Annotated in this window: 50 protein-coding genes and 1 CRISPR repeat array (2 of these 51 running past the window's edge); of the genes, 26 read left to right on the forward strand and 24 right to left on the reverse strand. The window is 67.6% G+C overall.

Going from position 1 to position 56898, the window contains the following annotated elements:
* Nucleotides 1–59 carry the end of a YfhL family 4Fe-4S dicluster ferredoxin gene (locus ABSH63_RS02110; protein WP_352886997.1) on the forward strand. 223 nt of this gene lie to the left of the window's left edge, so the window shows 59 of its 282 coding nt (coding positions 224–282); its start codon lies off the left edge, out of view; the stop codon is at nt 57–59.
* The gene (ggt, locus tag ABSH63_RS02115; protein ID WP_352887000.1) at nt 56–1738 is read left to right on the forward strand and encodes a gamma-glutamyltransferase; all 1683 of its coding nucleotides are present in this window, start codon (nt 56–58) and stop codon (nt 1736–1738) included. Before ABSH63_RS02110 ends, ggt begins: the two co-directional genes overlap by 4 nt.
* A gap of 13 nt (nt 1739–1751) precedes the next feature.
* Here the strand turns inward: ggt and ABSH63_RS02120 are convergent, their stop codons facing one another.
* Both ABSH63_RS02120 and xth read right to left on the reverse strand, forming a co-directional pair.
* Nucleotides 1752–2738 (reverse strand): hypothetical protein, encoded by a 987-nt coding sequence (locus ABSH63_RS02120; protein ID WP_352887003.1) that lies wholly within the window; start codon nt 2736–2738, stop codon nt 1752–1754.
* 86 nt (nt 2739–2824) lie between these two features.
* Nucleotides 2825–3604 carry an exodeoxyribonuclease III gene (xth, locus tag ABSH63_RS02125; RefSeq protein ID WP_352887005.1) on the reverse strand — a complete coding sequence of 260 codons (780 nt, stop codon included), beginning with the start codon at nt 3602–3604 and terminating at the stop codon, nt 2825–2827.
* Between the two features lie 234 nt (nt 3605–3838).
* Between xth and ABSH63_RS02130 the strand changes: the two genes are divergently transcribed.
* From ABSH63_RS02130 to ABSH63_RS02140, 3 genes are all read left to right on the forward strand, one after another.
* Nucleotides 3839–5761 carry a PrkA family serine protein kinase gene (locus ABSH63_RS02130; protein WP_352887007.1) on the forward strand — a complete coding sequence of 641 codons (1923 nt, stop codon included), beginning with the start codon at nt 3839–3841 and terminating at the stop codon, nt 5759–5761.
* A 79-nt stretch (nt 5762–5840) separates the two neighbouring features.
* Nucleotides 5841–7070: a YeaH/YhbH family protein gene (locus ABSH63_RS02135; protein ID WP_352887010.1), complete on the forward strand. Its 1230-nt coding sequence runs from the start codon at nt 5841–5843 to the stop codon at nt 7068–7070.
* Nucleotides 7067–8593: a SpoVR family protein gene (locus tag ABSH63_RS02140; protein ID WP_352887012.1), complete on the forward strand. Its 1527-nt coding sequence runs from the start codon at nt 7067–7069 to the stop codon at nt 8591–8593. Before ABSH63_RS02135 ends, ABSH63_RS02140 begins: the two co-directional genes overlap by 4 nt.
* An 8-nt stretch (nt 8594–8601) precedes the next feature.
* Here ABSH63_RS02140 and ABSH63_RS02145 read toward each other — a convergent pair whose 3' ends face one another.
* The 5 genes from ABSH63_RS02145 to ABSH63_RS02165 all read right to left on the reverse strand — a co-directional run bounded on the left by ABSH63_RS02145 (nt 8602) and on the right by ABSH63_RS02165 (nt 12968).
* Nucleotides 8602–8985 (reverse strand): type II toxin-antitoxin system VapC family toxin, encoded by a 384-nt coding sequence (locus ABSH63_RS02145; RefSeq protein WP_352887014.1) that lies wholly within the window; start codon nt 8983–8985, stop codon nt 8602–8604.
* Entirely contained in the window at nt 8973–9218 is a 246-nt protein-coding gene (locus ABSH63_RS02150) for a hypothetical protein (protein WP_352887016.1), read from the reverse strand. Before ABSH63_RS02150 ends, ABSH63_RS02145 begins: the two co-directional genes overlap by 13 nt.
* Before the next feature lie 51 nt (nt 9219–9269).
* Nucleotides 9270–11342, reverse strand: coding sequence for a M3 family metallopeptidase (locus ABSH63_RS02155; protein ID WP_352887018.1), 2073 nt, complete (start codon nt 11340–11342; stop codon nt 9270–9272).
* A gap of 115 nt (nt 11343–11457) precedes the next feature.
* Complete coding sequence (locus tag ABSH63_RS02160; protein ID WP_352887020.1) at nt 11458–12396, reverse strand: GIDE domain-containing protein; 939 nt, start codon at nt 12394–12396, stop codon at nt 11458–11460.
* Nucleotides 12396–12968: a LemA family protein gene (locus tag ABSH63_RS02165; RefSeq protein WP_352887022.1), complete on the reverse strand. Its 573-nt coding sequence runs from the start codon at nt 12966–12968 to the stop codon at nt 12396–12398. The genes ABSH63_RS02160 and ABSH63_RS02165 overlap by 1 nt, the downstream gene beginning before the upstream one ends.
* 120 nt (nt 12969–13088) lie before the next feature.
* Here ABSH63_RS02165 and ABSH63_RS02170 point away from each other — a divergent pair, with 120 nt between their 5' ends.
* From ABSH63_RS02170 to ABSH63_RS02195, 6 genes are all read left to right on the forward strand, one after another.
* Nucleotides 13089–14192, forward strand: coding sequence for an alpha/beta hydrolase (locus ABSH63_RS02170; protein WP_352887024.1), 1104 nt, complete (start codon nt 13089–13091; stop codon nt 14190–14192).
* Nucleotides 14189–14728 (forward strand): gamma carbonic anhydrase family protein, encoded by a 540-nt coding sequence (locus ABSH63_RS02175; protein WP_352887027.1) that lies wholly within the window; start codon nt 14189–14191, stop codon nt 14726–14728. Before ABSH63_RS02170 ends, ABSH63_RS02175 begins: the two co-directional genes overlap by 4 nt.
* Nucleotides 14729–14806: 78 nt before the next feature.
* On the forward strand, nt 14807–15502 hold the full coding sequence (locus ABSH63_RS02180; RefSeq protein WP_352887029.1) for a CoA transferase subunit A: 696 nt from the start codon (nt 14807–14809) through the stop codon (nt 15500–15502).
* A 2-nt stretch (nt 15503–15504) separates the two neighbouring features.
* Nucleotides 15505–16134 (forward strand): CoA transferase subunit B, encoded by a 630-nt coding sequence (locus ABSH63_RS02185; RefSeq protein WP_352887030.1) that lies wholly within the window; start codon nt 15505–15507, stop codon nt 16132–16134.
* Nucleotides 16135–16163: 29 nt separating this feature from the next.
* Entirely contained in the window at nt 16164–16916 is a 753-nt protein-coding gene (gene gpmA / locus ABSH63_RS02190) for a 2,3-diphosphoglycerate-dependent phosphoglycerate mutase (protein ID WP_352887031.1), read from the forward strand.
* A 195-nt stretch (nt 16917–17111) separates the two neighbouring features.
* Nucleotides 17112–18044 carry an ROK family protein gene (locus tag ABSH63_RS02195; RefSeq protein WP_352887032.1) on the forward strand — a complete coding sequence of 311 codons (933 nt, stop codon included), beginning with the start codon at nt 17112–17114 and terminating at the stop codon, nt 18042–18044.
* Nucleotides 18045–18094: 50 nt separating this feature from the next.
* On the opposite strand, the gene ABSH63_RS02200 is transcribed toward ABSH63_RS02195, so the two are convergent.
* From ABSH63_RS02200 to ABSH63_RS02210, 3 genes are all read right to left on the reverse strand, one after another.
* The gene (locus ABSH63_RS02200) at nt 18095–18448 is read right to left on the reverse strand and encodes a DUF4870 family protein (protein WP_352887035.1); all 354 of its coding nucleotides are present in this window, start codon (nt 18446–18448) and stop codon (nt 18095–18097) included.
* A gap of 121 nt (nt 18449–18569) precedes the next feature.
* Nucleotides 18570–19118, reverse strand: coding sequence for an inorganic diphosphatase (gene ppa, locus ABSH63_RS02205; RefSeq protein ID WP_352887037.1), 549 nt, complete (start codon nt 19116–19118; stop codon nt 18570–18572).
* A 102-nt stretch (nt 19119–19220) separates the two neighbouring features.
* Nucleotides 19221–21233 carry a sodium-translocating pyrophosphatase gene (locus tag ABSH63_RS02210; RefSeq protein WP_352887040.1) on the reverse strand — a complete coding sequence of 671 codons (2013 nt, stop codon included), beginning with the start codon at nt 21231–21233 and terminating at the stop codon, nt 19221–19223.
* Nucleotides 21234–21559: 326 nt separating this feature from the next.
* Between ABSH63_RS02210 and ABSH63_RS02215 the strand changes: the two genes are divergently transcribed.
* A complete protein-coding gene (locus ABSH63_RS02215) occupies nt 21560–22123 on the forward strand; it encodes an adenylate kinase (RefSeq protein WP_352887043.1) in 564 nt (187 codons plus the stop codon).
* 7 nt (nt 22124–22130) lie between these two features.
* On the opposite strand, the gene rnd is transcribed toward ABSH63_RS02215, so the two are convergent.
* Complete coding sequence (gene rnd, locus ABSH63_RS02220; RefSeq protein WP_352887045.1) at nt 22131–23252, reverse strand: ribonuclease D; 1122 nt, start codon at nt 23250–23252, stop codon at nt 22131–22133.
* Between the two features lie 39 nt (nt 23253–23291).
* On the opposite strand from rnd, the gene ABSH63_RS02225 reads away from it, so the two are divergent.
* A complete protein-coding gene (locus ABSH63_RS02225; protein ID WP_352887047.1) occupies nt 23292–23897 on the forward strand; it encodes a hypothetical protein in 606 nt (201 codons plus the stop codon).
* Nucleotides 23897–25237, forward strand: coding sequence for a UDP-N-acetylmuramate:L-alanyl-gamma-D-glutamyl-meso-diaminopimelate ligase (mpl, locus tag ABSH63_RS02230; protein WP_352887049.1), 1341 nt, complete (start codon nt 23897–23899; stop codon nt 25235–25237). Before ABSH63_RS02225 ends, mpl begins: the two co-directional genes overlap by 1 nt.
* Before the next feature lie 13 nt (nt 25238–25250).
* On the opposite strand, the gene ABSH63_RS02235 is transcribed toward mpl, so the two are convergent.
* The gene (locus ABSH63_RS02235; RefSeq protein ID WP_352887051.1) at nt 25251–26171 is read right to left on the reverse strand and encodes an MFS transporter; all 921 of its coding nucleotides are present in this window, start codon (nt 26169–26171) and stop codon (nt 25251–25253) included.
* Between the two features lie 198 nt (nt 26172–26369).
* Here ABSH63_RS02235 and ABSH63_RS02240 point away from each other — a divergent pair, with 198 nt between their 5' ends.
* Both ABSH63_RS02240 and ABSH63_RS02245 read left to right on the forward strand, forming a co-directional pair.
* Complete coding sequence (locus tag ABSH63_RS02240) at nt 26370–27584, forward strand: AI-2E family transporter (RefSeq protein WP_352887052.1); 1215 nt, start codon at nt 26370–26372, stop codon at nt 27582–27584.
* Nucleotides 27585–27592: 8 nt separating this feature from the next.
* Nucleotides 27593–29797: a S9 family peptidase gene (locus ABSH63_RS02245; protein ID WP_352887054.1), complete on the forward strand. Its 2205-nt coding sequence runs from the start codon at nt 27593–27595 to the stop codon at nt 29795–29797.
* A 145-nt stretch (nt 29798–29942) separates the two neighbouring features.
* On the opposite strand, the gene ABSH63_RS02250 is transcribed toward ABSH63_RS02245, so the two are convergent.
* The gene (locus ABSH63_RS02250; protein WP_352887056.1) at nt 29943–30803 is read right to left on the reverse strand and encodes a pirin family protein; all 861 of its coding nucleotides are present in this window, start codon (nt 30801–30803) and stop codon (nt 29943–29945) included.
* Nucleotides 30804–30903: 100 nt separating this feature from the next.
* Between ABSH63_RS02250 and ABSH63_RS02255 the strand changes: the two genes are divergently transcribed.
* Nucleotides 30904–31818: a LysR family transcriptional regulator gene (locus ABSH63_RS02255; protein ID WP_352887059.1), complete on the forward strand. Its 915-nt coding sequence runs from the start codon at nt 30904–30906 to the stop codon at nt 31816–31818.
* 268 nt (nt 31819–32086) lie between these two features.
* Complete coding sequence (hutH, locus tag ABSH63_RS02260) at nt 32087–33625, forward strand: histidine ammonia-lyase (protein ID WP_352887062.1); 1539 nt, start codon at nt 32087–32089, stop codon at nt 33623–33625.
* Between the two features lie 33 nt (nt 33626–33658).
* Here hutH and ABSH63_RS02265 read toward each other — a convergent pair whose 3' ends face one another.
* The 5 genes from ABSH63_RS02265 to ABSH63_RS02285 all read right to left on the reverse strand — a co-directional run bounded on the left by ABSH63_RS02265 (nt 33659) and on the right by ABSH63_RS02285 (nt 41054).
* A complete protein-coding gene (locus ABSH63_RS02265; RefSeq protein ID WP_352887064.1) occupies nt 33659–36742 on the reverse strand; it encodes an efflux RND transporter permease subunit in 3084 nt (1027 codons plus the stop codon).
* Nucleotides 36743–36763: 21 nt separating this feature from the next.
* Complete coding sequence (locus ABSH63_RS02270) at nt 36764–37786, reverse strand: efflux RND transporter periplasmic adaptor subunit (RefSeq protein WP_352887066.1); 1023 nt, start codon at nt 37784–37786, stop codon at nt 36764–36766.
* 45 nt (nt 37787–37831) lie between these two features.
* Nucleotides 37832–39208 (reverse strand): TolC family protein, encoded by a 1377-nt coding sequence (locus ABSH63_RS02275; RefSeq protein WP_352887068.1) that lies wholly within the window; start codon nt 39206–39208, stop codon nt 37832–37834.
* A complete protein-coding gene (locus ABSH63_RS02280; RefSeq protein ID WP_352887069.1) occupies nt 39205–39873 on the reverse strand; it encodes a TetR/AcrR family transcriptional regulator in 669 nt (222 codons plus the stop codon). The genes ABSH63_RS02275 and ABSH63_RS02280 overlap by 4 nt, the downstream gene beginning before the upstream one ends.
* Before the next feature lie 140 nt (nt 39874–40013).
* Complete coding sequence (locus ABSH63_RS02285) at nt 40014–41054, reverse strand: fatty acid desaturase (protein WP_352887374.1); 1041 nt, start codon at nt 41052–41054, stop codon at nt 40014–40016.
* Nucleotides 41055–41187: 133 nt separating this feature from the next.
* Here ABSH63_RS02285 and qhpR point away from each other — a divergent pair, with 133 nt between their 5' ends.
* Both qhpR and ABSH63_RS02295 read left to right on the forward strand, forming a co-directional pair.
* A complete protein-coding gene (gene qhpR / locus ABSH63_RS02290) occupies nt 41188–42198 on the forward strand; it encodes an AraC-like transcriptional regulator QhpR (protein ID WP_352887071.1) in 1011 nt (336 codons plus the stop codon).
* An 84-nt stretch (nt 42199–42282) separates the two neighbouring features.
* A complete protein-coding gene (locus tag ABSH63_RS02295) occupies nt 42283–42972 on the forward strand; it encodes a hypothetical protein (RefSeq protein ID WP_352887072.1) in 690 nt (229 codons plus the stop codon).
* Nucleotides 42973–42987: 15 nt separating this feature from the next.
* On the opposite strand, the gene ABSH63_RS02300 is transcribed toward ABSH63_RS02295, so the two are convergent.
* A complete protein-coding gene (locus ABSH63_RS02300; RefSeq protein WP_352887074.1) occupies nt 42988–43998 on the reverse strand; it encodes an AraC family transcriptional regulator in 1011 nt (336 codons plus the stop codon).
* An 84-nt stretch (nt 43999–44082) separates the two neighbouring features.
* Between ABSH63_RS02300 and ABSH63_RS02305 the strand changes: the two genes are divergently transcribed.
* Nucleotides 44083–44997, forward strand: a complete 915-nt coding sequence (locus tag ABSH63_RS02305) for a sterol desaturase family protein (RefSeq protein WP_352887076.1) — start codon at nt 44083–44085, stop codon at nt 44995–44997.
* On the opposite strand, the gene tesB is transcribed toward ABSH63_RS02305, so the two are convergent.
* Nucleotides 44988–45875: an acyl-CoA thioesterase II gene (tesB, locus tag ABSH63_RS02310; protein WP_352887078.1), complete on the reverse strand. Its 888-nt coding sequence runs from the start codon at nt 45873–45875 to the stop codon at nt 44988–44990. The genes ABSH63_RS02305 and tesB overlap by 10 nt on opposite strands.
* 87 nt (nt 45876–45962) lie before the next feature.
* Here tesB and ABSH63_RS02315 point away from each other — a divergent pair, with 87 nt between their 5' ends.
* From ABSH63_RS02315 to ABSH63_RS02335, 5 genes are all read left to right on the forward strand, one after another.
* On the forward strand, nt 45963–46226 hold the full coding sequence (locus ABSH63_RS02315; RefSeq protein ID WP_352887079.1) for a YkgJ family cysteine cluster protein: 264 nt from the start codon (nt 45963–45965) through the stop codon (nt 46224–46226).
* 191 nt (nt 46227–46417) lie between these two features.
* Entirely contained in the window at nt 46418–47770 is a 1353-nt protein-coding gene (locus ABSH63_RS02320; protein WP_352887081.1) for a DUF1329 domain-containing protein, read from the forward strand.
* Nucleotides 47771–47877: 107 nt separating this feature from the next.
* Nucleotides 47878–48312 (forward strand): Zn-ribbon domain-containing OB-fold protein, encoded by a 435-nt coding sequence (locus ABSH63_RS02325; RefSeq protein ID WP_352887082.1) that lies wholly within the window; start codon nt 47878–47880, stop codon nt 48310–48312.
* Between the two features lie 10 nt (nt 48313–48322).
* The gene (locus ABSH63_RS02330) at nt 48323–49492 is read left to right on the forward strand and encodes a thiolase C-terminal domain-containing protein (RefSeq protein WP_352887085.1); all 1170 of its coding nucleotides are present in this window, start codon (nt 48323–48325) and stop codon (nt 49490–49492) included.
* An 8-nt stretch (nt 49493–49500) separates the two neighbouring features.
* The gene (locus ABSH63_RS02335) at nt 49501–50499 is read left to right on the forward strand and encodes an alpha/beta hydrolase (protein ID WP_352887087.1); all 999 of its coding nucleotides are present in this window, start codon (nt 49501–49503) and stop codon (nt 50497–50499) included.
* A 214-nt stretch (nt 50500–50713) separates the two neighbouring features.
* Nucleotides 50714–52146: direct repeats of the CRISPR family, unit length 36 nt; unit sequence GCTTCAATGAGGCCGCGGCGATATCGCCGCGGAAAC.
* A gap of 208 nt (nt 52147–52354) precedes the next feature.
* Here the strand turns inward: ABSH63_RS02335 and cas2 are convergent.
* The 4 genes from cas2 to csb2 all read right to left on the reverse strand — a co-directional run.
* Nucleotides 52355–52645 carry a CRISPR-associated endonuclease Cas2 gene (gene cas2 / locus ABSH63_RS02340; RefSeq protein WP_352887089.1) on the reverse strand — a complete coding sequence of 97 codons (291 nt, stop codon included), beginning with the start codon at nt 52643–52645 and terminating at the stop codon, nt 52355–52357.
* Nucleotides 52642–54360 carry a CRISPR-associated endonuclease Cas4g/Cas1g gene (gene cas4g/cas1g, locus ABSH63_RS02345; protein WP_352887092.1) on the reverse strand — a complete coding sequence of 573 codons (1719 nt, stop codon included), beginning with the start codon at nt 54358–54360 and terminating at the stop codon, nt 52642–52644. The genes cas2 and cas4g/cas1g overlap by 4 nt, the downstream gene beginning before the upstream one ends.
* Nucleotides 54361–54396: 36 nt before the next feature.
* Complete coding sequence (locus ABSH63_RS02350; protein ID WP_352887094.1) at nt 54397–55860, reverse strand: YecA family protein; 1464 nt, start codon at nt 55858–55860, stop codon at nt 54397–54399.
* A gap of 92 nt (nt 55861–55952) precedes the next feature.
* Nucleotides 55953–56898: the 3' portion of a type I-G CRISPR-associated protein Csb2 gene (csb2, locus tag ABSH63_RS02355; protein ID WP_352887097.1), read on the reverse strand. Its footprint extends 608 nt past the window's final position; 946 of the gene's 1554 nt are visible here — the last part of the coding sequence; its start codon lies beyond the right edge, outside the window; it ends in the stop codon at nt 55953–55955.

Consider the following 56898-nt stretch of genomic DNA (forward strand, 5'->3'; position numbering starts at 1 on the left):
AATACCGGCGGCTGGTGAATGTTGTCGGTCCGCAGACGAACGCGGATGAACGCGGATGAATTCAAATACGAACTTTCCTCTGCGTGTATCCGCGTTCATCTGCGGACTATTGCTGTTGTCTTCGGCGCAGAGCGCCGCGCCGCCCGGCCACGCCTGTGCGACCGCGCATCCGCTGGCGACGCAGACGTGCATGCAGGTGCTCGACGACGGCGGCAATGCGTTTGACGCCGCGGTTGCCGCGAGCGCCGCGCTGGCCGTGGTCGAGCCCACCGGCTCGGGCATCGGCGGCGGCGGCTTCTGGCTGCTGCACCGCGCCCGTGACGGCTTCGAGGTCTTCGTCGACGGCCGCGAGACCGCGCCGGCTGCGGCGCATGCCGACATGTATCTGGGTGCAAACGGCCAAGCCGATCCGCTGCGCTCGCGCGATGGCGCGCTCGCCGCGGCCATTCCGGGCGAGCCGGCGGCACTGGTCCACATCGCGCGCGAATACGGCAGCAAGCCGCTGGCCGAGCTGCTGGCGCCGGCGATCGCCTACGCACGCGACGGATTTGCGATCGACCGCAAGCTCGCGGAGGCGATCGAACGGCATCTGCCGCGGCTGTCGGGTGCGGCGCCGGCCGTGTTCGCGCCGCAGGGCCGGCCTCTTGGCGAAGGCGAGCGGCTGCGCCAGGTCGATCTGGCCTGGACCCTCGAACGGCTCGCCCGGGACGGACACGCCGGCTTCTACGACGGCGAGGTCGCGCAGCGCCTGCTGCGCGCCGCGCAGCAGGCCGGCGGTATCTGGACCGCGACCGATCTGCGCCGCTATGCCGTGGTCGAGCGCGAGCCGCTGATCGCCTACTTCCGCGATTGCCGCATCGTCACCAGTCCGCCGCCGTCGGCGGGGGGCGTGGCGATGGCCCAGGTGTTTCATCAGCTCGAAGTGCTCGGCTGGCAGGACGACGGCAGCCTCCGTAGCCAGCATCTGTTCGTCGAGACGCTGCGCCGCGCCTACCGCGACCGCGCGTTCTGGCTCGGCGACCCGGATTTCGTTTCGATGCCCCTGGCCCAACTGACCGGGCGCAGCCACGCCGTGCGGCTCGCCGCGAGCATCGACGCGCGACGCGCGACGCCGAGCAGCAGTCTGCCGCCGGCGCTGCCGACGTCGGAGGGCAGCGACACCACCCACGTGTCGGTGCTCGATGCCGACGGCAACCGCGTCGCGGCCACGCTGTCGATCAACCTGCCCTTCGGCTCGGGCTATATGGCCCCCGGCACCGGCGTGCTGTTCAATGACGAGATGGACGACTTCGCCGTCCAAGTCGGCGCGCCCAACGCCTACGGTCTGGTCGGCACCGCGGCGAATGCGATCGCGCCGCACAAGCGGCCGCTGTCGTCGATGACGCCAAGCTTCGTCGAGGGGCCGCGCGGACTTTTGCTGATCGGCACCCCCGGCGGCAGCCGCATCATCACGATGGTGATCCAGGGCATCCTCGCTTGGATCGGTGGCGCCGACGCGCAGACCCTCGTTGCGCGACCGCGCCTGCATCACCAATATCTGCCGGACATCGTCCAGCTCGAAGCCGGTTACGCCGACGCGCAGCGGCAGGCCGAGTTACGGGCGCTCGGCCACGGTCTCACGGTGCTCGAGCCCTGGGGCAACCTGCAGGTCGTGAGCTGGGACGTGCGTGCCGGCACGCTCGAGGCCGCCAGCGATCCGCGCGGCGTCGGCGCGGCGCAGGTTCGCCTACACGACTGAATCGCAGTGCCGGCTACGCGGCGAGGCGCTGGCCGCGCCCCGTGGCGCGGCCGCGCACGCTGCGCGCAAGAATGCGGCGCAGGCGCTCGGCGTTGATCGGCTGCGGCCGGCGCCGCAGCTCGCCGTAGCGGTTCTGGCGGCTGAGCGCTTCGATGCGCGCAAGATGTGCGCGAATCGTCGCGACGTAGGGATTCGGCCCGCCGAAGTGGGCGTCGAGGAAGCGGTGCACGCCGCCGAAATAGCCATCGAGCCGTTCTGCCCAGAGCCGGCGGTTGAACTCGGCGGTCTTGGCCAGTAAATCCTCGGCCGAGCGGTAGACGGCCTTGTGGCCATCGCCGGCGAGTCCGCAGAGCACGAACTCGCGGTACAGGAAGTCACGGCATTTTTCGAGATAGCAGCGATCGGCGGTCTGCGCCAGCACGTCGGCGCTGCCGAGCAGGAAGCCGAGCAGGCGATCCTTGCGGTGTGTGACCGGGATCTGGTCGAGCGCGATCTCGTAGCCGGTGAAATGCACGACGCGTCGCGCCAGGCTGGCCTCGGCGGCGAAGCCCACGGTCGGCAGGAACCACGCCAGGAATTCGCCGCTGCGGTGCACGTGGGTGAGCGTGTACTCGGCGCCGTTGGCGGCCGTGTCGCCTTTGCGCCGAATGTATCCGGCGTCGTGGAACAGGGCGATGATCAGGCCGAGCACCGCGCGGCGCGGTCCGAGCCGGCTCGCGGCTGGCACGCTGCGCTCGTGGCCGTCGACGAGCCGCACCATCGCCAGCGTGCAGTCGAGGCTGTGCTGGGCGTCGTGATACCAGGTGTCGCAGCCGGCATAGCCGGGCAGCGTGCCGGCATAGAGCCGGCCGAAGGTATCGAAGGCCTGATGCAGCGGCGCCGGATTCAGGTCGGGGTACAGCTCGGCCAGGAGCCGGCACACGGCCGCTTCGACGTCCGCGGGATGCGAGATGCGTACGGTGTTGGTGACGTCGTAGTGATTGCGCCGCTGTGCGCTCATCGGCCTGCCTCCGGCGCATCATCGTCGTGATGTGACCGGGTTCGATGTTAGACCCGCGCAAGCCGGCCTGAACAGTGAACCGCTGCTCATTTCGCGCTTGACGCGACCAGTTCCGCGACCACCGGAGCATGATCGGATGGCCGCTCCAGGCGCCGCGGCGCGGTGTCGATCCAGCATTGCACGCAGCGCGCGGCCAGCGGCGGCGACAGCAGCACGTGGTCGATGCGCAGGCCCATGTTGCGGCGGAAAGCCGCCTGCCGGTAGTCCCACCACGAGAAGCTCTGCGGCGGCTGCTCGAACAGCCGGAAACCGTCCTTGAGGCCGAGCGCGAGCAGCGCGCGCAGACCGTCGCGCTCGGCCTCGGAACACAGGATCTGCCCCTCCCAGGCGGCGGGGTCATGGGTGTCCTCCGGCGCCGGCGCGATGTTGAAATCGCCGACCACGGCGAGTTCCGGGTAGCGGCTCAGCTCCTCGGCGACGTATCGTCGCAGTGCCTCGAGAAAGCGCAGCTTATAGTGGTACTTGTCGCTGCCGACGGCCTGGCCATTGACGACGTAGACGTTGATCACGCGCACGCCGTCGACGGTGCCGGCGATCACGCGACGCTGCTCGTCCGCAAAGCCGGGCAGGTCGCGGACGACGTCGGTGATCGGCAGCCGCGACAGCAGCGCGACGCCGTTGTAGGTCTTTTGTCCGTTGTGCACCGCGTGATAGCCGGCCGCCGCGAGTTCGGCGTGCGGGAAGGCCTCGTCGACCAGCTTGGTTTCCTGTATGCCGATGACGTCGACCGGGCAGGCGGCGAGCCAGTCGAGCAGCTGCGGCAGGCGCACGCGCAGCGAGTTCACGTTCCAGGTCGCGATCTTCATCGTGTCGGATTCGAAAAGTTGGCGCCGCAGCATAGCCGCTGTGGACGCCGCCGGTCGCGCCGCGGCGACCTGCCGTCCTCGACGGCGCGAAACTGCGCGGAAATTGCATGGTCATTTGATGTTAGGCCCGCATGCGTCGGCGCTCGGTCGCGCGATCGATGCATGCGGGATGTCAGACGGCCGTCAATAGGCGTAACCTGAAGGCCGCCGTCGCGGGTGCAACGGAGATCTTTGATGAGTGTTCTGGAGAATTTCCGCAGTCACTATCTCAAGGCGCGCGACGAGGAGATGTCGCTGTTCGATTACCTCGAGCTGTGCAAGCGCGAGCCGATGGCCTATGCGACGCCGGCCGAGCGTATGTTGGCCGCCATCGGCGAGCCCGAGATCGTGGACACGCGCAACGATCCGCGCCTGTCGCGCATCTTCTCCAACCGCGTGATCCGGCGCTATCCGGCCTTCCGCGAGTTCTACGGCATGGAGGAGGTGATCGCGCAGATCGTCGCCTACTTCAAGCACGCCGCGCAGGGCCTGGAGGAGAAAAAGCAGATCCTGTATCTGCTCGGGCCGGTCGGCGGTGGCAAATCCTCCATCGCCGAGCGGCTCAAGTCCTTGATGGAAGTGCATCCGATCTATGCACTCAAGGGCTCGCCGATCAACGAATCGCCGCTCGGTCTGTTCCACCCGGAGCGCGACGGCGCCGCGCTTCAGAAGGAGTACGGCATTCCCAAGCGCTACCTCAGCGGCATCGCCTCGCCGTGGGCGATCAAGCGCCTCGCCGAGTTCGACGGCGACATCACCCGTTTCAAGGTCGTGCGTGTGCAACCCTCGGTGTTGCGGCAGGTGGCGATCACCAAGACCGAGCCCGGCGACGAGAACAACCAGGACATTTCCTCGCTGGTCGGCAAGGTCGACATCCGCAAGCTGGAGAAATTCGCCCAGGACGATCCGGACGCCTACAGTTACTCCGGCGGTCTGTGCCTGGCCAACCAGGGCCTGCTCGAATTCGTCGAGATGTTCAAGGCACCGATCAAGATGTTGCATCCGCTGCTGACCGCCACGCAGGAAGGCAACTTCAAGGGCACCGAGGGGTTCTCGGCGATTCCGTTCAACGGCATCGTGCTCGCGCACTCCAACGAGGCGGAGTGGCAGAGCTTTCGCAACAACAAGCACAACGAGGCCTTCCTCGACCGCGTCTACATCGTCAAGGTGCCGTACTGCCTGCAGGTGTCCGAGGAGGTGAAGATTTACGAGAAGCTGCTGCGCAACAGCTCGCTGGCCTCGGCGCCTTGTGCGCCCGGCACGCTCGAGATGATGGCGCAGTGGTCGGTGCTGACGCGCCTCAAGGAGCCGGAGAACTCCAGCATCTACGCGAAGATGCGCGTTTACGACGGCGAAAACCTCAAGGACACCGATCCTGCCGCCAAGTCGCTGCAAGAGTATCGGGACTACGCCGGTGTCGACGAGGGCATGGACGGCATGTCGACGCGCTTCGCCTACAAGGTGCTGTCGGCCACGTTCAACTACGATCAGACCGAGGTCGCGGCCAACCCCGTGCACCTGATGTATGTGCTCGAACAGCGCATCCTGCGCGAGCATCTGCCGGAGGAAAAACAGCGCCGCTATCTCGAATTCATCAAGGCCTGGCTGGCGCCGCGCTACGCCGAGTTCATCGGCAAGGAGATCCAGACCGCCTACCTCGAATCCTATGGCGAGTACGGCCAGAATATCTTCGACCGCTACGTCACCTTCGCCGACTACTGGATCCAGGACGAGGACTACCGCGACCCGGAGACCGGCGAATCCTTCGACCGCGCCGCGCTCAACGCCGAGCTGGAGAAGATCGAGAAGCCCGCCGGCATCGCCAACCCCAAGGACTTTCGCAACGAGATCGTCAACTTCGTGCTGCGTGCGCGCGCGCAAAGTGGCGGCAAGAATCCGCACTGGACCAGCTACGAGAAGCTGCGCGAGGTCATCGAGAAGAAGATGTTCTCCTCGACCGAGGAGCTGCTGCCGGTGATCTCGTTCAACGCCAAGGCTTCGGCGGAGGACCAGAAGAAGCACGAGAACTTCGTCGGCCGCATGGTCGCCAAGGGCTATACGGAAAAGCAGGTACGTCTGCTATCGGAGTGGTATCTGCGCGTGAGGAAAAGCTCGTGAAACGTGAAGGCCCGACCCCTGCCACCTGGGTCTTGCGTCTCACGTCTTACGTCTCACGCGCATGCCAGCGCCGCGAGCCATGAGCATCATCATCGACCGCCGGCTCAACGACCGCAACAAGAATGCGCTCAATCGCAGCCGCTTCTTGCGCCGCTACAAGGCGCAGATCCGGCGTGCGGTCGACGATCTGGTCGCACGGCGTTCGATCACCGACATGGATCGGGGTGGTGAGGTCAAGGTGCCGGTCAAGGACATCTCCGAGCCGGCCTTCCGCCACGGCAAGGGCGGTGACCGCGAAGTCGTGCATGCCGGAAACCAGCATTACGCGCAGGGTGACCGCATACCGCGGCCGCCGCCCGAGCAGGGCGGTGCCGGCGGCCAGGGGCAGGGCGAGGCAGAGGACGATTTCGTCTTCAGCCTCACGCGCGAAGAGTTCATGAATCTGTTCTTCGACGATCTCGAACTGCCGCGCCTGGTCCGCAACGTGCTCGGCGATGTGCGCGAATACAAGTGGCGCCGTGCCGGGTATACGCCGAGCGGCGTGCCGGCCAACCTCTCGGTGCTGCGTTCCCTGCGCAACGCCCAGGCACGGCGCATCGCCGTCGGCGCACCGTTGCGCGCCGAACTCGAAGCGGCCGAGGCCGAGTACGCTCGTGCGCCGAGCGAAGAACTGGCGCAGCGGATCGAGGCCCTGCGCTCGCGCCTCGCGCGCCTGCCCTTTCTCGACGAGATCGACCTGCGCTTTCGCCATCGCGTGCGCGAGCCGCAGCCGGTGGCGCGGGCGGTGATGTTCTGTCTGATGGACGTCTCGGCGTCGATGACCGAGGACAAGAAGGATCTGGCCAAGCGCTTCTTCACGTTGCTGTACCTGTTCCTCAGCCGTAAATACGAACGCGTCGAGCTGGTGTTCATCCGCCACACCGACAACGCGCAGGAAGTCGATGAGCAGACCTTCTTTTACGGCACGCAGAGCGGCGGCACGGTGGTGTTGTCCGCGCTCAAGTTGATGCACGAGATCATCCAGGCGCGTTACGATCCGACGAGCTGGAACCTCTACGGCGCGCAGGCCTCGGACGGCGATGCCTTCGGCGCCGATCCGGAGAAGAGCCGCGCCTTCCTCGAAGAACGCCTGCTGCCGCAGTTGCGCTACTTCGCCTACGTGGAGATCCCCGACGAGCCGGATGCAGTCGGCATGCTCGCGCATGCCTACGCGCGCATCGACGATCCGGCGTTCGCGATGAAAAGCGTGTCCGCGCGCAACCAGATCTACCCGGTGTTGCGCGAGCTGTTCGCCAAGGACGTGGCATGACACCGCCATCCACGATGCGGACCTCGGCGCAGCCGCTGTCGACCGGCGGCGAGTGGAGCTTCGAGCTGATCGACCGCTACGACCATGCGATCCGCGAGATCGCCGTCGGCGAGTTCGGGCTCGACTGCTATCCGAATCAGATCGAGATCATCGCCTCCGAACAGATGCTCGATGCCTACGCCTCGCTCGGCTTGCCGATCGGCTACCCGCACTGGAGCTTCGGCAAGGAATTCATCCGCAACGAGCACCTGTACCGCAAAGGCCATCAGGGCCTGGCCTACGAGATCGTGATCAACTCCAACCCCTGCATCGCGTATTTGATGGAGGAGAACACGATGCCGATGCAGGCGCTGGTGATCGCGCACGCCTGCTACGGGCACAACTCGTTCTTCAAAGGCAACTACCTGTTCCGGCAGTGGACCGATGCCGAGGCGATCATCGACTACATGGTGTTCGCGAAGAAGTACGTGATGCAGTGCGAGCAGCGCTACGGTGAGCAGGCGGTCGAGGAGATCCTGGATTCCTGCCACGCGCTGATGCAGCACGGTGTGGACCGCTATCACCACCCGGCACCGCTATCGGTCGAGGAGGAGCAGCAACGCCAGGTCGAACGCGAGAAGCATGCCTGGCGCCAGTATGACGAGATCTGGCGCACCCTGCCCAGGCCGCGCGGCGACGGCAAGCGGCGCAACCAGCCTGCCGAGACGCGCTATCCGGCCGAACCGCAGGAGAACATCCTGTATTTCATCGAAAAGCACTCGCCGCGGCTCGAACCCTGGCAGAGCGAGCTGGTGCGCATCGTGCGCAAGCTGGCGCAGTACTTCTATCCGCAGGGCCAGACCAAGGTCATGAACGAGGGCTGGGCCACGTTCTGGCACTACACCATCCTCAACCGTCTGTTCGACAAGGGCCTGGTCGATGCCGGCTTCATGCTCGAAGTGCTCAGCGCGCACACCAACGTGATCGCCCAGCGCGGCTTCGATCAGCGCGGCTACCGCGGCATCAACCCCTATGCGCTGGGCTTTGCGATGTTCAGCGACTTGAAGCGCATCTGCGAGAAGCCGACGCCGGAGGATCGCAGTTGGTTTCCGGACATCGCCGGCGGCGACTGGCGTCGCGTGCTCGATTTTGCGATGCGCAACTACAAGGACGAGTCCTTCATCGGCCAGTACCTGTCGCCGCGCTTGATGCGCGAGTTCCGGCTGTTCGCGATCGCCGACCGCGAAGGCGAGGACAGCTACCTGGTCGACGCGATCCACAACGATGAGGGCTATCGCCGTCTGCGCCGGCTGATGGCGGCGCAGTACGACCGTGACAACCAGATCCCGGACGTGCAAGTGGTGCGCTACGAGCGCCGCGGCGACCGCTCATTGACACTGCGCCACCGCCGCCATCGCGGCCGTCCGCTCGCCGACGACGCCGAACAGGTGCTGCGTCATCTGCACCGGCTGTGGGGGTTCACCGTGCGTCTGGTCACCGTCGACGACAACGACAAGGAAGTGGAGATGCGCGAGATCAAGTAGGGGCTGCGCTACCAGAGCGTGCGCAGCGGCCGATAGTCGAGCAGATCCTGATCGGCAGTGACGAGGGTCAGGTTTCGCCGGATCGCCTGTGTGGCCAACATGCGATCGAAGGGATCGCGGTTCGGTCGGATGGCGGCGAGTCCGGAAGCGTCCGCTGCCACGAAGGCCAGGGCCGAGAACCCCAGCGCGGTCAACTGTGGTGCGAATTCGTCGGCCAGATGCGCGTACGCGGAGAGCAAACGCTCGCGCTTGAGATCGAACTCCACGATGCTGATGCTGGAGAAATGTATCAGCGACGACGGTGTTTCGAGCAGCTTGCGCGCCTTCTTCGACAAACGGTCCGGGGCAGCAAGACACCAGAGCGCGACATTGGTATCGATCAGGTATTCCAAGCGTCGAGCTCGGCCTTGGTGAGGGGCGCCGACAGGCTGTCGAGCTGGGCCTTGCTGAACTTGTCCTGCCACGCACCGAACGTTCGACGGCCGTCGGCGACGCAGCGCAGTTCGAAGTTCTCGACCCGGTTGCCGCGGCGTCGCGAGAATCGGATGACCTCACCCTGAGCGGCTCGGTCGCATACCGCGGCGAGCTTGGCCTTGACTTCGGAAATGCCGATGGTTTCCGTCATAGTGATCTTTACAATGAGTTCGGGTCATTGTTGACCGATCCAATTGACCGGTCAATCACTTTGCCACGATCCGGCAGCTTCCCCGGCCAGCCCGCTGTGCCGCAGCAGCGCGTCGATACTGGGCTTGCGCCCGCGGAACTCGACGAAGATGTCCATCGCGTCCTTGGCGCCACCCTGCGCCAGCACGGTATCGCGAAAGCGCATGCCGGTCTCGGCGGCGAAGTTGGATTCCTCGAAGGCGGCGAAGGCGTCGGCCGACAGCACTTCGGCCCACTTGTAGCTGTAGTAGCCGGCCGCGTAACCGCCGGCGAAGATGTGCGAGAAACTCCACGGCATGCGGTTGAATGGCGGCGGTTTGATCACCGCGATCTCGTCGCGGATGGCGTCGATCACGCGCAGCACGTCGGCGCCGCGCGCCGGGTCGTAGTCGCGGTGCAGGCGCAGGTCGAACAGCGCGAACTCGAGCTGACGCAAGGTCGCAAGGCCGGTCTGGAAATGACGCGACGCGCGGAGCTTGTCGATCTGGTCATCGGGGAGCACCTCACCGGTCTGCCAGTGGCGCGCGAAGCTGCGCAGTGTCGCCGGGTCGAAGGCCCAGTTCTCCATGAACTGGCTTGGCAGTTCGACCGCGTCCCAGGCCACGCCGCGGATGCCGGAGACGGCCGCCTCGTCGACACGTGTGAGCAGATGGTGCAGGCCGTGGCCGAATTCGTGGAACAGCGTCAGCACTTCCTCATGGGTCAGCAGCGCCGGCTGCCCCGGACGCGGCGGCGTGAAGTTGCACACCAGGTAGGCGGACGGCCGCTGCAAGCCGCAAGGGCTGCGACGGCGGCCCAGGCATTCGTCCATCCACGCGCCGCTGCGCTTCTCATCGCGTGCATATGGATCGAGATAGAACAGGCCGATGGCCTCGCCGCCGGCCTCGGTCAGCGTCCACACGCTCACGTCGGGGTGCCAGGTGCTGACGTGCTCGGCGCGTTCGACGCGCACGCCGTACAGGCGCTCCACCAAACCGAACATGCCGGCGAGCACACCGGGCAGCGGGAAATAGGGGCGCAGCGCCTCCTCGGCCAGTCCCAGTGACTCGGTCTTGAGCTTCTCGGCGTAATAGGCCATGTCCCAGGGCTGTAAGTCCTCGAGCCCGTGCAGCTTGCGCGCGTACTCCCGCAGCGTGTCCAGCTCGGCGCGTGCGCGCGGCTTGGCGCGCGCGGCAAGATCGGTGATGAAGGCCTCGACCTGACCGGGCGACTCGGCCATCTTGGTCGCCAGGGACAGCTCCGCGTAATTGGCATAGCCGAGCAGCTTGGCCAGCTCAAAGCGCGCGGCGAGGATCTGTTCGATCAACGGGCCGTTGTCGAAGCATCCGGCCTGGGGGCCCTGGTCCGAGGCGCGCGTCGCGTAGGCGGTGTAGAGCTCGCGGCGCAGATCGCGATCATCGGCGTAGGTGATGACCGCGTCGTAGCTCGGAAAGTCGAGCGTCAGCAGCCAGCCGTCCTGACCCTTGGCCCGCGCCTTGTCGCGCGCCGCCTGCCGCGCCGCCTCGGTCATGCCGGCGAGTCGCGCCTCGTCGGTCACGAGCAGGCCGAAGGCCTGGATCGCGTCCATCAGGTTCTCTTCGAACTTGGTCTGCAGTTCGGAGAGCTTGAGCGACAGTTCCTTGAAGCGGGCCTTGTCGTCCGGTGGCAGACCGATGCCGGACAGGCGGAAGTCGCGCAGCGCATCGCTGATGACCTTGCGCCGCGTCGGCGAGTAGCTGGCGAACGCCGGGCTGTCGGCGATTGCCTGATAGGCGCGGTACAGCGGCTCGGACTGCGACAGTTCTACGTTGTAGGCGGTGACCTTGGGCAGGCAGGCGTTGTAGGCCTGGCGCCACTCGGCGCTGCTGGTGACGCTGAACAGGTGGGACACCGGGCCCCAGACCCGTTGCAGGCGGTCGGCCAGGTCTTCCAGCGGTTCGATCAACGTCTCCCAGGTGGGCGCCGTGGCAGACGCCAGCAGGCGTTCGATGGCGGCGCGGTTCGCCGCCAGCACTTCGTCGAGCGCCGCCTCGGCGAATTCGGGGCGGAGGCGGTCGAACGGCGGCAGCGGCGCGCTGGCAGGGTCGAGCAACAGGGGATTCTGCATGGGGAACGACGACGAGCGGACGGCCCGCTATCGTGGGGACGGCGCCGCCCCATTTCCAGTCGATTTTTTCTAAGCCGCTGATTGAACGAGGCTTAGGACGCACGGCCCGGGGTGTCTATAGCAGACCTCGGCTAATCAGCGCAAAGATTCCGCAAGCGCCTGATACAAATGAGAAAACCAGCATTGCGACGCCGCTGAAGCGGTAGCGGCGCGCGAGCTCGCGCTGCGGCAGCGTGGACAACACGAAAGGCCGGCGGTCGCGCGGACGGCACAGCACGTGCACGTCCGGGTCGACTGCGCGTTCGACGTGATCGCGCCGCACCTGTTCCAGCGCGGCGCGCCGCGCCGCCTCCCACTCCTGCAGGTCGATGCGACCGTCGCCGTCGGCATCGAAGCGTGCGATCAGGTCGGCCTGGTCGGCCTTCCACGCGCGCAGCAGCGCGCTCAGCTCGGCGCGCTCGTCGAAACTCGGCGCGCCCGACTGCGTGCGAAACCAGCCGAGCGCGTACAGGGCGTCGCCTTCGGCGATGAGCGCCTCGTCATAGCGATAGTCGCCGAACTGCAGCCACGGGGTCTTCTCGGGTACCTGCGAGGGTCGTCGGCCATGCCCGCGCCAGCGTCGCCGCAGGCTGGGATGGACCTTGGCGCCGGTGGGGTCGACCACACAGTCGCCGGTTTCGTCGACCAGCAGGAACAGTTCGTCAGAGGTCGCAGACTCGATGGTCCGCCAGCGGCGATTGCGGCCGCTGCCCTCGATCCTCTGCACGCGGTACTGCCACCAGCAACAGCGCGTGCCGGTGAGCGGCGAGACGATGTCCGGGCCGGGCATCAGGCGTGCGCGGCCTTGGATCTCGACATAGCCCTGCGCCGCCGAGCGGATGCGCGAGGTCGGCGTGTCCTCGATCAGGCGCGCGTGCTTGAGCGATACGAAGGCGAGCACGAAGCTGGCCAGCGCGGCGCCCAGCGCCAGCAGTGTACACGGCCAGAACCAGCCGGCGTCGGCGTCGGCCAGGAGCTGCGCGAGCCCGATCCAAGGCAAGCCGTCGGACAGCATCAGGCGCGAAACAGCGCGCGCAGATCCACGTCCTTTTTCTGCTCCTCGGAGAACACCAGCAGCTCGGCGGCGCGAAAGCCGAACAGGCGCGCGACGATCACGTCTGGGAACTGCTCGATGCGCACGTTGTTGAGGTTCACCGACTCGTTGTAGAACTCACGACGGTCGGCGATCGCGTTTTCCAGGCCGGTGATGCGCGCGAGCAGTTGCTGGATCGACTGGTTGGCCTTGAGGTCGGGATAGGCCTCGACGGTGGCGATGATGTTGCCCAGGCCGAGCCGCATCGCGCTCTCGGCCTCGCCGACGCCCTTGACGTCGCCCTTCTCGCGCGCGGCATTGGCAGCGGCACGCGCGGCCATGATTTTTTCCAGCGTGTCGCGCTCGAACTGCATGTACTGCTTGCAGGTTTCGACCAGCTTGGGCAGTTCGTCGTGACGCTGCTTGAGCAGCACGTCGATGTTGCTCCAGGCCTTGGCCACGCCGTGTTTGAGCGCAACCAGGCCGTTGTAGAGGATGATCACGTAGACGGCGAGCGCCGCGACGATGGCCAGCCAGATGAACGTGGTGATCATGTGAGGAACCGGCCCCCACCGGTTCGGTGTCTGGAAAAAGCGCACCGAAGAATGCGGCATTTGTCCGCCGCGCGCTACCATAGGCGCCCGCCAACGGCACCTCGATGACGCTGCAACATCATGATTTCACGCAGTCTTGCCTTTCTGCTCGCTCTCGCCGTCGGTGCGTGTTCGTCGCCGCGCATGATGAATCGCATGGCCTCGGAAGAAGGGTACAAGCTTGCCGAGAACCTGCCCTACGAGCGCAGCCGCGCGCTCGACGCCGACGTCTACTACCCGCCGCAGGCCAGCGATGCGCCGATCATCGTGTTTTTCTACGGCGGCCGCTGGCAGCAGGGCGACAAGGCCGAGTATCGCTTCGTCGGCCAGGCCCTGGCCTCGCGCGGCTATGTGGCGGTGTTGCCCAACGTGCGCAAGTACCCGCAGGTGCGCTTCCCCGAGTTCATGGATGATGCCGCGCGTGCAGTGAAATGGGCACGCGAAAACGCGCGGCAGTTCGGCGGCAACCCCGACAAGCTGTTCGTGATGGGGCATTCGTCCGGCGCGCACATCGCCGCGCTGTTGGCCCTCAATCCGGAGTATCTGCAAGCCGTCGGCGGTTCGCGCGAGTGGCTGCGCGGCATGATCGGACTTGCCGGCGCGTACGATTTCATGCCGATCACGGCGCCGGATCTGCGCGATCTTTTCGGGCCGGTCGACCGCTTTCGCTACTCGCAGCCGGTGTTCTACGTGGACGGGCAGAACCCGCCGCTGCTGTTGATGCACGGCCGCAACGACGAGGTGCTGTGGGTCAGCAACACCGAGAACCTCGCGGCGCGCGTCGCCAAGGCCGGCGGCGCGGTCGAGACGGTGCTGTACGATTCGCTCTCGCACAGCATGATCATCGGCGCGCTGGCCTCGTATCTGCGCGGTCGCGCCGACGTGCTCGACAACATCGAGGAGTTCGTCGACCGCATCAGCAGCAAACCGCGACCGCCCAAGCGCGAGACCGAAATCCAGGCCGTGCCGCTGATCGCCGACCCCCTGCCAGCGCCCGGTAGCGCGGTCGTCCAGGAGCCCGAGCCGAGCGCGCCGCTGCCGCTGGAGCTGCCGCCGATCGAACTCACCCCCGCGCCGCCCGAGTCGCCCACGACGCCCGAGGGCGCAACGCCGGGTGCGGGCGCCGAGGACGATCCCTGGGCGTTTCTCGGTCCGGTGCCGACATCGCCGCCGGCGCGCCCATGATCCGGGCCTACCGCGGGCGCCGCCCTTTGCTCGGCGCGCGCGTCTTTGTCGACCCTTCGGCGCAGATCATCGGGGATGTAACGATCGGCGACGACGCCTCGGTTTGGCCGCTGGCATCGGTGCGCGGCGACGTGCACCGCATCCGCATCGGTGCGCGGACCAATGTGCAGGACAATAGCGTGCTGCACGTCACCCACGACGGCCCGTACTCGCCGGGGGGGCAGCCGCTGATCGTCGGCGAGGATGTCACCATCGGCCACGGCGTGATCCTGCACGCCTGCACCATCGGCCACCGCTGCCTGATCGGCATGGGCGCGATCGTGATGGATCGCGTCGTCGTCGAGGACGAGGTGCTGATCGCCGCCGGCGCGGTCGTCTCGCCCGGCAAGACGCTCAAGTCGGGCTGGCTGTACCGCGGCTCGCCGGCACAGCCGGTGCGCGAGCTCAGCGCCGAAGAGCGCGCGCAACTGCTGTACTCGGCGCGCCACTACCTGCGCATCAAGGATCATTACCTCGATGGCGAGGGTGATGACTGAGCCTGCAGCGGCGCCAGAGCGCCGGCCAGCGTCGGCGCGCCCGGCGCTAGAATCGGCGCCGGTCGTCTGGAGGATCCCGTGAACAAGCTCTATCCCAGCGCTGCCGCGGCGCTCGCCGACATCGTCGCCGACGGACAGACGCTCGCCGTCGGCGGCTTCGGCCTGTGCGGCATCCCCGAGGCGCTGATCGCGGCGCTGCGCGACACTGGCGTCAAGAACCTGACCGTGATCTCGAACAATGCCGGCGTCGATGGTTTCGGCCTGGGCATGCTGCTCAACACGCGCCAGATCAAGAAGATGATCTCGTCCTACGTCGGCGAGAACAAGGAGTTCGAGCGCCAGTACCTCGCCGGCGAGCTGGAGCTGGAGTTCACACCGCAGGGCACGCTCGCCGAGAAGCTGCGCGCCGGCGGTGCCGGCATCCCGGCCTTCTTCACCAAGACCGGCTACGGCACCATCGTCGCCGAGGGCAAGGAGATCCGCGAGTTCGATGGCGAGCCTTACGTGATGGAGCGTGCGCTGCGTGCCGACGTCGCCCTGGTCAAGGCGTGGAAAGCGGACCGTGCCGGCAATCTGGTGTATCGCAAGACCGCGCGAAACTTCAATCCGATGGTCGCCACCGCCGGCAGGATCACCGTGGCCGAGGCCGAACACATCGTCGAGATCGGCGCGCTCGATCCCGATCAGATCCACACGCCGGGCATCTACGTCCAGCGTCTGGTGCACAACCCGCATCCCGAGAAGCGCATCGAACAGCGCACGGTGAGTCGATAGTCATGGCCTGGAATCGCGATCAAATGGCGCAGCGCGCCGCCAAGGAATTGCGCGACGGCTACTACGTCAATCTCGGCATCGGCCTGCCGACGCTGGTGGCCAACTACATCCCCGAGGGCATGGACGTATGGCTGCAGTCCGAGAATGGCCTGCTCGGCATCGGCCCCTTCCCCAAGGAGGACGAGGTCGATCCCGATCTGATCAACGCGGGCAAGCAGACCATCACCACCGTGCCCGGCAGCGCTTTCTTCAGCAGCGCCGACTCCTTCGCCATGATCCGCGGCGGCCATATCAACCTGTCGATCCTCGGCGCCATGCAGGTCACCGACAAGGGGGACATCGCCAACTGGATGATCCCCGGCAAGATGGTCAAGGGCATGGGCGGGGCGATGGATCTGGTCGCCGGTGTCGAGCGCGTGGTCGTGCTGATGGAACACACGGCCAAGGACGGCGCCCACAAGATCCTCCGACAATGCACGCTGCCGCTGACCGGCGTCGGTGTCGTCGATCGCATCATCACCGACCTTTGCGTGCTCGACGTGACGCCGCAGGGTCTCAAGCTCGTCGAGCTGGCGCCGGATGTCGGCCTCGACGAGGTCCGCGCCAAGACCGGTGCGCCGATCCGCGCATGAGCCACCGCATTCCCGTATAGAGAACCGCGATGACCCGAAAACTCGTCCTGTTGCGCCACGGCCAGAGCCAATGGAATCTCGACAACCGCTTCACCGGCTGGGTCGATGTCGACATCACCGAACAGGGCCGCCGCGAGGCGGTAAAAGCCGGCGAACTGATGCGCGAGGAGGGCTTGCTGTTCGACGTCGCCCACACCTCGGTCTTGCGCCGCGCGATCCGTACCCTGTACACCGCGCTCGACGTGATGGACCAGATGTGGGTGCCGGTGCACAAGACCTGGCGTCTCAACGAGCGTCACTACGGCGCGCTGCAGGGGCTCAACAAGGCAGAGACCGCCGCCAAGCACGGCGAGGAGCAGGTCAAGATCTGGCGGCGGTCCTACGACATCCCGCCGCCGCCGCTGGATGCGCACGACGCCGGACATCCCAAATACGACCGCCGTTACCACACCCTCGATCAGGCCGTGCTGCCGGCGACCGAATCACTCAAGACCACGCTCGAGCGCGTGCTGCCGTACTGGCACGACGCGATCGCGCCGCAGCTCAAGGCCAACCAGACGGTGCTGGTCACCGCGCACGGCAACTCGCTGCGCGCGCTGTACAAATACCTGAACCACGTGTCGGACAAGGACATCATCGACCTCAACATCCCCACCGGCATTCCGCTGCTGTTCGAACTGCGCGAGGATTTGAGCGTCAAGTCGCATCGCTACCTCGGCGACGCCGAAGCGGCAAAGAAGGCGGCCGAGGCGGTCGCCAATCAGGCCAAGACGCGCGGCTGATCGGGCCGCCGGCAACGACGGCGATGCGCATCGGCATCGACGCATCGGCAGTACGCCGATGAGGATCGGCATCGATCGGGGCGGGCGAGCCGGGGCTGTCGCGAATGGCCTTGAATGGCCATTCGCGCCGGCGAGCGCCGCGCCAGGGACGGCGCGGCCGGAACGCCGCCACAGGGACGTGTCAGGGGCACGTCGGTGAGGATCGGCATCGATCTGGGCGGTACCAAAACCGAAGCCGTCGTCATCGACGACGCCTCGCGCATCCTCGCCCGACGCCGGGTGCCGACGCCGCGCAACGACTACGCCGCGACATTGCAGACGATCTGCGCGCTGGTGGCCGCGCTCGAAGCCGAGGTCGGCGCGCGTGGTCTGCCGGTGGGTGCCGGCACGCCGGGTGCGCGTTCGCCCGCGACCGGGCGCATGAAGAACTGCAACAGCACCTGGTTGAACGACCGGCCGCTGCTCGAAGACCTCGAGGCGCGGCTCGGGCCGCGCGTGCGCATCGCCAACGACGCCGACTGCCTGGCGCTGTCGGAAGCCACCGATGGCGCTGGGGCCGGTGCGCGCTGCATGTTCGCGGCGATCCTCGGTACCGGTGTCGGCGGCGGCATCGCCATCGAAGGCCGCTTGCTCAGTGGTCCGAACGCGATCGCCGGCGAATGGGGGCACAACCCGCTGCCTTGGCCGCGCGTCGAGTGGGGCGAGGTGCCGGGGCCGCTGGGCTGGGACGGGCGCCACGGCGCGATCGAGGTCTGGTGCAGCGGCGGTGGCATCGCCGCGGATCACCAGCGCGTCACCGGCGAGCTCTTGCGCAGCGAGCAGATCGCCGAGCGCGCCGCCGCCGGCGACGCGGCTGCGCAGGCGACGCTGGCGCGCTGGGAGGATCGGCTGGCGCGCGCGTTCGCGTCGGTGATCAACCTGCTCGATCCCGATGTAATTGTCGTCGGCGGCGGCTTGTCGCGGCTCGGTCGCCTGTACGAGAACGTGCCCCGGCTATGGGGCGAGTGGGTGTTCTCCGATCGCATCGACACGCGGCTCGTGCCGGCGCTGCACGGCGACGCCAGCGGCGTGCGCGGCGCCGCGTGGCTGTGGCCGAGCGAACGGCCGGGGAGAGCCGGGCCGGGGTGAGAGACGGGGAGCCGCCCGGGTTGCGCCAAGGACGGCCATGGCATCCGCGCCTACAGCGGCATCGGCCGATTGTTGGAGTAGTTGATCAGGCCGCGCACCATCCGGTAGTACCACCAGATCACCAGCGCGACCAGGCCGAGGTAGCCGATGAACACCAGTGTCGCCAGACCGAAGACGACGGCCCACAGCAGGTTCCACCAGAAGGTACGGATCAGCCAGCGGTGATGGCTGCGAATGAACTGGTTGCGCGTCTCGCCGGCCTTGATATGGCTGATGATCACGCTGACGATGGCGACGAGAAAGCCAGTGAAGGGCGCGATCAGATCGAGCGCGTAGGCGATGATCAAGGTCGTGCGCTCGCCGGATTCGGCCAGCTCGGCGTCCGAGGTCTGCAGTTCGTTCATCGGGGGGGTCCCTCGTGGAGGTCTTGGCGCAGCTTGCCACAGCCTCGCCCCCGCCGGGCGGTGGAAACGACCGAGGCGGGCCAGTGCCCGCCCCGTGCTCGCTCTGCGCGCGCCGATCGCGTCAAAACGCCGGTTTGGTCTTGGCGTTGTTGTACAGCTCGACGCTCGCCTCGATGGCCTTGGCCGCATCCTTGGGACCGTGCCAGCCCTTGACCTTGACCCACTTGCCCTTTTCCAGATCCTTATAGTGCTCGAAGAAGTGCTGGATCTGGTCGCGGAACAGGTCCGGCAGCTCGCGCACGCTGCTGATGTTCTTGTACATCGGGAAGATCTTGTTGTTCGGCACCGCGACGAGCTTCTCGTCGCTGCCGGACTCGTCTTCCATTTCGAGCATGCCGATCGGCCGGCAGTTGATGACGCAACCGGGCAGTAGCGGCATCGGTGTCATCACCAGCACGTCGAGCGGATCGCCGTCGCCGCACAGCGTGTGCGGGACAAAGCCGTAGTTGCAGGGGTAGCGCATCGGCGTGGTGAGGATGCGGTCGACGAAGATCGCGCCCGACTTCTTGTCCACCTCGTACTTGACCGGATCCGCGTTCATCGGGATCTCGATGATCACGTTGATGTCGTTCGGCACGTCCTTGCCGGTCGGTACCAGGTCCCAGCTCATCGACTCGCTCCCGTGGTGCGCTGCAAAAAGGCCGCAATTATAACGACCGCCCATGAAAAAGGGCGGCCGTTGCCGGCCGCCCTGAAGTTTCAGCGCGAAACGCTACAGCAACGGAATCATCAGCAAGGCGACGATGTTGATGATCTTGATGAGCGGATTGATCGCCGGCCCCGCCGTGTCCTTGTATGGATCGCCGACGGTGTCGCCGGTGACCGCGGCCTTGTGCGCGTCCGAGCCCTTGCCGCCGTGGTGGCCTTCCTCGATGTACTTTTTGGCGTTGTCCCAGGCGCCGCCGCCGGTGGTCATCGAGATCGCGACGAACAAGCCGGTGACGATGGTGCCGATCAAAAGCCCGCCGAGCGCCGCCTTGCCGAGGATGAAGCCCACCAGCACCGGCACCAGGATCGGCAGCAGCGAGGGCAGGATCATTTCCTTGATCGCCGCCGTGGTCAGCATGTCGACCGACTTGGCGTAGTCGGGCTTGGCCGTGCCCTCCATGATCCCCTTGATCTCGCGGAACTGGCGGCGCACTTCGATCACCACGCTGCCGGCCGCGCGGCCGACCGCTTCCATCGCCATCGCACCGAACAGGTAGGGCACCGCGCCGCCGATCAAAAGGCCGATCAGCACCATGTGATCCGACAGCGAGAAGCTGACCAGCTTGCCGACCGCTTCGAGGTTGTGCGTGTAGTCGGCGAACAGCACCAGCGCCGCCAGCCCCGCCGAGCCGATCGCATAGCCCTTGGTCACCGCCTTGGTGGTGTTGCCGACGGCATCGAGCGGATCGGTGACGTCGCGCACCTCCTTGGGCAGTTCCGCCATCTCGGCGATGCCGCCGGCGTTGTCGGTGATCGGGCCGTAGGCGTCGAGCGCGACGATCATGCCGGTCATCGACAGCATCGCCGTCGCGGCAATGGCGATGCCGTACAGGCCGGCGAGCTCGTAGGCGCCCCAGATGCTGGCGCAGACCGCGATCACCGGCAGCGCGGTCGACTTCATCGACACGCCCAGACCCGCGATCATGTTGGTGGCGTGTCCGGTTTCCGAGGCCGCGGCGATGTGTCGCACCGGCTTGTACTCGGTCGCGGTGTAGTACTCGGTGATGACCACCATCGCCGCCGTCAGCGCCAGACCGATCAGCGCGGCGAAGTACAGATTCATCGCGCCTTCACCGATCATCATCGTCGTGATCGGGTAGAAGGCGATCGCCGCGAGCACGCCGGAGACGATCACGCCCTTGTACAGCGCGGTCATGATCTTGCCGCCGGGGCTGGCCTTGACGAAGAAGGTGCCGACGATGGACGCGATGATCGACGCGCCGCCGAGCACCAGCGGGTAGAGCACGCCGTTGGGGCCAACGGTCGCCGCCATCAGGCTGCCGAGCAGCATGGTCGCGATCACCGTTACCGCGTAGGTCTCGAACAGATCCGCGGCCATGCCGGCGCAGTCGCCGACGTTGTCGCCGACGTTGTCGGCGATCACCGCCGGGTTGCGCGGATCGTCCTCGGGGATGCCGGCCTCGACCTTGCCGACCAGATCGGCGCCGACGTCCGCGCCCTTGGTGAAGATGCCGCCGCCCAGACGCGCGAAGATCGAGATCAGCGAACCGCCAAAGGCCAGACCGACGAGGGCGTGCAGGGCCTTGCCCTCGTCGCCGGTCAGTTGCATCGCCACCAGGTAGTAGCCGGCGACGCCGAGCAGGCCGAGGCCGACGACCAGCATGCCGGTGACCGCGCCGCCGCGGAAGGCCACCGCGAGCGCGGCGTTGAGGCCGTCGCGCGCGGCTTCGGCGGTGCGCACGTTGGCGCGCACCGAGACGTTCATGCCGATGTAGCCGGCGGCGCCGGAGAGCGCCGCGCCGACCAGAAAGCCGATCGCGGTCAGCCAGTCGAGCGCAAAGCCGAGCACGACGAAGAGAACGACGCCGACGATGCCGATCGTCGTGTACTGGCGATTGAGGTAGGCGCTCGCGCCCTCCTGCACCGCGGCGGCGATCTGGCGCATGCGATCGTTGCCGCTGGGCTTGGCCAGGATCCACTGCACGGAGACCACGCCATAAACCAGCGCCACGAGGGCGCAGGCGATGGCAATCCACAAGCCGTACTCAACCAGCATCGGAGCAACCTCCTGTGATTTGCGTTCGGATGGAAGCGATGGACAGGTGCAACGTGCCCGCGGGCGGCGTCATGCCGTCGTCGGCGATATTTGTTGTGCGACTCCCTGAAAAGTGATGGGCGAGACCACGACGAACGCCCCGAACCGGGGCGCCCGGACTATCGCACGAAGGTGCACGGGCGGCAAACCCGTGTGGCAGGCGCGCGTCGCGAGCGCGCGGGCGCATTGACGCCGAACCCAAGGCGCGGGTACTTTTCCGGGTTCGCGCGACCCAGGGATGCGGCGGTCTGCTGCGAATCCCCATCTGTAACAGAGGCTTATCCACGATGAGAATGGTTCTGCTGGGCGCGCCCGGCTCTGGCAAGGGCACGCAGGGAGAAAAGCTGGTCGCGCATTACGGCATCCCCAAGGTTTCGACCGGGGACGCACTGCGCGCCGCCGTGGCCGCCGGAACCGAGCTGGGCCGCAAGGCCAAGGCGACGATGGACGCCGGCCAACTCGTCGCTGACGAGATCGTCATCGGCATCGTCGAAGAGCGCCTTGGCCAGGCCGACGCGCAGAAGGGTTTCATCCTCGACGGATTCCCACGCAATACCGCGCAGGCCCAGGTACTCGACGCGATGCTGCAGCGGCTCGGCCAGCCGGCGATCGACAAAGCCGTGCACCTCGCGGTGGACGATGAAGAGATCATCAAGCGTCTGCTCGACCGCGCACAAAAGGAAGGCCGCGCCGACGACAAGGAAGATGTGATCCGCCGGCGCATCGAGATCTACAACGCCGAAACCCATCCGCTGCTCGACTACTACCGCGCGCAGAACAAGCTCGTCACCGTGGACGGCGTCGGTGCGCTCGACGAGGTGTTCGAGCGCATCGTCAAAGTCTTGGATTAGGCGCTGCTCACGGCAGCAGCGCCAGCAGTCCGGACCCGCACACCTCGCGGCGCCAGCCGCGCAGCACGTTGACGTCGGCATCGGCGCCGGCTCGAACCAGCCGCGCGAGATCGGCGCGTGGTGCGAGATAGCTCGCCGGCAGTTCCAATTCCGCCGCGCATGCGGCCACGTGTGCCTGCAGCGCCTTGAGCAGCCGCTTGTCGGCATCGCTGAACGCGTCGTCCTGCGCGTAAACCCTCTCCGGCGTACGCAGCGCCGTGTCGAGCACGGCGAGCAGCGCCTCGCCGTGGCGCTCGAGCGTCTTGGGCGGCAGCACCGCCAGCGCGTCGAGCGCCGCACGCGTCTGCGGTTGCCGCTGCGCGAGGCAGTACAGCGCCTCGTCGTCGAGGATCCACTTGCGTGGCCGGTCGCGTCGCTGTGCTTCCTCTTCGCGCCAGCAGGCGAGCGCTACGGCGATCGTCTGCTCGCGCGGACTCAGGCGCGAAAGCCCGCGCAGACGTTGCCAGGCGTCCTCGGGGCGTATGCGGTACTGCGCCGGATCGCACAGGCGCACGCAGTCTTCGGCGAGCCAGCCGATGCGGCCGCGCGCGTGCAGCTCTGCCTGCAATGCCGGGTAGATCGCGGCCAGATGCTCGACGTCGGCGGCCGCATAGGCGAGTTCCGCGGGTTTGAGCGGCCGGCGTGCCCAGTCGGTACGCGACAGGCGCTTGTCGAGCGTGATGCCAAGCCGCTTCTCGATCAGCGCGGCATAGCCGATCTGATCGCCGTAGCCGAGCAGCGTGGCCGCGATCTGCGTGTCGAAGATCGGCTGCGGCACCGCGCCGCGCAGGCGCACGAGGATTTCCAGATCCTGACCGGCGGCATGGAACAGCTTGACGCGCTGCGGCGCGTAGAGCACATCGAGCAGAGAGTCGAGCGACGGCAGCGCGGTGGCGTCGATCAAATCGGCCGCGGCACAGGCTTGCGCCTTGACCTGCACCAGACACAGCTTGGGATAGTAGGTGTCGACGCGGACGAACTCGGTGTCGACGGCGAGAAACGGGCTCGATGCCCAGTTCTCGATCGCGCGTGACAGCGCGTCGGGTTCGGCAATCAGGGTCTGGATCATGCGCTGTGGGCGGCGGTTCAAGGCCCGTAGAATAGCGGCTCGTCATCCGAATCCCCGCCCATGTACGCGCAAGTCCTGGCCGTCACCCTGCGTATCCTCGCCTTTCGTGCCGGACCGCAGGACTTTCCCTTCGACCCTCGCCTGACGATGCCACTGGTGCTGATCGCCGGCGGCGCCAACGCGATGCTGTTCGCGCAGGTGCTGCCGCTGCCCACGGCGCTGACGATGGCGGCGGCGATGGTCGGCGGCACTGCACTGGTCACGCGCTCGGTGCTGCGCGCGCGCGACGTGCCGGAGCGTTTCAATCAGACCTTCAACACACTGCTGGCGACGGCCGCGGCGCTGACGCTGCTGATGCTGCCGCTGTTCGCGCAGATGGCGCCGGTGCTGCGCGAGCTCGCCGGCAAGCCGGAACTGCTGGAGCAGCCGGACGTCATGCAAGTGCCGCAGGGCCTCGCTTTCCTGATGAACCTGATCAACTTCTGGAACCTTGCGGTCACCGCCTTCGTGTTCCGCCACGCCGCCAACGTGCAGCTCTGGCTCGGCGTCGTGATCGCGCTGATCCTCGCCTTCGTCGTGCTGTTCTGCGTGATCTTCGCCGGCCTCATCGCCGGCGTGCTGTTCGGCGCCGGCGCGGCGCCGCCGGCGCCCTCGGTGCTCGGCTGATGCACCTGCACATCCTCGGCATCTGCGGCACCTTCATGGCCGGCATCGCCGCGATCGCGCGCGAGGCGGGTCATCGGGTCACCGGCTCCGACGCCAATGCCTGGCCGCCGATGTCGACGCAGCTCGAAGCGCTCGGCATCGAAGTGATGCGTGGCTACGAGCCGGCACACTTTGACCCAGCGCCGGACATCGTCGTCGTCGGCAATGTCGTCACCCGCGGCAATGCGGCGATGGAATACGCGCTCGACGCCGGCCTGCCATACACCTCAGGCCCACAGTGGCTCGCCGACAACGTGCTGCGCGAGCGTCACGTGCTCGCGGTGGCCGGCACCCACGGCAAGACCACGACCTCGGCGCTGCTGGCGTGGCTGCTCGAATACGCCGGCCTGGCGCCGGGCTTTCTGATCGGCGGAGTGCCGCAGAACTTCGGCATCTCGGCACGGCTCGGTGCATCCAAGTACTTCGTCATCGAGGCCGACGAGTACGACACCGCGTTCTTCGATAAGCGTTCCAAGTTCGTGCACTACCGGCCGCGTACCTGCGTGCTCAACAACCTCGAATTCGATCACGCCGACATCTTCGACGACCTCGCCAGCATTGAGCGCCAGTTCCATCATCTGGTGCGCACCGTGCCGCGCAGCGGGCGCCTGATCGTCAATGGCGCCGACGGCAACCTGCAACGCGTGCTCGACAAGGGTTGCTGGAGCGAGGTCGAATACTTCGACCGCGACGACGGCTGGAACGCGCGCGGCGACGGTGCTGCCTTCGAACTGTTCGTCGGCGGTCGCGCCCAGGGCCGCGTCCACAGCCCGCTCGCCGGCCGCCACAACCGCAGCAACGTACTCGCCGCGTTCGCCGCTGCGCACCACGCCGGTGTGCCGGTGCCGACGCTGATCGAGGGGCTCGCCGGCTTTCGCAACGTGCGCCGCCGCCTCGAAGTCTTCGGCCGCGCGCGCGGCGTGACCGTCTACGACGACTTCGCCCATCACCCGACCGCGATCGCCGTCACCATCGAGGCCTTGCGCACACAAGGGCCGGGTCGCGTGCTCGCGGTGCTCGAACCGCGCTCGAACACGATGCGGCTCGGCACCCATGCCGGCGAACTCGCGCACAGCCTGCGCGATGCAGAGCTGTGCTTCGTCTACGCGCGCCCGGATCTCAAATGGGACGCCGCCGCGGCGCTGGGCGCGCTCGGCGCGCGCCTGCACGTGCACGCCGATCTCGACGAGCTGGTCGCCGCAGTCTGCGCCGCGGCACGCGAGGGCGACCGCGTGCTGGTGATGTCCAACGGCGACTTCGGCGGCGTGCACGGGCGTTTGCTGGGGGCACTGCGGGCTTGAAGCGCGCACGCGATCACCGGTTTGGCCTTCGCGCCCCGAGCTCCCGCAGCGTGTGGGCATGCGCGGCCCGGGTGATGCCGTAAAAGCCGAGGCAGCCCATCGCGGCCGCGATCATGAGGGCGACAGCGCTGACGTAGATCAGCGCCAGCGCGTCGATGGTGGTCGCAGGCACATCGGCCGGCGCCGCCTTCTCGGGAAAGTCGATCGCCGTGAGGATGGCCCCGGACAGGAATACGCCGACGCCCGACACGGCTTTGTTGATCATCACCAGCGCGGCGAAGATCAGGCCCTCCATGCGCCAGCCGGTTTTGAGTTCCATGTGATCGGCGACGTCGGCGATCATCGACCAGCCCATGATCATGGCGCCGAAGACGCACTGAATCAAAAGGGTCTGCTGCAGGAAGAGGATGGGCATCAGGGCGCCGATGTCGCGCGGGATGGCCCCGACCAGCCCGAGGACGACCGGACCGGTGGCCGCAACCACGGCAGCGCAGTACAGCGAGATCGTGGTGCGCTTTTTGTCCGAGCGGACGAGCAGCGCCACTGTGACCAGGCCCAGGATCACGCCGACACCGGTGGCACCGGCGAGCACGGCGAGGTGGCCGGCGTTGAGTTTCCAGAAGTAGGTCTGGATGTAGGTGGCCAGCGAGGTCATGATGCCGGCGCCCACCGAGAAAAACAGCATGCAGGCGAGCAGGCTCGCATAGTTGGCATCCGCGATCAGCAGACGCAGCCGCTGGCGCAGAGTGCCCAGGTCCGAGGGTCGTGGACGATCCGGTCGGCGCAGAAGCGCGATGCGCCCGTGCGTGCCCAGCGTGGACAGCACGATGCTGACGGCGATGATGAGCCCGGCGGTGAGGCCGTAGCCGGCGTAACCCGCGGGGTTGAGCTGGCCGACCGGCTGCGCGGCGCTGGGCTGCCAGTCGCCCCTCAACTACGAACGGAGAATTCCGAACCCGCATTGCCAAGCGCCGTCGGCAGTCGCCAAGATCCGCACAGCGGAGATCCAACCCATCGCTTGAGAATCAAGCGATCACCTGTCCGTGACAGCGGGGCAACTCCACCCTCGGCTTGTGTCGGTTGGCCGATCAGCCCATCATCGCGCGGCCCGTTCCCGAGCTTCGTTGATCCCATGGCCTTCAGCCTCGACCAGTTCTACCGACTCAACCGCAAGGCGTTGATCTGGCTCGCGCTCGCCGTCGTGCTGTGGCTGCTGCGCGATTTCTTCGGGCTGGTGTTCCTGACCTTCGTGATCGCCTTCTTCGCGATGCCGGCGGCGCGCTGGGTGCACGAGCGGCTGCGCCTGCCGTATCGCGCGGCGCTGGTCGTGGTCTATCTCTTGTTTCTCGGGGCGCTCGCTGGTTTCGGGCGCTTCGTCACGCCCAACGTCGTCAACGAGGGCACGCGTCTGGTCGCCAATCTCGGCGCGATCCAGCAGCGGCTGATCGAGCTCGATCAGCGTTTCGCCACCGAGTATCCGGCGCTGCACCAGCCGTTCTCGGGTTATCTGCGCAGCCTGCTCGACTCGCAGGCCGCGCAGCAGATGCACGAGCGCCTGACCGAGCAGCGCCTGGCGCTCGAAGCCGAGCCGGCGGCCGACGATGCCGCCGCCGAGCGCCGGCGACGCGAGCTGCTCTTGGCCGAGGAGAAGCTGCTGATCGAGGCGCTGTTCCGCGAACAGGCCGAGCGTCTGCGCAAGCTCACGCCGCGTTTCATCAACTTCGTCTACCAGGCCACGGCGACGATGGCGCTGGCACTGCTGTTCTCGTTTCTGATCCTCATCGACCTGGAACGCCTGCAGCGGCTGGTGCGCGCCCTGCAGGGCTCACGGCTGCACGATGTCTACGCCGAGGCGGCCGGTCCGCTGGTGCGCTTCACCCAGGTGATCGGACAGGGGCTGCGCGCGCAGGCGATGATCGCGCTGACCAACACCGTGCTGACCCTGCTCGGTCTGCTGCTGCTCGGTATTCCGTCGATCGCGGTGCTGTCGATGATCGTGTTCGTCTGCAGCTTCATCCCGGTGCTCGGCGTGTTCATCTCCACGGTGCCGATCGTGCTGGTCGCACTGAACACCGGCGGCGTCGAACTTGCGGTGTGGAGCGTGGTCATGATCGTCGCGATTCACGCCGTCGAGGCCTACGGGCTCAATCCGCTGATTTACGGACGCACGCTGCAGCTCAATCCGGTGCTGACACTGATCATCCTGTTCATCGCCTACCACGCCTTCGGCATCTGGGGCATGCTGCTCGGTGTGCCGACGGCGCGCTATCTCTTGAGTGACGTGCTGCGCGTGGCGCTGGACGAGCGCCGGCCGGACGAGGAACCGATCGGGACGGCTTCGGGATGAGCCCGCGGATGCGCGCAATGGTCGCTAGCTTCGGCGGCGTCGCCGCCGGCTTGCTGCTGGCGGCCACGGCGGCGGCAGCGGTCGGCAGTGCCGACGGCGTCGAGCGCCGCGAGTACGGCGCGCTGCTGCTCGAAAACATTCCGCCGATTCCACCCGAGATCGCCGACACCCTGTTCCAATACCAGCAGGCGCGCGGCGCCTCGTTCGCCGGCTGGCTGCCTGCGCCGCAGGGCCTGCTGATCACGACGCGCTTCGGCCAGACGCGGCAAGTGCACCGTGTGCGCGAGCCGCTCGGCGACCGCCAGCAGCTCACCTTTTTTCCCGAGCCGGTCACCAACGTCGCGCCGTCGAGCGATCCGGAGCAGTCGGTGTTCCTGTTCGGCAAGGACGACGCCGGCAACGAGCTCTACCAGCTCTACGTGCAGGAAGTCGCCACCGGCAAGCAGCGGCGCCTTACCGACGGTGCGCGCAACACCGCGCCGCTGTGGTCCAATCTGGGCGATCGCTTCGCCTACTCGACCACCGCGCGCAACGGCCGCGACACCGACATCCACGTCTACGACATGGCCAGCGGCGAGAGCCGAGCGGTGCTCGAACGCGAAGGTCTGTGGTACGCGCTCGACTGGTCACCCGACGACAGCCGCCTGCTGGTGCTGCGCTACGTCTCGCGCTCCGAGAGCTATCCGCACGTGCTCGATCTCGACAGCGGCCTTTTGCTGCCGTTCCGGCCGAGCAGCGGCAGCGTGTCCTTCGGCGGCGGGCGCTTCGCGCGCGACGGCCGTGGCATCTACTACACCTCGGACGAGGGCACCGAGTTCCGCCATCTGCGCTTCCACGACTTCGCCACCGGCGAGAGCACGCTGCTGTCGGGCGACATCCCCTGGGACGTCACCGGCTTTGCGCTGTCGCGCGACGGTCGTTATCTCGCCTTCGTCGTCAACGCCGACGGTCGCTCGGAAATCCATGTGCGCGCCGTGCGTGGCTGGCGCAAGCTGCCGGCGCCCAAGCTGCCGATGGGCGTGGTCAGTGGTTTGCGCTTCTCCGAGGATGGCTGGCGCATCGGCTTCACCCTGAACTCGCCGCGCAGCCCGGGTGACGTGTATTCCTTCCGTGTCACCGAGACCGAGCTCACGCGCTGGACGCAGAGCGAGGTCGGCGGCCTTGACACCTCGCAGTTCATCGAGCCCGAGCTGATCCGCTACCCGGCCTTCGACGAGGACGAATCCGGCCAGCGGCGCATGATCCCAGCGCTGGTCTATCGCCCGCCGGGCAAGGGACCGCATCCGGTGCTGATCCTGGTGCACGGTGGCCCTGAGAGCCAGACGCGGCCGACCTTCAACCCGGTGCTGCAATACTGGGTGCGCGAACTCGGCATTGCCGTGATCGCGCCCAACGTGCGCGGCTCCACCGGCTACGGCAAGACCTACCAGCAGCTCGACAACGGCATGCTGCGCGAGAACGCCCTGCGCGACATCGGCAGCCTGCTCGACTGGATCGGCTGGCAGGAGGAGTTCGATCCGCGCCGCGTCGGCATCATCGGCGGCTCGTATGGCGGTTACATGGTGCTGGCCAGCCTGATCCATTTCGGCGATCGCCTACGCGCCGGCATCGACGTCGTCGGCATCAGCAACTTCGTCACCTTTCTCGAGAACACCAAGGACTATCGCCGCCACCTGCGGCGCGAGGAGTACGGCGACGAGCGCGATCCTAAGATGCGCGCGTTTTTGCAGGCGATCTCACCGACGACCAACGCGCACCGCATCCGCCGGCCGCTGTTCATCGCCCAGGGCGCCAACGATCCGCGCGTGCCGCAGTCCGAGGCCGACCAGATGGTGCGCACGATCCGCGCACACCCGGATGCCGGCGAAGTCTGGTACTTCCTCGCCCGCGACGAGGGCCATGGCTTTCGCAAGAAGTCCAACCGTGACCTCTACAACAACGCCGTCGCCCTGTTCCTGCGCGAGCACCTGCTGCCCGAACCGCAGGACGGCCAGGTGTGGGGCCCGCCGTGGCCGCCGCCGGGCGTGACGCCGGACGCGGCCGAACCGACGCCCGAACCAAGGTCCGAAGCGCTCAGCGGCGTCCGCGGTCCGGATGCGATACCGCCGCCCGCGCCGCAGGCACCGGCCACCGATGCCGCGCCGCTTGAAGCGCCGGTCGAAGACCCGCCGATCGACGTGCTCGACCCGCTGCCGCAGCCGGAAGAGCCGTGAGGCGCAGTCACCCAGCGACCTCACCCCCATCGAGTACGGACTTCACCAGCCGCCCGAAACCTCCAACAATTCGCGGCACTCAACTGGGACAGGCGACAATCCGTCCTGCGAGGCTGCGCGACGGCGACGCAAACGTGCAAAGGGCTCAGGCTGTGAGGCGTCCGCGACGGTAGTCGTCGATTGCCTCTTCGATCTCGTCGCGTGTATTCATCACGAACGGTCCGTATTGCACGACCGGCTCGCGCAGGGGTTTGCCAGCGAGCAGCAGGTAGCGGGCGCCGGACACACCGGCGCGGACCGTGACCGCATCGCCGTCGGACAGCACGCCGGCGACATGGCGCGGCAACGCACGTTCGCCGATCTGCAGCTCGCCTTCGTAGACATAGACCAGCGCGTTGTGGCCGCAAGGGACCGGCTGCGTGATCGTCGCGCCGGACGCCATGCCGATGTCGAGATACAGCGGATCGGTGGCCATTGCGCCCGGCTCGGCGTTGATCGGCCCCGCGATGTCGCGGCCCTCGTGCTGCACGCGTCCGGCGATGAGCTTGAGGTAGCCGCCATCGGACAGTGCAACGGCCGGAATCGCGTCCGCGGGAATGTCGCGGTAGGCCGCCGGCTTCATCTTCTCGCGTGCCGGCAGGTTGATCCACAGCTGGAAGCCGCGCATGCGGCCCGACTCTTGTTGCGGCATCTCCGAGTGGATCACGCCGCGGCCGGCGGTCATCCACTGCACGCCGCCGCTTTTGAGCTCGCCGACGTTGCCGAGGTGATCCTCGTGGCGCATGTGGCCGTCGATCATGTAGGTGACGGTCTCGAAGCCGCGGTGCGGATGCGGCGGAAAGCCGGCGATGTAGTCGTCCGGGTTCTCGGTGCCGAACTCGTCGAGCATCAGAAACGGATCGAGGCGCAGCGCCGGCGTCGCGCCGATGCTGCGGCGCAGTTTGACGCCGGCGCCGTCGGAGGTCTCGACGCTGGGAATGATCCGTTGCAGCAGACGTGGGGTCATGGCGGTGCTCCGTACGTCTTGCGAGTGTCGCCATTTAAAGATTGCTTGAATCGATAAAAAAGCCGAATATTTCGCCAAAAATCATCGAAGGGATCGACCTATGCCGGCGCCCAAGATTTCGCTCGAACAATGGCGCGCGCTGGTCGCGGTGGTCGAGGCCGGCGGTTACGCAGCGGCGGCCGAGGTCTTGCACAAGACCCAGTCCACGGTGACCTATGCGGTGCAAAAGCTCGAAGCGCTGCTGGGGGTCGAGGTCTTCGAGTTGCAGGGACGCAAGGCGCAACTCACGCCCGCCGGGCAGGTGCTCTACCGACATGCCCGCGCGCTGCTCGACGAGGCCGCGCGCGTCGAGCGCGCCGCCGCGAGTCTTGCCCAAGGCTGGGAGCCGGAGCTGCGGCTCGCGGTCGAGGTGGTGTTTCCGACCTGGCTCTTGCTCCAGTGCCTGGACCGCTTTGCCAAGGAGCGGCCAGATACGCGCATCGAACTCTACGAAACCGTGCTCGGCGGCACCGACGAGGCGGTGCTCGAAGCGCGCGTGGACCTCGCCATCGCCTCGCGCCTGCCGCCGGGTTTTCTGCTCGATCCTTTGATGACCATCAAATTCGTCTGCGCCGCGGCTCCGCATCACCCCCTGCATCGCCTGGGACGGCCGCTGACCTTGGCAGATCTGCGTCAGCACCGTCAGCTCGTGATCCGCGACTCCGGCACGCAGCGCAAGCGCGAGGGCGCCTGGCTCGGTGCCGAGCAGCGCTGGACGGTGTCGGCCAAGGCCACCTCGATCCGCGCCGCGACCATGGGCCTGGGCTTTGCGTGGTACGCCGAGAACATCATCCGCGAGGAACTGGACAGCGGCGCGCTCAAGCCGCTGCCGCTGGTCGAAGGCGGCGAACGCGAGGTCGCGCTCTATCTCATCGTCACGCACGGCGATGCCGCAGGGCCGGGCGCGCAGCGCCTCGCGAGAATCATCCGCGACGGGGTTGCAAATCGGTGTCCGCTGCCGGATGCAGCCGGTTGACTGTGCCAGCGATAAGCGTCGCGAAGCGCCCGGGCATCATCACCTTCGCCGAGGTCGAGGACCGGGGGTTGCTCCTCATGACAGCGCATCGTCGCGCGGATTGAATGGGCGCACGGTGCGCGCCGGTTGACGCCGCCGCGCACGAACGGGGGAATCGCGATGCACGAGCGACGGGCGGGTTCCATCAGCCGCGCGGTCAGCGGTGCGCGTCACGCCGCGGCCGGCGCCCCGGCGCAGACCTTGCGTCCGAGCACCGGGGAGATCGCGCATGGCTGAATGGCATCTGCGCCCCGGACATCTGACCTTGAGCGAGCTGCGCCATCTCGTGGGCGGGGGTGTGCGCCTGTCGATCGAGCCGTCCTACTGGCCGGCGGTCGAGGCCTCGGCGGCGACGGTCGCCGCCGTGGTCGCGCGCGGCGCACCGGCCTACGGCATCAACACCGGTTTCGGCCGGCTGGCCAAGGTCCACATCCCGGATCACCAGCTCGATCGACTGCAGATCAACCTGGTGCGCTCGCATGCCGTCGGCGTCGGCGACTGCCTGGACGATGCGACCGTGCGCCTAGTGCTCGCGCTCAAGGCCGCGAGTCTGGCGCGCGGTGCCTCCGGCGTGCGGCGCACCCTGATCGAGGGACTGCTAGCGCTGTACAACGCCGGCGTACTACCGTGCATCCCGGCGCAGGGCTCGGTCGGGGCCTCCGGCGATCTCGCGCCGCTCGCACACCTGACGCTGGCCCTGCTCGGCGAGGGCGAGGTGCGCGTGGACGGCCGCAGGCTGCCGGCGGCCGAGGGGCTGGCGCGGGCGGGGCTCGCGCCGCTGTCGCTCGCGCCCAAGGAGGGGCTGGCGCTGCTCAACGGCACGCAAGTGTCCACTGCGCTGGCGATCCGCGCGCTGTTCGAGGCCGAGGACGTGTTCGCCGCCGCCACCGTCGTGGGCGCGATGTCCGTGGACGCGGCGCGCGGCTCCGACGCCCCCTTCGATGCGCGCATCCAGGCGCTGCGCGGTCAGCCGGGGCAGATCGACGTCGCCGGCGTCTACCGCCGGCTGCTCGAAGGCAGCGAAATCCGCGCCTCCCACCGCGTCAACGACGAACGCGTGCAAGACCCGTACAGCCTGCGCTGCCAGCCCCAGGTCATGGGCGCCTGTCTGGACCTGATCCGCAATGCCGCGCGCACGCTGCTGATCGAAGCCAATGCGGTGACCGACAATCCGCTGGTGCTCGCCGAATCCGCCGAGGTGCTCTCGGGCGGCAATTTCCACGCCGAGCCGGTGGCCCTCGCCGCCGACACGCTGGCCCTGGCGGTCGCCGAGATCGGCGCCCTGTCGGAACGGCGCATCGCGCTTTTGATCGACGCGACGCTGTCCGGCCTGCCGCCGTTTCTGGTGCGCGACGCCGGACTCAACTCCGGTTTCATGCTGGCCCACGTCACCGCCGCGGCGCTGGCGTCCGAGAACAAGTCGCTGGCGCATCCGGCCAGCGTCGACAGCCTGCCGACCTCCGCCAACCAAGAGGACCATGTCAGCATGGCGACGTATGCGGCGCGGCGCTTGTTGCCGATGTGCGTGAACACGCGGCGCATCGTTGCCATCGAGCTGCTCGCCGCTGCCCAGGGCATCGACTTGCACGCGCCGCTGCAGACCTCCGAGCCGCTGCAGGCGGTGCATCTGGCGCTGCGCGAGCAGGTCGGCGCGCTCGGCGAGGATCGCGTGCTCGCCACCGACATCGCCGCCGCCGATGCCTTGCTCGCCACTGAGGTGCTGACGCCGATGGTCGCCGACTTGTTGCCGTCGTGGCGGCCGGAGTGAGCGCGTCTGGTGACGGGCGCGCCGGCGTCGGTGTCAATGCGCCAGACGTCGCTCCGGCACGGCGACGCCGCCCGCGGCCTCCGGGTCCAGCGTCGGCGGCAGCAGCTTGTACATCACCGGCGTCACCAGGCGGCCGATCAGCGTCGAGGTGATCAGCCCGCCGATGATGACCCAGGCCATCGGCGCGTACAGCGCCGCGCCCTGTGTCGCCAGCGGCAGCAGGCCGCCGATCGCGGTGACCGAGGTCAGCAGGATCGGCAAAAAGCGGATCTCGCCGGCCTCGACGATCGCGTCCATCAGCGGCCGGCCCTGCCGGCGCAACTGGTTGGTGAAGTCCACCAGCAGGATCGAGTTCTTGATCTCGATGCCGGTCAGCGCGATGAAGCCGATCATCGCGGTGAAGCTCAGTGAGTTGCCGGTGATCCACAGCATCAGGATGCCGCCCATGATGCCGAGCGGCACCACGGTGGCGACGATCAGCGTCGAGCGGAAGCTGCCGAACTCCAGCACCAGCACCGCGAGGATGCCGAACACCGCGACGAGGATCGCGGTGCCAAAGCCGGCGAAGCTGTCCTCGCGGCTTTCGATCTCACCGGCGGCGACGAAGCGATAGCCACTGGGCCAGTCGCGCGCGGCGATCTGGTCGAGGATCTGGCGCGTCACCCGCTCGGTGTTGTAGCCGGTCTCGGTGTACGCCGAGACCAGGATCGCGCGCTCGCGGTCGCGGCGGTAGATCAGCGGTGGCGACTCGACCAGACGCGGCGCGGCGAGCTGCGCCAGCGGAATCTGCGCGCCGCTGGCGCTGCCGACGTGCAGGCCGTCGAGCGCATCCAGCGTCGGCCGTCCGGCGAGCGGCGCGCGCAGCACGATCGGATAGCTGTCGCCGTCGGCCTCGCGGAACTCGCCGGCGGTGATGCCGGCCACCGCCATGCGCACGGTCTGGTCCAGCTCCAGCGGCGGCACGCCGAGCAGGCCGGCCTTGGTCGTGTCGATGCCAAGGTCCAAATCCACGCGCGACCGGCGCTGGTTGTTGACGACATTGCGCGTGCCGGGGGTCGCGCGCATCAGACTCTCGACCTCGGCGGCGATGCGGCGCAAGGTGTCGAGATCGGGGCCGATCACGCGGATCGCGATCGGCGCCTCCATCGGCGGGCCGTTCTCGAACTCCTTGACGACGATCTCGGCGCCGGGGATCGCATCGAGCTCGGCGCGCAGGCCGTCGAGCAGGCGCCGGGTCTTGTCGCCCTCGAACGCGCGCAACTGCACGAAGACCTCCGCGGCGTGCGCGGCGTACTCGCGCTGGAACACGTTGTAGTAGATTTGCGGATTGCCGCGGCCGAGATTGGCCATGGTGTGCTCGACTTCGGGGCGTGCGCGCAGGATGTCCTCGACCTCGCGCAGCACTTCGTCGGTGCGCGCGAGGCTGCTGCCGTTGGGCAGCGTGATCTGCACGAGGAACTGCGGCGTGTCCGCCTTCGGGAACATGCTCAGGCCGATCAGCGGCACCAGCGCGAAGCTCGCCGCGACCGCAGCCAGCGACAGCAGCACGGTCGTGCGCGGACGCGCGAGCGCACGCCGCAGCCACGGCGCGTAGATGCGATGGATCACGCCGAGCAGTGCCTGCAGCGCGCGGTTGCCTTCGGCCGGCGCCTCGCGTGGCAGCACGCGCGAGGCGAGGAAGGGGATGATCGTCAGCGCGATGAACAGCGAGGCCGCGACGGTGTACGTCACCGCCGCCGGTAGCGAGCGGATGAACTTGCCGGCGTTGCCGGGCAGCGACAGCAGCGGCAGGAAGGCGAACAGCAGCACCGCGGTGCAGCCGACCACGGCCAGCGAAATCTGCCGCGTCGCCAGCATCGCCGCCTGCTGGCGCGGATAGCCCATGCGCAGGAAGCGGGCGATGTTCTCGACGACGACGATCGAGTCGTCGACCAAGAGCCCAAGGGCGACGACGAAGCCGGCGATCGAGAGCTGGTTGAGCGAAAAGCCGGTGAAGTACAGCGCGGCGATGCCGGTCAGCAGCGACAGCGGAATCGACACCATGACGATGCCGGCCGCGCGCAGGCCCAGCGGCAGCAGCGTCACCGACACCAGCACGATGGCGATCAGAAAGTCGGCGGACAGGCGGTCGAGCCGCTTGCGCACGTTCTTCGACTGGTCGAAGGCGCGCACCAGCTCGATGCCGGCCGGTAGCTCCGCGGCGTAGGCATCGACGACGTCGATGATCGCCTGCTGCGTGACGAAGATGTTCTGACCCGGCTTCTGGTTGGCCGTGACCCAGACCGCGCGGCGGCCGTCGAGGCGCGCGGTGTGGTCGAGCGGACCGTGGTCCCAGCGCACCTCGGCGACGTCGCGCACGCGGATCACGCTGTCGCCGTGGCCGGCGACGACGGTATCGAGCACCTCTTGCGGCGCGTCATAGCTGCCCGTGGTCTTGAGGTTGAAGCGGCGGCTGCCGATCTCGACGCCGCCGCCCGGCACGTTGGTGTTCCGCGCCGAGACCGCCTGCAACACCTGCGTCGCGCGCAGCTTCAGTTCGGCGAGGCGTGCCAGATCGAGCTCGACGCGCAGCTCGCGCTGCGGAAACGCCCAGGTCTGGGATTCGCGTACGCCGGGGATGCGTTCGAGCCGGTCCTTCAGTTCTTCGGCGGCGTCTTCGAGCGCGCGCCACGAGGCGGTCTCGGACACCAGTGCGATCTGCACGATGTTCACATAGCCCGGATTGATCTTCTTGACCTCCAGGCTGGCCAGACCCGCCGGCAGCTCGGGGCCGAGCGCGGCGAGCTCGCGCGTGACTTCGTCGTACTTCTTGTCGACATCCACATCCGCCTCGAATTCGACGCGCACGATGCCCAGCGAGTCGTCCGAGGTCGAGACCATCTCCTTGAGATCGTCGATCTTGTTGAGCGCGTCCTCGATCGGCTCGACCACCTGGCGCTCGACCTCGATCGGATCGGCGCCCGGGTAGACGGCGATGATCGAGAACGCCGAGATCGGAAAGTACGGATCCTCGGTACGCGCGATGTTGTTCCACGACGAGACGCCGACCGCGACCAGCAGCAGGAACACGACCAGCATGAACGGGACGTTGCGGACCGCGAAGTCGGAGATGCGCACGGCGGGGCTCCGCGAAACGGCTCAGTTGACGACGCGCACGGCTTCGCCGTCGCGCAGATAGGCGGCGCCGTCGGTGACCACCTGCGCGCCGGCGGGCAGCGGTTCGGCCAGCGCCGCGCGCGTGCCGGACACGAAGGCCACCGGCACGCGGCGTCCGGCAACGGCGCCGGTATCGGCGTCGTAGACGAACAGCAGCATCGCCTCGCCGCTGCCTTCGACCAGCGCCGACAGGGGCACGTAGCTGAGCTGCGCCTGGCCGTTGCCGACCGCGATCTCGGCGCGGCCGATCATGCCGGCGGCAAAGCGCGCGTCGCCGGCGTCGAAGCCGATCTCGACCGGGAAGGTGCCGCTGCGCGGATCGGCGGCGCCGCCGAGCAGGCTCACGCGACCGGCGAACGCACGACCGGGATGGGCGTCGAAGCGCAGCGTCGCCGCATCGCCGTCGCGCAGGCGCACGAAATCGCGATCGGGCACGCCAAGCCTGAGCGTCCAGCCGTCACCGCCGCGGCTGACCTCGAGGATCGGCTGTCCCGGTGCGACCAGCTCGCGCGGCTCGGCGAGCCGGCGTAGCACGCGACCGTCGGCCGGCGCGACGATCTCGGCGTAGCGGCGGTTGTACTCGGCGGCATCGAGCTGCGCGCGCGCGACTGCGGCGGCGGTTTCGAGCGCGTCGAGCTGCTCCTGCGTCAGCACATCGTCTGCGAACAGGCCGCGGCCGCGCTCGAGATCGCGTTGCGCCTTGTCGAAGGCGGCGCGCGCCTGCGCCACCGCGGCGTCGATCTCAGTGGTTTCGAGGCGCGCAAGGCGCTCTCCGGCGCGCACGGTGTCGCCGGCCTGCACCGTGATCTCGCGGATCACACCAGCGGTCTTGAACGCGAGCCGCGATTCAGCGGCCGCCGCGACCACGCCGGTGGCGACCACCGGCGGCTGCGCCGGACCGGATTCGACCGCGGCGACGCGAACCGCGCGCAGCGGTGCTGTTTCGGTGCTTTCGGTCGCTGCCGGTGAGCACGCGGCCAGCGACGCCGCCATGACCAGCAGCACGACTGGAAGCTCAAAACTGGAAACTGCAAACCGCTTCGTCATGATTTACTCCGGAGTGCCGGCGACGGCCGCCGCGGGCAAGGGATAACTGGCGCTGGCCAGTTCCAGCTCGGCTGCACGATCGAGCGCGGTGCAGCGCGCGATGGCGACGTTCAGGCGCGCCTCGGTCAGCGCGCGCTGGGCGTCGAGGAACTCGATCTGCGCGAGGCTCGCCGCCGCACGCTTGCGTTCGGCGATGCGGAACACTTCCTCGGCGGCGGCAAGCCGCGCCTCGGCGGCGTCGATCGCGCGGCGCGCGGTGTCGAGCTGGGCCTCGGCGCTCCAGCGCGCGAGGTCGAGCTGATGATCGAGGTCGCGGCGCTGCGCGCGCAGTTGCTCGGCTTCGGCGCTCGCGGCGAGCGCCTCGGCGCGGCGCTGGCCGAAGTCGAACAGCGACCAGTTGAGCAGCAGCGACACGGTGCCGAAATCATCCTCGGCCTCGACGCGGTAGCGCTCGCCCTGGATGCCGTAGTCGGCGGCCAGCGCCAGCGTCGGCGCACGCGCCGCGCGCGCGGCCCGCACGCCGGCATCGGCGGCGTCGATGGCGCGGTCGAGCTGGCGCAGTTCCGGGCGTGCGCGGGCAGGCGCCAGGGTGTCGGGACGCGGCAGCGCCGAAGGCGCGGGCAGGCTCAGCGGTGCGTCGGCGGGGCGGTCGCGCAGGATGTTCAGACGCCGCCTTGCCTGCTCGGCGAGCACCGCGGCCTCGTCGCGGCGCTGCTGCACGGCGAGGCGCTCGGCCTCGGCGCGCAGCACGCGATCGCGGGTGGCCTTGCCGGCCTCGACCAGCGCCTGCGACACCCGCACATCCTCGGCGAGCAGTGCCACGCTGGCATCGAGAATGCGCTCGGCGGCTTCGGCCTGAATCGCGCCGTAGTAAGCGCGCTTGACCTCGCGCACCAGCACGCGCGCGAACGCTTCGTGCTCGGCGACGCGTGCGCCGTGCCGCGCCGCCTGCGCCTCGGCATTCGCCCACAGCGCCGGCGCGTACAGCGGCGCGGTCAGTCTGAGCTTGGTTTCCTGCTCGGTCTTTCGCAGCAGCGCGATGGACTGGTTCTCGATCTGCGGAAACACCGGTGGCTCGCCGCGCTCGGCGAGGAAGCGGTTGAGCGTCGCGTAGACGCCGTTGAGCAGATCGCCGGTCGGAATGTCGATCGTGCGGCCGCCCGAGGCCGCCGTGTAGCGGGCATCGAGCGCGAGGCTCGGCAGGCGCCGTGCGCGCGCGGCGGCGGCGGTCTGGGCACTCTCGCGTGCCGCGGCGTCGCGCGCCTGCAGCGCCGGGTTGGCCGCTAGGGCCTCGGCGACGTAGCGCTCCAGCAGCTCGTCGGCATGCGCTGGCAGCGCCAGCAGGCCGACCACGATGGCGATCAGGCGGGCAGGTTTCACGCGTGCTTCTCCGCAACGGGGCGCAGGCCGCGCGCCGCGAGCGCCATCGCATACTCGACGAAGCGCTCGGTGCCGATGCCGATGCGCGCGAAGAAATGGCGCTTGGTGCGCGCGAGCTGGATCAGGCCGTGGGTGAAGGCCCACAGCGACAGCGCGCTGAGTAGCGGATGTTCGAGGTCCGCGCGGATCGAGCCGTCGCGCATGCCGCGCTCGATGCATGCGACCGTGACCATGTGCACGGCGAGCCCGCAGTCCATCACCGTCTGCTCGATCGAATCCGGCGCGACCTCTTCCGGCGGATGCGCTTCGAGTCGCGTCAGCGCCTGGAAGTAGCACGGAAACTCGTCGGCGTAGGCGAAGTAGCTGCGCCCGAGTGCGAGCACCTGGTCGTGGCCGCTGGTGTGCTGCGCGGCGGCGGCGAGGAAGCGCTCGCGCAGCAGCGTCAGCGCACGCGCGCAGATCGCCAGATGCAGCTCGGCCTTGTTCTTGAAGTACAGATAGACCAGCGCGCGCGAGACGCGCGCCTGGCGGGCGACGTCCTCCATCTTGGCCGCGTCGAAACCGGATTCGGTGAAGACGCGCTCGGCGGCGTCGATGATGGCCTCGCGGCGCTGCTCCTTTTCCTCCTCGCGGCGCCGGATCAAATCGTGCTTGGGTTCGCTCATGGGGCGCCAGTCTGACACTGTGTCAGTGATTAGACAAGTGTCTAAAGTCGGCCGTCGAGACGCACGCGGACCCGCCGTGGCCCGTGCGTGCGCAGCCTTGAGTCGCTGCCCCGCCTGGATCGCGCCGCCGGGCGCTGCGCTCAGCCGCTGGCGAGCTCGCCGCTTGCCGCGGGCGCGGTGGCGCGCGACCAGCGGTTGGCGCGCGTGAACGAGCCGAAGTCGTTGAAGCGCACGCCCATCTCGCGCATCACCGCGTGCGCCTGCGGGGCCGTCCACTGGCGGATGTAGAACGGCTCCTTGACCACGAAGTGGTGGATCGCGTGGGTCGAGCCGAAGTTGAAGCAGAAGAGCTGGAACGGCACCAGCCACCACGGGTTGAGTACCTGGGTCTGCTGGATGACGTTGTCCGGCTCGACGTCGCCGTAGTAGTGCATGTTGCTGCTGACGAAGTGCAGGCAGAAGCTGCGCAGCACGTTGGGACCGATCCAGACGACGACCAGCGGATCGAGCCACTGCATGCGCGCCAGCGTGGCCGCCGACCAGGCGATCTCGCCGCCGGCGAGCGCGGCGACGGCGTTGGCGCCGTGGTAGCCGAGGAAGGCATACCACAGGCCCCAGCACGCCCAACCGAGCGGGAAGTAGGCGATCGGGCCACCGATCAGCAGCAGCAGGCGATGCTTGCGGTCCTTGGCCTGCGGCACGCGCAGCAGCAGCGCCAGCGTCGCGTCGGCGAGCATCAGCAGACGCGCGAGCCCCCAGGGCCGGCCGTTGGTGATGCCGCGCTCTTCGGCGTCCTTCTCGGTACCGGAGTACTTGTGGTGGCGCAAATGCAGCCTGCGCCGGATCCACGGATTGATCGTGCTCGGCCGCGCCAGCCACACCAGCGCCATCATCAGGTGATGCAGCAGCGGCTGCTTGCGAAAGTACATCCAGTGGATCAGGTCGTGCTCCAGCTCGTGCGTGAACGAGGCGAAGATCGCCACCACCGGCAGGCAGATCCACCAGGCGATGTGTCCGGCGAGATACAGCCACGCGGTGCCGGCCATGCCGGCGAGCGACACCAGCAGGATGCTCATGCCGATCGCGTTCTGATGCTTGAGCCAGGGATGGCGCTCTCGCAGCTCGGCGCCGGCCTTCAGCACCACGGCCTTGATGTGTTCGGTCTTCTGCGCGTCGCTCATCGTGCTCGCCGCAGGATTTGCCAGAGGGGTCGGGCTCACCGCATGCTCCTCGCAGGACATACCCATGAATCACGCGCAGCGTACGCACAGCCGGGGCCGCTGCGCCTGACCGAAGCCGCCAAGTAGTTGACCGATGCCGCCAACCACGGCTACCGCGCTGACGAGCTGGGCCAGAGCGATCCGCAAGGCCCTCGACGCCACGGGGCAGGACAGCGCGCGCCTGTTCGCCGAGGCCGGGCTCGATCCGGCGCTGTTGTCCGATCCCGACGCGCGCTATCCGGTGGCGAGAACCACGCGGCTGTGGCGGCTCGCCGTCGCCGCCACCGGCGACGATGCCTTCGGACTCACCGTTGCCCGCCACGTCGGCCAGACCACGTTTCACGCGCTGGGCTATGCCTTGAGCGCGAGCGCAACGCTGCATGAGGCCTTCGAGCGGGTGCTGCGCTACTTCGCCGTTGTCAGCGATGTCGCCGAGCTCGGCTTCGAGCAGACGCCGCAGGGCTGGCGTTTTTCGATCCGCGCCGCGGCTACGGCGGTGCCGCCCGCGGACGAGGCCATCGACGCCTTCATGGCGCTGATCGTGCGTCTGTGCCGCGGCCTGCTCGGCCGCCGCGAGTTCGCGCCGCATCTGCTGCGCCTGCGCCGCGCCGAGCCGCGCAACCGTGCCGCCTTCGACAAGTTGTTCCGCGCGCCGCTGCAATTCGGCGCGGACGAGAACGCGCTGTATCTAGACGCCAAGGTGCTGCGTGAGCCGCTCGACGGCGCGCATGCGGAGCTGGCGCGGCACAACGACGAGATCGTGCAGCGCTACCTGCAGCGGCTGCAGCGCGACGACATCGTCGCGCGCGTGCGTTACGCGATCACCGACCTTCTGCCGCGCGGCGAACCCGGCGCCGCCGCGGTCGCGGCGGCGCTGCATCTGTCGGAGCGCAGCCTGCAACGCCGGCTCGCCGAGGCCGGCACCCGCTACGGCGAGGTGCTGCGCGACACCCGGCATACGCTCGCGCGCAGCTATCTCGCCGATCCGCGCGCGAGCATCGGCGAGATCGCCTGGCTGCTCGGCTTTTCCGATCCGTCCAGCTTCACCCGCGCGTTCCGCCGCTGGGAGGGGCGCTCGCCGACCGCTTATCGCGCGCGGCCGTGAGCACGTCACCGGGGCTTCACACCCTGGTCCGGCTTTTGCAAGATTTTCGTGACGAGCCGATTCGGCCCGCGACGGAGTCATCGTATGCACGCGCCGGATTTCGCCCAGTTGGGCACGCCGCCGTTCGACGAGAAGGACCTGCGTTTCCTGTTCGAGCACTTTCCGGTGCCCGGCATCGACCCGGCGCAGGCGGTGCAGCTCGTAAACGAGCGGCCGAACACGCTCGAATCCCTGCTCGAAAGCGATTACGTGTTCGACGCGATCCGCGACCAGCAGACGATGTGGCTCGAAGTCTCGCCGCAGTTGTTCTTCGACGTCCTACTGCGCCGCGCGCTGCCCGGCCGTCGTCACGCGCAGGAGCGCCAGACCATCCACTACCTTGCCCATCTGCTCGGGCTGTTCACCCGTACCGAGCGTCTGTATTCGGTGCAGCCGGACGAGGAGCGGCGCTTCCAGTACCTGGTCGACCTCGTCGCCGAGGCGGCGCAGGCCGGCCCGGAGCGCGGCTTCGTCGTGCACTCGCACATCGGCAACTACGCGCTGTATCTCGCCGGGCTGTGCCGCGACTGGATCGACGCGCGCCACCGCTACAAGCGCCGTCCGGTCGATCTCGAGTACTACTGCCGCATGGGTAGCTCATACTACTTCACCGCTTCACGCCACCGCATGGCCGAGGTGCTGGGAGTGCGCGAGGTGTTCCGCGACCTTGCGCAGCGCTTCCATTACTACCGCGACGGCCTGGAGCGCATGCACGCGGACTTCGTGCGCCATTGAGTCCCCACCGCGTTGCTAGTTTCGCGGTTCTGTGTGCGCGGCGCGCCACTGCGCCGGGGTTTGTCCGGTCCAGCGCTTGAACGCGCGCTGGAACGCGCTCTGCTCGGAGTAGCCGAGCAGCAAGGCGATGTCGGCGAGATCGAGGCTGGCGTCGGCGAGGTGGCGCTCGGCGAGTTCGCGGCGCACCTGCTCGACCAGTGCGCTGAAGCGCAGGCCCTCGGCCTGCAGGCGTCGCTGCAGGCTGCGCGAGGACAGCGCCAGCGCAGCGGCCACCGCATCGAGCTCCACCGGCGGCTGGCGCAGCCGCCGCGCGATCTGTGCACGCAGCCGCGTCAGCCAATCGTCGCCGCGCGGCAGCGCGCGCAACTGCTGATCGGCCAGCCGCTGCATCAGCTCGCGCATCGCCGGGTCCGGCTGGATCAAGGGCGCATCGAGCGCGTCGATGGGCAGCACGACGCGATAGCAGGCCTGGGCGAAGCGCAGCGGACAGCCGAGGATGCGGGTGTGCTCGCGCGTGTCGGCTGGCGCGGCATACATCACGTCGATGCGAAGCGGCTTGGCCCATGCGCCGGCCATCCAGCGGGCGAACGTCACCAGGCCGGCCAGGTTGAACTCGGCGAGCTGGCGATACGGCCCGTCGGTGCCCGGGTTCCAGCTCAGCGTGCAGGTCTGCTCGTCGCGCTTGAGGCCGACGCCGCCCAGATCGATGACCAAGGCCTGGTAGCGGCGCAGCGCATCGAGCGCCTCGCCGAGGCGCTCGCAGTTCATCGCGACGAAGCCGAGCGCGCCGTAATGGCCGGGCCGGACCTGTTCGCCGACGTGCAGGCCGAGCGCATCATCCTCGAGCAGCGCGGCGGCGCGGTCGAACAGCGCGGCGCCGAGTGCCTCCGGCACGCGTGCATCGCGATCGGAAGGGTCGAACGGCAAGGCCGCGCGCAGCGCATCGAGCGCAAGGCCACGCGCGCGGGCGTAGTCGAGCAGGGCGTGCAGATAGCCGACGGCGACGGTGTTGGCGCGAGCGGTCATGCGGCTTGGCGTGCGGTGTCAGGACCTTTCGACCGGGACGCGTGCAAGATGCCATGATCCGAAGATCCACCGCGAGGCTTGCCGATGCTGCAGGACTTCATCCACGCCGTGCATGCACTGCTCGGGCCCAACGTCGACTGGAAGCAGGTGGTGCTGACCGGCATGGCGCCGATCTTCCTGCTCGCGTTCGCGATCGAGTATCAGGTGCTGCGCCGGCGCGCGCACAGGCCGCTGCCACGTTGGCGCGACGTCGCCACCAATCTGGGCCTGGGCGCCAGCTACCAGGTCGCCGAGTTCATCGTGCATGCGCTGGTCAGCGGCGCGATCATCCTGTGGATCTACCAGCACCGGCTGTTCGACGTGCCGGTGAATGCGTGGACCATCGTGCCGATATTCGTCGCCGTGGAGTTCTGCTACTACTGGTTCCATCGCGCGAGCCACCGCATCCGCTGGTTCTGGAGCGCGCACGTCGTGCATCACTCCGAGGAGCAGATGAACTTCACGACCGCGCTGCGCCAGAGCATGCTCTACTCGATCACCGGCTGGTGGCTGTTCTTCATGCCGCTGGTGTGGCTGGGCGTGCCGCCCGGCGTGGTGTTCTTTCTGTATGCCTGCGATCTGGCCTACCAGTACTTCGTGCATACCGAGGCGATCGGCAAGCTGCCGCGCTGGTTCGAATACGTGTTCGACACGCCCAGCAACCACCGTGCCCATCACGGCCGCAACCCGAAATACATCGACAAGAACTACGGCGGCGTGCTGATCATCTTCGACCGCTGGTTCGGCACCTATGTGGAAGAAGACGAACCGGTCGACTACGGCATTCCGCGCCAGATTCGCTCGAACAACATCTGGACGCTGAACGTGCACGAGTTCGTGCAGATGTGGCGCGACGTGCTGCGGCCCGGCCCGCTCTGGCAGCGCCTCAAGCACCTGTGGGGGCCGCCGGAGTGGTCGCGACCGGCTGAAGTCGCGGCGACGCCTTCGCTTCAGTCCTGACCGGGCGCGTCCGCGCCGATTTCACGCATCAGGTTCTCCTGCACGACGCTGGCGACCAGGCGGCCCTGGCGATCGAAAATCAGCCCGCGGGACAGGCCGCGCGCGCCCTGTGCGGTCGGCGAGTCCATCGCGTACAGCAGCCAGTCGTCGACGCGCATGTCGCGGTGGAACCACAGCGCGTGGTCGATGCTGGCGATGATCATGTCCTCGGCGTACCAGGTGCGGCCGTGCGGACGTACCGCGGTCGACAGCAGGTTGAAGTCCGAGGCGTAGGCCAGCACGCAGCGGTGCAACATCGGGTTGTCCGGCAGCTTGCCGGCCGCGCGAAACCAGATGTGCTGCTGCGGCGGCCGCACCTCGGGCTTGAGCGGGTTCCACGGCTCCACTGGCTTGAACTCGATCGCCAGCTCGCGCGTCATCGCATGGAACACGCGGTCCGACACCTCCGGGACCGACTGCAGCCAGTCGTCGTGCAACTCGCGAGAACTGCGCAGCTTCTCCGGCGGCGGCACCTGTGGCATCGGCAACTGGTGTTCGAGCCCCGCCTCCTCGCGCTGGAAAGAGACGATCATGGTCAGGATCGGCTGGCCGTTCTGGATCGCCTGCACGCGCCGCGTCGTGAACGTGCGGCCGTCGCGCACGCGGTCCACCTCGTAGACGATCGGCAAGCTCATGTCGCCCGGTCGCAGAAAGTAGGCATGCAACGAATGCGGTACGCCGAAGCCGATCGTGCGGCTGGCGCCGACCAGGGCCTGGCCGATGACCTGACCGCCGAACACGCTCTTGCCGCCGAGGTCGCGCGACTGTCCGCGAAACAGATTGACCTCGAGATTCTCGAGGTCGAGTAGATTGACCAGATCCTGCAGAATGCGATTCATGACCACGTGCAGCCGAAAAAACGCGCAAAGACTACCGGATCGGCGCGGGCTTGGCGCCACTCGGCGCCGGGCGGGCGCTGGCGTCGGATGAACTGCCGCAGCGGCTGCGGCGCCTGCTGCATCGCGCCGTCGATCTCCTCGCCGATTCCCGGCATGGCCGATGGCAAACCGGCCGGCGTGCGCTGTGTGCAGCTCGACGACGATCTGCGCTGCCGGCTGTTCGGCGATCCGCGACGCCCGGTGGTGTGTTCGAGCCTGCGCGCCAGCGTCGAGATGTGCGGCGCCTCACGTGAACAGGCGCTGCAGCGGCTGACGCGGCTGGAACGGCTCACGCGGCCGCGGCAGCCGTAAAGCAGCCGGCCGGCCCCGTCCGGCATCCACTCGTGGTGCGCCCAACGTCGGAGCCGGCGCGGATGCGCCGCGGGACCGGGACTCGACTCTGCGCGCGCGTTTCTCCCCGCCCAGGCTCCCGGTTCATCGGTTTGAGGGAGGCGCGCGCATCGTCGGGCCGGGAGCATGGGGCTTCGATCGAGGAGCAAGAGATGCGATTGACGCGCCGCCGTACCATCGCCTTCGGCCTCGTGCTCGCCTGGTGCGTGCAGGCCGTGCCGGCCCATGTCGCCGGCGAGGACAAAACCTGCATGGGCGCCGAGCGTGCGGCCAGCGAGGCCGGCGTCGCCGCCTACGCTGGACAGTGGATCGGCACGTGGCCGGGCATGAAGCGCGAGCACGGCTATGAACCCGGGCCGTATGCGGACGAAAAGCCGCTGTTCGTCATCACCGCGCAGAACCTCGCACAACACGAGGACCGGCTGACGCCCGGGCAGAAGGCCCTGTTCCGCCAGTATCCCAACACTTTCCGCATGCGGGTGTACCCGAGTCATCGCGACTTTGGCGTGCCCGACTGGGCCTGCGCGGTCGCGCGGCACAACGCGCAACATGCGCGGCTGATCGACGACGGCCATGGCGTGGACGGCCAGGGCGGCGCGCCGGCGTTTCCGCTGCCGCGCAACGGCCTGGAGGCGATCTGGTCGGCCAAGACCACTTATCGCGCCTGGACCGAGCAGGTGGTGGCGGACATCGCCTACGTCTATCCCGGCGACAAGATCGCCTGGGGGCGCTACGCGCTGCGTTCGATGAGCATGATGAACCGTCCGGATGCAGTCCCGCGGCCCGCGCTGACCGAGAGGATCGCGGCGTATTTCTTCGCCAGCTACCTGCTGCCCGAGCGCGACCGCGGGCTGACCTCGGTGGGCGTGCAGTTCAATCATTACGGTGAGGGCTCGACCCAGGCCTGGCAGTACCAGCCGGGCACGCGCCGCGTGCGCCAGGCGCCGGAGGTCGGTTACGACTACCCGGTGCCGCCGGGCGGGCTGCATACCTCCGACGAGGACTCGGGTTTCAACGGCGCGCCCGATCGCTACGACTGGACGCTGCTCGGCAAGCGCGAGATCTACGTGCCTTATCACAACTTCCGCATCAACGATCCGGCGCTGCGTTACGCCGAGCTCTTGACGCCGGACACGCTCAATCCCGAGTACGTCCGCTACGAGCTGCACCGCGTCTGGGTGGTCGAGGCGCATCTGAAGCCGGGCATGCGCCATATCTATGCGCGGCGCACGATCTACATCGATGAGGATAGCTGGCAGATCCTCACCGCCGACCACTACGACAACCACGGCGCGCTGTGGCGCGTGCCGATGATCCTGTACTTCTACTCGCAGGAATCCGCCTCGCATCACCGCGGCGTGCAGGTCTTCCACGATCTGACCGCCAAGGCCTATGCCGCCGTGAATCTGGTCAACGAGCGTCCGGCTGCGGACTGGTGGCGACTGAACCGGCCGATGGCGCCGGCGCAGTTCTCGCCGCAGGCGGCGGCACAGGCGGGGCGGTGAGCGATCCCCCGAATCATCCGTTTGAGTCAGGCAACGCGCGCGAGCGCGCCGCTATCGTCGATCTGCCCCTGCATCCGCGGCCCGAGAAAGCGCCACGAGTACCCGCCATGACCGCACCGACCGACCAAGCCTCAACGCCCAAGCCGACGCGCATCGCGCCCATCGTCACGCTCGACGCCAAGAGCTTCTGGGAAGCGGCGGATCAGGAGAAATTCATCGGCCAGAAGTGCGGCGACTGCGGCAAGTTCACGTTCCCGCCGCGGCCGATGTGCCCGCACTGCCACAGCCTCAACCGTCAGGACGTGGAGCTGTCCGGGCGCGGCACCGTGCATGCGTGGACCATTCCGCGGCATCCGCATCCGTTCGGTTTCAAGGAGTCGCCGATCGTTGCGGTGATCCAGCTCGAAGAGGGCATCCGCTTCGTTTCCAACGTCGTCGGCATCGGCTACGACGAGATCCGGCAGGACATGGAAGTGGAAGTCTGCTTCGAGCCGACGATGAACAATCACAAGGTGCCGGTGTTCCGGCCGCGCACCAAGTAAGGGAACGACCATGGCCCGCACCTTCACCGAAGCCGCGATCGCCGGCATCGGCCAGACCGAGTTTTCCAAGGCCTCCGGCCGCAGCGAGCTGCAGCTCGCCGCCGAGTGCTCGCTCGCCGCCTGCCGGGACGCCGGCATCTCGCCGCACGACATCGACGGCATGATCACCTTCACCATCGACAACAGCGATGAGATCAATCTCGCGCGCTGCCTCGGCGTGAAGGATCTTGCCTACACCACGCGCATTCCCGGCGGTGGTGCCGCGGCGGCGGCGACCATCTACCAGGCCATGGCGATGGTCAATGCCGGCCTGTGCAACTACGTGCTGATCTGGCGCGCGATGAACGAGCGCAGCCAGTACCGCTTCGGCCAGAACCCCAACCAGCAGATGATGAGCTACCAGTCCGGCAACGGCACCGGCTCGCTGCTGTGGTGCGTGCCCTTCGGCGCGATGACGCCGGCGAGTTGGGGCGCGCTGCAGGCGCAGCGCTACATGTACACCTACGGCGTCACCAACCGTGACCTCGGCTACATCTCGGTTCAGCAGCGCAAGTACGCGGCCAACAATCCGGCGGCATGGTTCTACGGCAAGCCGATCACGCTCGAAGATCACCAAAACTCCAAATGGATCCAGGAGCCGTGGCTGCGCATGCTCGATTGCTGTCAGGAGTCCGACGGCGGCGTCGCGATCCTCGTCACCAGCCTCGAGCGCGCACGCGATCTGAAGCAGAAGCCGGTGCGCATCCTCGGCGCCGCGCAGTCGATCCCGTACAACGTGGAAGTGATCTCCAACTACTACCACGACGATCTGACGGTGATGCCGGAAGCCCAGGGCGTGGCCAAGCGTCTGTGGAAGCAGACCGGCTTGCGTCCGAGCGACATCCAGGCGGCTATGCTCTACGACGCCTTCACGCCGCACGTGCTCTTGCAGCTCGAAGCCTATGGCTTCTGCAAGCGCGGTGAGGCGGCCGAATGGGTCAAGGCCGGCGGCATGGCCATAGACGGGCCGCTGCCGGTGAACACCCACGGCGGACTCATCGGCGAGGCCTACATCCACGGTCTGAACAGCATGGCCGAAGGCGTGCGCCAGATCCGCGGCACCTCGCCCAATCAGGTACAGCGCGTGCAAAACGTACTGGTTTCCTCGGGCATGGCCGGGGCGATTCTGGCGAAGGATTGAAGCGCGCCGTGAACGCGCTGCATCTGACACTCGACACCGGCGTTGCGCTGCCCGGCGAGCCGGTGCTGAAAATCGGCGCCTCGGTCTGGTGGCCTGGGCAGGTCACGCAAGTCACCACCCTGCTGCTGTGCCTGCCCGGCGGTAACATGAATCGCCGCTACTTCGATCTACGAGCGCCGGACGGCGACGACTCGTTCTCCTTCGCCGCGCAGATGAGCGCGCGCGGCTTCATCGTTGCTGCGCTCGATCACCTGGGCCTGGGCGACAGCAGCAAGCCGCGCGATGGTTGGCAACTGAGCGCCGAGGTGCTCGTGCAGGCCAACATCGACGCCACGGCGGAGCTGCTCGCACGAGTGCACCAAGGCCGGCTCCATCCGGATCTGCCCGCGCTGAGCGGTTTGCGCAGCATCGGCGTCGGCCACTCCATGGGCGCCATGCTGACCATCCTGCAGCAGCACGCCGCGCGCCAGCATGCGGCGGTCGTCCTGCTCGGGTTCTCGACACGCGGCCTGCCGGAGTACGCACCGCCCGCGGTCAAGGACGTGGCCGATCCGCTCGCCGTCAGGCCGCAGCTCGCCACAATCGCCAAGACCATGTTCGGCCAGCCGTACCCGCTGATTCACGGACAGGGCGCTGGCAACGAACGCGGCAGCAACGCCGAGCTGTTCGGCAGCAAGAAGGCCGACCCGCGCGGCATCGCCGCACTCAAGGCCGCCACCGACTGCCTGCTACCCATCCCTGCGGCCATGTCCATGATGCCGGGCAATGTCGCGCCCGAGGCGGCGGCGCTCGACGTGCCGGTGTTTCTCGGCATCGGCGAGCGCGACATGGTCGGCCCCGCCCATCGAGTGCCGGCCGCCTTCACCGGCAGCCACGACCTCACCCTATACATCCTCCCCGAAGCCGGTCACAGCCACTTCCTGTTCCCCGCGCGAACGCGACTCTTCAACCGTCTGAGTGCCTGGCTCCGCGCGCTGGACGGTGAACCGGCGCCGTCGATGCGCTGAGCCTGCCGACCGACGACGCGCACCCGCCGACAGGCCGCGCCGGCTTGACGCGAAAACAGGCCGGACGGCGTGTTCCTGCTATTACGACTTTGTCTTAAACGTGGTTGGTCGAGTCTGCGTTTCAACCAGGATCGCCAAGGGAGCCGCGCCAGGGATGGCGCGGCAGGTGGCTGCGCCATGGAAGGCTGGATGCGTGCGGGCGGGGAAGCAAGGCGCTTCAATGAGGCCGCGGCGATATCGCCGCGGAAACAGAATTGGGCGTAAGCCTTGCCGCGATGGCCGATGAGCTTCAATGAGGCCGCGGCGATATCGCCGCGGAAACCATCCGGCGCTTGCGGCACCGAACCGCATCGCGCCGCTTCAATGAGGCCGCGGCGATATCGCCGCGGAAACGCTACACCGTGGGGGCGACGCCGTACACGGTCGGCGAGCTTCAATGAGGCCGCGGCGATATCGCCGCGGAAACGCTACACCGTGGGGGCGACGCCGTACACGGTCGGCGAGCTTCAATGAGGCCGCGGCGATATCGCCGCGGAAACGAGGGCGACCAGTTCGAGGTCGAGCTCGGCCTCGAGCCGCTTCAATGAGGCCGCGGCGATATCGCCGCGGAAACCATCCGCGTCCTGCGCGCGGAGCTGCGCGATATCGAGCTTCAATGAGGCCGCGGCGATATCGCCGCGGAAACGGCTCTTTCGTCCCTTGCACGCGCGTATTGGTCGGGCTTCAATGAGGCCGCGGCGATATCGCCGCGGAAACCTGCGGGACTTCGATCTGCTCGGCCACGCCGATGCCGCTTCAATGAGGCCGCGGCGATATCGCCGCGGAAACTTGCCGACCGCGAGCAACGGGCGTTCAACAGCGCAGTGCTTCAATGAGGCCGCGGCGATATCGCCGCGGAAACACGGCATGCCTAACGCAAAGCGCAAGGTACGCCCCGCAGCTTCAATGAGGCCGCGGCGATATCGCCGCGGAAACACGCGGAACCGGGTCAGCGCAGGGCCGGCCAGATCGCCGCTTCAATGAGGCCGCGGCGATATCGCCGCGGAAACACGCCCGCCAGCGCGGCGAAGAGCGGGCCGAGAGGCAGGAGCTTCAATGAGGCCGCGGCGATATCGCCGCGGAAACACGATGCCGGCGCGCCGACCAGCGCGGCGCTGAACGTGGCGCTTCAATGAGGCCGCGGCGATATCGCCGCGGAAACACCGCGGACGAAGCGGCGCAGCGGTTCCAGGACTTCATCTTCAATGAGGCCGCGGCGATATCGCCGCGGAAACACGCAGATGCACTCCGGAGCAGCGCGCTGCTCTCGCCTCTTCAATGAGGCCGCGGCGATATCGCCGCGGAAACACTGACTGCGCTTAATCCTGTGGCCGATTTCGGCCTGGGCTTCAATGAGGCCGCGGCGATATCGCCGCGGAAACACTGGCGCGCGCAGACAAACGATCGCGCACCGCTTTCCGTCGCTTCAATGAGGCCGCGGCGATATCGCCGCGGAAACACGGCGATCGGCAAGGCGCTCAAGCGCGCGATCGAGCGCGCTTCAATGAGGCCGCGGCGATATCGCCGCGGAAACACGTCAAGAGCTTGACGGAAGGAGGCTGACATGACGCGGCTTCAATGAGGCCGCGGCGATATCGCCGCGGAAACACTGTCCACTCGCAAGCCTTTGTTGTCAAACCGGTGATCGACGGGTTTGCGAGCGCTGGGCCCCGGCGGCCGGGCGTGGCCGGTCAGAGGCCGGAGGCGTGTTGCCGAACTTACCGAAAATCGTCGCATTGTTAAAGACTTGCTGCGTCGCGAGCGCTGCCCGGTGAACCGAGCAGCGCTCGAGCGCTCGCGGAAATCGGGCACAACATCACACGATCACCGGCTCGCGTTTGACCGCCTCGAAGGCCTTGCCGAGGCTGGTCACACGCGGGGTCACGCCATCCGCGGGGCCGATGTCCAGAATGATCACGTGATCGTGCTGATGGTTCAGGATGCCGTCAAGCAACTGCACCATCTCGGCCTGGCGACGGCGCGACAGGCGGCATTGAAACACGGAAAGCTGCAGCCATTCGCCATAGCCATTCATGAGCTTGAACACACGGCGCCAGCGCTTGGGGTCGCGGATGTCGTAGGTGACGATGTACAGATGCTCGGTCATCGTGTCATCAGATTGGGGTTTTCCGGAATCTCACCAAGCAAATGGCGCCCGAGCAGTCGGGCCTGCACGTCGAGCAGGCGTCGGTAGCTGAGCTTGTAGCCGAACAGCGGGTGGGTGATTTCGTGCGACATGCGCCGCTCGATGGTGGCGAGAAAGCGCTTGCGGCCGGATTCGTCGAGATTGACGCTGCCGGCGGCGGCCACGAAGTCACCGGGCCGCACCTCGCCGTTGTTGATGGCCTGAATCACACTGGAATCCGCGATCAGCGGCCGGAACGGCTCCATCAGGTCGAGCGCCAGCGAGGGCCGTCCGTAACGCGGCTGGTGATAAAAGCCGCGATAGGGATCGAAACCCGAGGTGACGAGCGCGATGGTGCAGGCGCGGGTGAGCGTGGCATAGGCGAACGAGAGCAGCGCATTGACGGCGTCCGCCGGCGGCCGGCGGTTGCGCTTGTGGAAGTCGAACGCGAAGTTGGGCCCGCCCTGCTCGGATTTGATCAGATACGAGAAGCTGCCGAAATACGCCGCAGCGGCGTTGCCTTCGATGCCGAGCAGTTCGGCCTGCGACGCCGCACGGCGTGCGGCTTTCTCGGCGTGTTCGAGGGTGTCCAGCGCGGCCTGCGGCGCTTCTTCGCCACGCCAGTTCCGGCGCAAGAACACGCGCTGGTTGTGGATCTTGGCGGCCACCCAGCCCTTGGCGAGTCTGAGGCACACCTGCTCGTCGAAGCTCGCCCGGTATTGGGCCGTGCGCAGTTCCACGTTTTTGTGACCCATGCCCGCGGTGTAGCCAAGAAACCAGCCGCCGTAGCTTTGCCAGACGATCGGCACCTCGCGCCGCATGAGCTCGTGCAGCGTGGGCGTGGTGACGTAGACATTGCCTTGCAGCACGAGCTGCGAGATCTCGCCCAGCCGTGCCCGCGCCGCAGGCTCGTCGTCGATGCTGACCACGAGCGTCTCGCCGTCCTTGGAGACCTTGGCCTTGTTGGCCTGCACGTAGAGCGGAAGTGCCTCATCCAGCCCTACGGCCAACGGCCGCGGCGGGGTCTGCGCGCGATTGAGAAAATTGACCTCGTCCGGCAGGCAGATGCCCACCAGCGAACAGCGCGGGCACTTGGGCGAGTCCTCCAGCGGCGGCGGCACGCGGCCGCCGGCGGCGACGAGCCGCAGGCCGTTGATGGCGGAAAGTGTGCGCGAGATGAGTTCGTCATCGAAAACCACCGGCACCCGCTCGCGCGACTCGGCGTAATACAGCACGCCCTCGTCACACACATAGCCGTGCTCGCGCAGGATCAAGCCCTGCACGCAAAGCTGCACGCGCTCCGGGTCGTAAGCGCCGCGCGCCACGTGCGGCCGTTTGCCCTTCTTGTAGTCCACCGGCACGACGCGGCCGTCGTCGGCTTCGATCAGGTCCAGCTTGGCGATCAGGCCCAGGCGATTGGACGACAGCGTGATCGAGCGCGCGTGCAGGCGCTCGGTGTCTTCCAGCTCATCCGGCGGCGGCAGATCGCCCTTGGGTCGATCGACACGCCGATGCGCATGGCGACCCTGCACGGTGTCGTGCGAATCCGCCCACTCGCCCTGCACCCACTCCAGATACGCCAGGCGGGGACAGTATTCGTATTCATTGACCATGCGCGCGGGCAAGAGCGGCAGGTCGCCTGACAGTTCGGGGAAGGGTAGCGGCAGCTCGCGCTGGACTGACGCCTCGTCGGTCATGACGCTAGAGGGCCGAATCCGTGCGGGCGCGTGCCGTCATGGGGTGATGGGCAGCCCCAGGCGCTCGCGCAGGCGCCGAAAGATCGCCCCATCCACCGGCGGGTCCATCTCGCGGGCTTTGCGTTCCATGCTTTGCACGAGCGCTTCCACCTTCTCCGGGCCGTCGGCTTGCTGCATCGCCTGCAACGGCTTGCGTCCGCCGAGTGCCGGAATCTCTTGCTCGACCCAGTCCTCGTAGTGGCGGGCCATGTGCTCCGCGAGCAGGGCCTGGACTTGCGGCGACTCGCGCAGCGCCTGGCTTTCGGCACCACGTTGCGGCACCTCGCCCGAACGCGCGTCCTCGAACAAGCGCTCTACGGACTGGACTTCGGCGACGCGATACCGCGCGCGCGGGCCGAGTTTGTCTTCGACAATTCTGCGCAGCGCATCGGCGCGCTCGTGCGAGTTGACCTCGGCGATCATGCGCCGGCCTTCGATCCTGAGCGTGCCGAGAATCGTGTTGCTCCAGCCTTTGTTCTGGCGGTTGCCCGGCTTTTTCCAGATGATCGTCGCGCCCTGCAAGCGGCCGTCGGCATCGTAGATCGCGTCTTCCGGCGCCGTGGTGTCGTCCGCCTCGAAGTCCAGGCGCTTGAGCTCATCGTAGGTCTGCCGCGCGGACTCGATGTCGAACACCAGGCGCTGCGGCACGAGCTTTTCACCGTCCGTGTTGCGCAGCTCCGGCACGCGCGGATGCAGCAATTGATCGGTGAGATCCAGATACCGCTCGCGCAGCTCGACGTCGTACTCGCGCAGCCGCTCGCGCGGCGTGGCGCGCGAGCCTTGCTCCATCTTCTGCCGCAACGCGATCACGCCGATCTTGTGCAGCGGCGGAATCACCACCGGCCCGCAGGCCTCGAGGAGAGTCACGCCCTGCGCAACCGCGACTTGGCCGAACAGCAAGTCGCCGGTTTGAAAGAATTGCGAGGCCGAGCGCTCGCGCACGTCGTGCTCCTCGTCGGTGAAGACGTTGCGTAAGCGCAGCCTCTGCTCCGGCACCGCGTCGAGCACTTCGAAGAAACTCAAAGGGGAGTCCAGGCAGGATTGCACATACTCGCGCAGCAGCGGATCGAGCGTGCGCGCCTTGCGCTCCAAGAACGCGCGCGCCGGCGGCACCTGGTGCAGGCTTGTGTCCGCCACCGCGTTCTGCTCCGGGTCCGGCGCCCATTGAAAAAACAGCCAAGGCATGAACACGGTCATGTGCGGTGAAGCCGGATCGAAAGGCTTCTCATCCCAGAGCGTGAACTCGTCCCAAGCTTGCCCGATCGCACCTGGGCCGTAGACGTCTTTGACGAAGCGCAGCATCGTCGTGGCGAAGGCGGCCTCATCCTTCAGCCGGCGCAGGCGGCGCCACACCAGCTCGGCCGCATCGCCGTCGGCAGCGGATCGTGCTGCAGCCAGGCAGCAGTGCTTGTACTTCTTGCCGCTGCCGCAGGGGCAGGGATCGTTGCGGCCGGGGTTCATCGAATGGATTCCGGAATCTTCATTCTGGGTGGGATCAGTGTTGGCGTCCCTCGCCAACTTGGTTGAGCCAGGGTTCCCGCGTCAGAAACGCTTCAGGTTGCGTGACTTCGATGTTCCGCCGAGAACACGCCCAATCCAAAATGACAGCCGAAACCCAGGGCCAGCGGCCCTCGCACGGGTGCTTCGAACCGCAGCTCGATCATGCGCCCCAGCGTGTCCGGCTGGCTGAGCCCGCGCTTGTTGCGAAAGCGGTGGTAATGCACGGGCCGCAGGCGCCAACCGCCGAATGCGACGTCGGGCAATTCGCGAAAATCCACGAGCTCCGGCAGATTCTCCCCGCGCGCTCGCCATTCCTTGCGGAGTTGTGCGAGCAGGGCTTCGTGCAGTGCCTCCGGTGAGCGCGTCGCGGGCTTTTTGAGATACCAGGGGTGCAGCCAGGGGGTGAGGCTGTGCCAGACGGCGGATTCGCCGACGAGCGGTGTCAGCTTCTCGAACAGTTCCGCTGGGCCGCAGCCCTCCAGCATCAGACGCAGCGGTTTGTCCTCGCCATGTTGCAGGGTTTGCAAGGCCGTGAGAACGCGAACCGCCTCCGGCGTAAGGCCTGCGGGCGCGTGCACGAGCATGTGGGCCACCTCGCCGCGTTCGTTCGGCTCGGGCAGCCAGAAGGCGTGGCCGTGGCGGTTGTCCTCGCCGAGTTCGTGACCCGAGAGTTCAGCAGGAATGCGGTCCGGCCCGAGGAGTTTCCGTGCTCGCCCCATCGCGGCTTGGCGCAGCGCTTCGCCGATACGCACCGCGTCCTCGATCCGCGGCAGCGGCTTGCCGTAAAGCGTGAAGCGGGCGGTGGTGATGGTGTGCGCAGTCTTGCGCGCGACCTGTCGCGGTACCGCCCGGGTGGCCACCGTCTTCAGCGCATGCAGCGGCCGGCGGTAACTGACCCAGCGAGCGGCAGGCGGAAGGTTCCAGCCGGCTTTCTGGATACCCGACGTATCGAGGCTGAGCGCATCAAGCCAATCCTCGGGAAGGGTTGCGGTCACGGTC

Source organism: Sinimarinibacterium thermocellulolyticum, from assembly GCF_040327995.1.
GTDB classification, from domain to species: Bacteria; Pseudomonadota; Gammaproteobacteria; order Nevskiales; family Nevskiaceae; genus Solimonas; species Solimonas thermocellulolyticum.

What these genes read in the sequence shown, in the direction of transcription:
- ggt (WP_352887000.1), top strand. Translation starts at nt 56, where the DNA reads ATGAATTCAAATACGAACTTTCCTCTGCGTGTATCCGCGTTCATCTGC.
- ABSH63_RS02120 (WP_352887003.1), bottom strand. Translation starts at nt 2,738, where the DNA reads ATGAGCGCACAGCGGCGCAATCACTACGACGTCACCAACACCGTACGC.
- xth (WP_352887005.1), bottom strand. Translation starts at nt 3,604, where the DNA reads ATGAAGATCGCGACCTGGAACGTGAACTCGCTGCGCGTGCGCCTGCCG.
- ABSH63_RS02130 (WP_352887007.1), top strand. Translation starts at nt 3,839, where the DNA reads ATGAGTGTTCTGGAGAATTTCCGCAGTCACTATCTCAAGGCGCGCGAC.
- ABSH63_RS02135 (WP_352887010.1), top strand. Translation starts at nt 5,841, where the DNA reads ATGAGCATCATCATCGACCGCCGGCTCAACGACCGCAACAAGAATGCG.
- ABSH63_RS02140 (WP_352887012.1), top strand. Translation starts at nt 7,067, where the DNA reads ATGACACCGCCATCCACGATGCGGACCTCGGCGCAGCCGCTGTCGACC.
- ABSH63_RS02150 (WP_352887016.1), bottom strand. Translation starts at nt 9,218, where the DNA reads ATGACGGAAACCATCGGCATTTCCGAAGTCAAGGCCAAGCTCGCCGCG.
- ABSH63_RS02155 (WP_352887018.1), bottom strand. Translation starts at nt 11,342, where the DNA reads ATGCAGAATCCCCTGTTGCTCGACCCTGCCAGCGCGCCGCTGCCGCCG.
- ABSH63_RS02160 (WP_352887020.1), bottom strand. Translation starts at nt 12,396, where the DNA reads ATGCTGTCCGACGGCTTGCCTTGGATCGGGCTCGCGCAGCTCCTGGCC.
- ABSH63_RS02165 (WP_352887022.1), bottom strand. Translation starts at nt 12,968, where the DNA reads ATGATCACCACGTTCATCTGGCTGGCCATCGTCGCGGCGCTCGCCGTC.
- ABSH63_RS02170 (WP_352887024.1), top strand. Translation starts at nt 13,089, where the DNA reads ATGATTTCACGCAGTCTTGCCTTTCTGCTCGCTCTCGCCGTCGGTGCG.
- ABSH63_RS02175 (WP_352887027.1), top strand. Translation starts at nt 14,189, where the DNA reads ATGATCCGGGCCTACCGCGGGCGCCGCCCTTTGCTCGGCGCGCGCGTC.
- ABSH63_RS02185 (WP_352887030.1), top strand. Translation starts at nt 15,505, where the DNA reads ATGGCCTGGAATCGCGATCAAATGGCGCAGCGCGCCGCCAAGGAATTG.
- gpmA (WP_352887031.1), top strand. Translation starts at nt 16,164, where the DNA reads ATGACCCGAAAACTCGTCCTGTTGCGCCACGGCCAGAGCCAATGGAAT.
- ABSH63_RS02200 (WP_352887035.1), bottom strand. Translation starts at nt 18,448, where the DNA reads ATGAACGAACTGCAGACCTCGGACGCCGAGCTGGCCGAATCCGGCGAG.
- ppa (WP_352887037.1), bottom strand. Translation starts at nt 19,118, where the DNA reads ATGAGCTGGGACCTGGTACCGACCGGCAAGGACGTGCCGAACGACATC.
- ABSH63_RS02210 (WP_352887040.1), bottom strand. Translation starts at nt 21,233, where the DNA reads ATGCTGGTTGAGTACGGCTTGTGGATTGCCATCGCCTGCGCCCTCGTG.
- ABSH63_RS02215 (WP_352887043.1), top strand. Translation starts at nt 21,560, where the DNA reads ATGAGAATGGTTCTGCTGGGCGCGCCCGGCTCTGGCAAGGGCACGCAG.
- ABSH63_RS02225 (WP_352887047.1), top strand. Translation starts at nt 23,292, where the DNA reads ATGTACGCGCAAGTCCTGGCCGTCACCCTGCGTATCCTCGCCTTTCGT.
- mpl (WP_352887049.1), top strand. Translation starts at nt 23,897, where the DNA reads ATGCACCTGCACATCCTCGGCATCTGCGGCACCTTCATGGCCGGCATC.
- ABSH63_RS02240 (WP_352887052.1), top strand. Translation starts at nt 26,370, where the DNA reads ATGGCCTTCAGCCTCGACCAGTTCTACCGACTCAACCGCAAGGCGTTG.
- ABSH63_RS02245 (WP_352887054.1), top strand. Translation starts at nt 27,593, where the DNA reads ATGCGCGCAATGGTCGCTAGCTTCGGCGGCGTCGCCGCCGGCTTGCTG.
- ABSH63_RS02250 (WP_352887056.1), bottom strand. Translation starts at nt 30,803, where the DNA reads ATGACCCCACGTCTGCTGCAACGGATCATTCCCAGCGTCGAGACCTCC.
- ABSH63_RS02255 (WP_352887059.1), top strand. Translation starts at nt 30,904, where the DNA reads ATGCCGGCGCCCAAGATTTCGCTCGAACAATGGCGCGCGCTGGTCGCG.
- hutH (WP_352887062.1), top strand. Translation starts at nt 32,087, where the DNA reads ATGGCTGAATGGCATCTGCGCCCCGGACATCTGACCTTGAGCGAGCTG.
- ABSH63_RS02280 (WP_352887069.1), bottom strand. Translation starts at nt 39,873, where the DNA reads ATGAGCGAACCCAAGCACGATTTGATCCGGCGCCGCGAGGAGGAAAAG.
- ABSH63_RS02285 (WP_352887374.1), bottom strand. Translation starts at nt 41,054, where the DNA reads ATGAGCGACGCGCAGAAGACCGAACACATCAAGGCCGTGGTGCTGAAG.
- qhpR (WP_352887071.1), top strand. Translation starts at nt 41,188, where the DNA reads ATGCCGCCAACCACGGCTACCGCGCTGACGAGCTGGGCCAGAGCGATC.
- ABSH63_RS02295 (WP_352887072.1), top strand. Translation starts at nt 42,283, where the DNA reads ATGCACGCGCCGGATTTCGCCCAGTTGGGCACGCCGCCGTTCGACGAG.
- ABSH63_RS02300 (WP_352887074.1), bottom strand. Translation starts at nt 43,998, where the DNA reads ATGACCGCTCGCGCCAACACCGTCGCCGTCGGCTATCTGCACGCCCTG.
- ABSH63_RS02305 (WP_352887076.1), top strand. Translation starts at nt 44,083, where the DNA reads ATGCTGCAGGACTTCATCCACGCCGTGCATGCACTGCTCGGGCCCAAC.
- tesB (WP_352887078.1), bottom strand. Translation starts at nt 45,875, where the DNA reads ATGAATCGCATTCTGCAGGATCTGGTCAATCTACTCGACCTCGAGAAT.
- ABSH63_RS02315 (WP_352887079.1), top strand. Translation starts at nt 45,963, where the DNA reads ATGAACTGCCGCAGCGGCTGCGGCGCCTGCTGCATCGCGCCGTCGATC.
- ABSH63_RS02320 (WP_352887081.1), top strand. Translation starts at nt 46,418, where the DNA reads ATGCGATTGACGCGCCGCCGTACCATCGCCTTCGGCCTCGTGCTCGCC.
- ABSH63_RS02325 (WP_352887082.1), top strand. Translation starts at nt 47,878, where the DNA reads ATGACCGCACCGACCGACCAAGCCTCAACGCCCAAGCCGACGCGCATC.
- ABSH63_RS02330 (WP_352887085.1), top strand. Translation starts at nt 48,323, where the DNA reads ATGGCCCGCACCTTCACCGAAGCCGCGATCGCCGGCATCGGCCAGACC.
- cas2 (WP_352887089.1), bottom strand. Translation starts at nt 52,645, where the DNA reads ATGACCGAGCATCTGTACATCGTCACCTACGACATCCGCGACCCCAAG.
- cas4g/cas1g (WP_352887092.1), bottom strand. Translation starts at nt 54,360, where the DNA reads ATGACCGACGAGGCGTCAGTCCAGCGCGAGCTGCCGCTACCCTTCCCC.
- ABSH63_RS02350 (WP_352887094.1), bottom strand. Translation starts at nt 55,860, where the DNA reads ATGAACCCCGGCCGCAACGATCCCTGCCCCTGCGGCAGCGGCAAGAAG.